This window comes from Streptomyces sp. NBC_00490 (assembly GCF_036013645.1).
Lineage (GTDB): Bacteria > Actinomycetota > Actinomycetes > Streptomycetales > Streptomycetaceae > Streptomyces > Streptomyces canus_F.
Map to the genome: position 1 here is coordinate 1,760,001 of NZ_CP107869.1, position 57,671 is coordinate 1,817,671.

General features: G+C 72.3%; 49 protein-coding genes (2 of these 49 cut by a window edge). 25 read left to right on the forward strand and 24 right to left on the reverse strand.

Translation table 11 applies throughout. The features are described 5' to 3' along the window. The 6 genes in view from OG381_RS07890 to OG381_RS07915 are tightly spaced (at most 54 nt apart) and all read right to left on the reverse strand, a layout consistent with a single transcriptional unit that may run on beyond the window. Positions 1–1,056: the 5' end (the start) of an amino acid adenylation domain-containing protein gene (locus tag OG381_RS07890; protein WP_327715392.1), read on the reverse strand. It extends 2,145 nt beyond the left edge of the window; the window shows 1,056 of its 3,201 coding nt (coding positions 1–1,056); its start codon is at positions 1,054–1,056; its stop codon lies beyond the left edge, outside the window. Then, a complete protein-coding gene (locus tag OG381_RS07895; protein WP_327715393.1) occupies positions 1,056–1,274 on the reverse strand; it encodes an MbtH family protein in 219 nt (72 codons plus the stop codon). Before OG381_RS07895 ends, OG381_RS07890 begins: the two co-directional genes overlap by 1 nt. Positions 1,275–1,277: 3 nt before the next feature. Continuing rightward, a complete protein-coding gene (gene panD / locus OG381_RS07900; RefSeq protein WP_327722418.1) occupies positions 1,278–1,700 on the reverse strand; it encodes an aspartate 1-decarboxylase in 423 nt (140 codons plus the stop codon). Between the two features lie 41 nt (positions 1,701–1,741). Then, positions 1,742–2,554 (reverse strand): alpha/beta fold hydrolase, encoded by an 813-nt coding sequence (locus OG381_RS07905; protein WP_327715394.1) that lies wholly within the window; start codon positions 2,552–2,554, stop codon positions 1,742–1,744. Positions 2,555–2,608: 54 nt separating this feature from the next. Then, the gene (gene entS / locus OG381_RS07910) at positions 2,609–3,910 is read right to left on the reverse strand and encodes an enterobactin transporter EntS (RefSeq protein ID WP_327715395.1); all 1,302 of its coding nucleotides are present in this window, start codon (positions 3,908–3,910) and stop codon (positions 2,609–2,611) included. An 8-nt stretch (positions 3,911–3,918) separates the two neighbouring features. Continuing rightward, positions 3,919–5,211 (reverse strand): salicylate synthase, encoded by a 1,293-nt coding sequence (locus OG381_RS07915; RefSeq protein ID WP_327715396.1) that lies wholly within the window; start codon positions 5,209–5,211, stop codon positions 3,919–3,921. A gap of 223 nt (positions 5,212–5,434) precedes the next feature. Here OG381_RS07915 and OG381_RS07920 point away from each other — a divergent pair, with 223 nt between their 5' ends. The 3 genes from OG381_RS07920 to OG381_RS07930 are packed head-to-tail and all read left to right on the forward strand — an operon-like array spanning position 5,435 to position 9,154. Continuing rightward, a complete protein-coding gene (locus OG381_RS07920) occupies positions 5,435–7,063 on the forward strand; it encodes a (2,3-dihydroxybenzoyl)adenylate synthase (protein ID WP_327715397.1) in 1,629 nt (542 codons plus the stop codon). Continuing rightward, positions 7,053–8,099, forward strand: a complete 1,047-nt coding sequence (locus OG381_RS07925; protein ID WP_327715398.1) for a FecCD family ABC transporter permease — start codon at positions 7,053–7,055, stop codon at positions 8,097–8,099. Before OG381_RS07920 ends, OG381_RS07925 begins: the two co-directional genes overlap by 11 nt. Then, positions 8,096–9,154: a FecCD family ABC transporter permease gene (locus OG381_RS07930; protein ID WP_327715399.1), complete on the forward strand. Its 1,059-nt coding sequence runs from the start codon at positions 8,096–8,098 to the stop codon at positions 9,152–9,154. Before OG381_RS07925 ends, OG381_RS07930 begins: the two co-directional genes overlap by 4 nt. 1 nt (position 9,155) lies before the next feature. Here OG381_RS07930 and OG381_RS07935 read toward each other — a convergent pair whose 3' ends face one another. Beyond that, positions 9,156–10,091: a hypothetical protein gene (locus OG381_RS07935; RefSeq protein WP_327715400.1), complete on the reverse strand. Its 936-nt coding sequence runs from the start codon at positions 10,089–10,091 to the stop codon at positions 9,156–9,158. A gap of 176 nt (positions 10,092–10,267) precedes the next feature. Here OG381_RS07935 and OG381_RS07940 point away from each other — a divergent pair, with 176 nt between their 5' ends. Then, the gene (locus OG381_RS07940) at positions 10,268–12,514 is read left to right on the forward strand and encodes a heavy metal translocating P-type ATPase (protein ID WP_327715401.1); all 2,247 of its coding nucleotides are present in this window, start codon (positions 10,268–10,270) and stop codon (positions 12,512–12,514) included. 43 nt (positions 12,515–12,557) lie between these two features. Here OG381_RS07940 and OG381_RS07945 read toward each other — a convergent pair whose 3' ends face one another. Further along, entirely contained in the window at positions 12,558–13,253 is a 696-nt protein-coding gene (locus OG381_RS07945; protein ID WP_327715402.1) for a type 1 glutamine amidotransferase domain-containing protein, read from the reverse strand. A gap of 50 nt (positions 13,254–13,303) precedes the next feature. On the opposite strand from OG381_RS07945, the gene OG381_RS07950 reads away from it, so the two are divergent. Further along, entirely contained in the window at positions 13,304–14,233 is a 930-nt protein-coding gene (locus OG381_RS07950; RefSeq protein ID WP_327715403.1) for a LysR family transcriptional regulator, read from the forward strand. Here the strand turns inward: OG381_RS07950 and OG381_RS07955 are convergent, their stop codons facing one another. Further along, positions 14,234–15,196, reverse strand: a complete 963-nt coding sequence (locus tag OG381_RS07955; protein ID WP_327715404.1) for a zinc metalloprotease — start codon at positions 15,194–15,196, stop codon at positions 14,234–14,236. A 181-nt stretch (positions 15,197–15,377) separates the two neighbouring features. Here OG381_RS07955 and OG381_RS07960 point away from each other — a divergent pair, with 181 nt between their 5' ends. After that, on the forward strand, positions 15,378–15,695 hold the full coding sequence (locus OG381_RS07960) for a hypothetical protein (protein ID WP_327715405.1): 318 nt from the start codon (positions 15,378–15,380) through the stop codon (positions 15,693–15,695). A 25-nt stretch (positions 15,696–15,720) separates the two neighbouring features. Here the strand turns inward: OG381_RS07960 and OG381_RS07965 are convergent, their stop codons facing one another. Continuing rightward, entirely contained in the window at positions 15,721–17,802 is a 2,082-nt protein-coding gene (locus OG381_RS07965; RefSeq protein WP_327715406.1) for an ATP-binding SpoIIE family protein phosphatase, read from the reverse strand. Between the two features lie 341 nt (positions 17,803–18,143). Between OG381_RS07965 and OG381_RS07970 the strand changes: the two genes are divergently transcribed. The 8 genes from OG381_RS07970 (at position 18,144) to OG381_RS08005 (ending at position 25,661) form a co-directional block, all read left to right on the forward strand. Next, positions 18,144–18,467 carry a hypothetical protein gene (locus OG381_RS07970; RefSeq protein ID WP_327715407.1) on the forward strand — a complete coding sequence of 108 codons (324 nt, stop codon included), beginning with the start codon at positions 18,144–18,146 and terminating at the stop codon, positions 18,465–18,467. Between the two features lie 81 nt (positions 18,468–18,548). Beyond that, on the forward strand, positions 18,549–19,079 hold the full coding sequence (locus tag OG381_RS07975) for a DUF2269 domain-containing protein (RefSeq protein WP_327715408.1): 531 nt from the start codon (positions 18,549–18,551) through the stop codon (positions 19,077–19,079). Positions 19,080–19,133: 54 nt separating this feature from the next. Continuing rightward, positions 19,134–20,297: an acyl-CoA dehydrogenase family protein gene (locus OG381_RS07980; RefSeq protein WP_327715409.1), complete on the forward strand. Its 1,164-nt coding sequence runs from the start codon at positions 19,134–19,136 to the stop codon at positions 20,295–20,297. 105 nt (positions 20,298–20,402) lie between these two features. Then, a complete protein-coding gene (locus tag OG381_RS07985; RefSeq protein WP_327715410.1) occupies positions 20,403–21,089 on the forward strand; it encodes a response regulator transcription factor in 687 nt (228 codons plus the stop codon). 117 nt (positions 21,090–21,206) lie between these two features. Next, on the forward strand, positions 21,207–22,304 hold the full coding sequence (locus OG381_RS07990) for an acyltransferase family protein (RefSeq protein ID WP_443061882.1): 1,098 nt from the start codon (positions 21,207–21,209) through the stop codon (positions 22,302–22,304). Between the two features lie 536 nt (positions 22,305–22,840). Beyond that, positions 22,841–23,896: a FecCD family ABC transporter permease gene (locus OG381_RS07995; protein WP_327715412.1), complete on the forward strand. Its 1,056-nt coding sequence runs from the start codon at positions 22,841–22,843 to the stop codon at positions 23,894–23,896. A 2-nt stretch (positions 23,897–23,898) separates the two neighbouring features. Continuing rightward, a complete protein-coding gene (locus tag OG381_RS08000) occupies positions 23,899–24,666 on the forward strand; it encodes an ABC transporter ATP-binding protein (RefSeq protein WP_327715413.1) in 768 nt (255 codons plus the stop codon). 8 nt (positions 24,667–24,674) lie between these two features. After that, complete coding sequence (locus OG381_RS08005) at positions 24,675–25,661, forward strand: ABC transporter substrate-binding protein (RefSeq protein WP_327715414.1); 987 nt, start codon at positions 24,675–24,677, stop codon at positions 25,659–25,661. Positions 25,662–25,680: 19 nt separating this feature from the next. Here the strand turns inward: OG381_RS08005 and OG381_RS08010 are convergent, their stop codons facing one another. Continuing rightward, positions 25,681–26,217 carry a GNAT family N-acetyltransferase gene (locus OG381_RS08010; RefSeq protein ID WP_327715415.1) on the reverse strand — a complete coding sequence of 179 codons (537 nt, stop codon included), beginning with the start codon at positions 26,215–26,217 and terminating at the stop codon, positions 25,681–25,683. Positions 26,218–26,243: 26 nt separating this feature from the next. On the opposite strand from OG381_RS08010, the gene OG381_RS08015 reads away from it, so the two are divergent. After that, complete coding sequence (locus OG381_RS08015) at positions 26,244–26,762, forward strand: CGNR zinc finger domain-containing protein (protein ID WP_327715416.1); 519 nt, start codon at positions 26,244–26,246, stop codon at positions 26,760–26,762. 43 nt (positions 26,763–26,805) lie between these two features. Here the strand turns inward: OG381_RS08015 and OG381_RS08020 are convergent, their stop codons facing one another. Next, the gene (locus tag OG381_RS08020) at positions 26,806–27,861 is read right to left on the reverse strand and encodes a glycoside hydrolase family 5 protein (protein WP_327715417.1); all 1,056 of its coding nucleotides are present in this window, start codon (positions 27,859–27,861) and stop codon (positions 26,806–26,808) included. Between the two features lie 148 nt (positions 27,862–28,009). Here OG381_RS08020 and OG381_RS08025 point away from each other — a divergent pair, with 148 nt between their 5' ends. Together OG381_RS08025 and OG381_RS08030 are read left to right on the forward strand one after the other, a co-directional pair. Then, complete coding sequence (locus tag OG381_RS08025; RefSeq protein WP_327715418.1) at positions 28,010–29,056, forward strand: LacI family DNA-binding transcriptional regulator; 1,047 nt, start codon at positions 28,010–28,012, stop codon at positions 29,054–29,056. Positions 29,057–29,139: 83 nt separating this feature from the next. Then, positions 29,140–29,364 carry a hypothetical protein gene (locus OG381_RS08030; protein WP_327715419.1) on the forward strand — a complete coding sequence of 75 codons (225 nt, stop codon included), beginning with the start codon at positions 29,140–29,142 and terminating at the stop codon, positions 29,362–29,364. Between the two features lie 797 nt (positions 29,365–30,161). Here OG381_RS08030 and OG381_RS08035 read toward each other — a convergent pair. Continuing rightward, positions 30,162–31,313 carry a S1 family peptidase gene (locus OG381_RS08035; protein WP_327715420.1) on the reverse strand — a complete coding sequence of 384 codons (1,152 nt, stop codon included), beginning with the start codon at positions 31,311–31,313 and terminating at the stop codon, positions 30,162–30,164. Positions 31,314–31,564: 251 nt separating this feature from the next. Between OG381_RS08035 and OG381_RS08040 the strand changes: the two genes are divergently transcribed. Both OG381_RS08040 and OG381_RS08045 read left to right on the forward strand, forming a co-directional pair. Beyond that, the gene (locus tag OG381_RS08040) at positions 31,565–39,391 is read left to right on the forward strand and encodes a type I polyketide synthase (RefSeq protein ID WP_327715421.1); all 7,827 of its coding nucleotides are present in this window, start codon (positions 31,565–31,567) and stop codon (positions 39,389–39,391) included. 37 nt (positions 39,392–39,428) lie between these two features. Further along, on the forward strand, positions 39,429–40,886 hold the full coding sequence (locus OG381_RS08045; protein WP_327715422.1) for a tryptophan 7-halogenase: 1,458 nt from the start codon (positions 39,429–39,431) through the stop codon (positions 40,884–40,886). Here OG381_RS08045 and OG381_RS08050 read toward each other — a convergent pair. Continuing rightward, a complete protein-coding gene (locus tag OG381_RS08050) occupies positions 40,876–41,799 on the reverse strand; it encodes an LLM class F420-dependent oxidoreductase (RefSeq protein WP_327715423.1) in 924 nt (307 codons plus the stop codon). The genes OG381_RS08045 and OG381_RS08050 overlap by 11 nt on opposite strands. A 132-nt stretch (positions 41,800–41,931) precedes the next feature. On the opposite strand from OG381_RS08050, the gene OG381_RS08055 reads away from it, so the two are divergent. From OG381_RS08055 to OG381_RS08075, 5 genes are all read left to right on the forward strand, one after another. Next, complete coding sequence (locus OG381_RS08055) at positions 41,932–43,119, forward strand: MFS transporter (protein ID WP_327715424.1); 1,188 nt, start codon at positions 41,932–41,934, stop codon at positions 43,117–43,119. A gap of 196 nt (positions 43,120–43,315) precedes the next feature. Beyond that, entirely contained in the window at positions 43,316–43,828 is a 513-nt protein-coding gene (locus OG381_RS08060; protein WP_327715425.1) for a toxin-antitoxin system HicB family antitoxin, read from the forward strand. A 94-nt stretch (positions 43,829–43,922) separates the two neighbouring features. Further along, the gene (locus OG381_RS08065) at positions 43,923–44,765 is read left to right on the forward strand and encodes a DUF4097 family beta strand repeat-containing protein (protein ID WP_327715426.1); all 843 of its coding nucleotides are present in this window, start codon (positions 43,923–43,925) and stop codon (positions 44,763–44,765) included. Between the two features lie 85 nt (positions 44,766–44,850). Further along, a complete protein-coding gene (locus tag OG381_RS08070; protein WP_327715427.1) occupies positions 44,851–45,843 on the forward strand; it encodes an ATP-binding cassette domain-containing protein in 993 nt (330 codons plus the stop codon). Beyond that, entirely contained in the window at positions 45,840–46,631 is a 792-nt protein-coding gene (locus tag OG381_RS08075; protein ID WP_327715428.1) for an ABC transporter permease, read from the forward strand. Before OG381_RS08070 ends, OG381_RS08075 begins: the two co-directional genes overlap by 4 nt. An 86-nt stretch (positions 46,632–46,717) precedes the next feature. Here OG381_RS08075 and OG381_RS08080 read toward each other — a convergent pair whose 3' ends face one another. From OG381_RS08080 to OG381_RS08125, 10 genes are all read right to left on the reverse strand, one after another. Continuing rightward, positions 46,718–48,094, reverse strand: coding sequence for an alkaline phosphatase family protein (locus OG381_RS08080; protein ID WP_327715429.1), 1,377 nt, complete (start codon positions 48,092–48,094; stop codon positions 46,718–46,720). Then, positions 48,091–49,275 carry a metabolite traffic protein EboE gene (gene eboE / locus OG381_RS08085; RefSeq protein ID WP_327715430.1) on the reverse strand — a complete coding sequence of 395 codons (1,185 nt, stop codon included), beginning with the start codon at positions 49,273–49,275 and terminating at the stop codon, positions 48,091–48,093. Before eboE ends, OG381_RS08080 begins: the two co-directional genes overlap by 4 nt. Before the next feature lie 7 nt (positions 49,276–49,282). Next, complete coding sequence (locus tag OG381_RS08090) at positions 49,283–50,137, reverse strand: TatD family hydrolase (protein ID WP_327722419.1); 855 nt, start codon at positions 50,135–50,137, stop codon at positions 49,283–49,285. Next, complete coding sequence (locus OG381_RS08095) at positions 50,137–50,853, reverse strand: EboA domain-containing protein (protein ID WP_327715431.1); 717 nt, start codon at positions 50,851–50,853, stop codon at positions 50,137–50,139. Before OG381_RS08095 ends, OG381_RS08090 begins: the two co-directional genes overlap by 1 nt. A 50-nt stretch (positions 50,854–50,903) precedes the next feature. After that, positions 50,904–51,764: a sugar phosphate isomerase/epimerase family protein gene (locus OG381_RS08100; protein WP_327715432.1), complete on the reverse strand. Its 861-nt coding sequence runs from the start codon at positions 51,762–51,764 to the stop codon at positions 50,904–50,906. Further along, positions 51,761–52,660, reverse strand: coding sequence for an SCO3242 family prenyltransferase (locus OG381_RS08105; RefSeq protein ID WP_327715433.1), 900 nt, complete (start codon positions 52,658–52,660; stop codon positions 51,761–51,763). Before OG381_RS08105 ends, OG381_RS08100 begins: the two co-directional genes overlap by 4 nt. A gap of 74 nt (positions 52,661–52,734) precedes the next feature. Next, positions 52,735–53,646, reverse strand: a complete 912-nt coding sequence (locus OG381_RS08110) for a YceI family protein (protein ID WP_327715434.1) — start codon at positions 53,644–53,646, stop codon at positions 52,735–52,737. A gap of 26 nt (positions 53,647–53,672) precedes the next feature. Then, positions 53,673–54,713: a maleylacetate reductase gene (locus OG381_RS08115; protein ID WP_327722420.1), complete on the reverse strand. Its 1,041-nt coding sequence runs from the start codon at positions 54,711–54,713 to the stop codon at positions 53,673–53,675. Positions 54,714–54,739: 26 nt separating this feature from the next. Further along, positions 54,740–55,591, reverse strand: a complete 852-nt coding sequence (locus tag OG381_RS08120) for an intradiol ring-cleavage dioxygenase (RefSeq protein WP_327715435.1) — start codon at positions 55,589–55,591, stop codon at positions 54,740–54,742. After that, positions 55,591–57,348, reverse strand: coding sequence for an FAD-dependent oxidoreductase (locus tag OG381_RS08125; RefSeq protein ID WP_327715436.1), 1,758 nt, complete (start codon positions 57,346–57,348; stop codon positions 55,591–55,593). Before OG381_RS08125 ends, OG381_RS08120 begins: the two co-directional genes overlap by 1 nt. Before the next feature lie 150 nt (positions 57,349–57,498). Here OG381_RS08125 and OG381_RS08130 point away from each other — a divergent pair, with 150 nt between their 5' ends. Further along, a protein-coding gene (locus tag OG381_RS08130) for a sigma-54-dependent Fis family transcriptional regulator (protein ID WP_327715437.1) crosses the window boundary here: on the forward strand, positions 57,499–57,671 show its 5' end (the start). Its footprint extends 1,525 nt past the window's final position; only the first 173 of its 1,698 coding nucleotides appear in the window; its start codon is at positions 57,499–57,501; the stop codon falls past the right edge of the window.

Here is a 57,671-nt window from a genome sequence, read left to right on the forward strand (position 1 = left end):
GTAGCTCTCGAAGACCAGCAGGGTGTCGAAGAGGACGGGGTGGCCGGCGGCGCGCTGGATGTCGGCGAGGCCGAGGTGGCGGTGGTCCAGGAGGGCGGACTGCTCGGACTGGAGGCGCAGGAGGAGGTCCGCGAGGGGTTCCTCCGGTCGTAACCGCACGCGTACCGGGAGGGTGTTGATGAAGAGGCCGACCATGGACTCGATGCCGGGTACGTCGGCGTCACGGCCGGAGACGGTGGCGCCGAGGACGACGTCGGTGCGGCCGGTCAGTCGGCCGAGGAGGACGGCCCACAGGCCCTGGAGGGCGGTGCTGACCGTCAGTCCGTGGGCGCGGGCGGTGGCGGTGAGTGCCTCGGTGTCCTGCTCGGAGAGCTCCAGGAAGAGCCGTTCGGGCTGCTCCACGGGGTGTTCACCCGGCGCGATGAGTGACGGTTCGTCAAGTCCCTGGAGGGCGGACCGCCATGCCTCCCGCGCGGCCTCGCGATCCTGCCGGGACAGCCAGGCGAGGTAGTCGCGGTAGGGCCGTACGCGAGGCAGGGCCGTCGGGTCGCCGGCCGAGGTGTAGAGCTGGAAGAGCTCCCGCACGAGCACGGGGGCGGACCAGCCGTCCCAGAGCAGATGGTGGGAGGAGAGGACCAGGCGGTGGTCCTGGTCGCCGAGGACGGCCAGGCGGAACCGGAGCAGGGGCGGGCGGGCCAGGTCGAAGGGTTCGTCCAGGTCCTGCTCCAGCAGCCGGTCGAGGGCCGGTCGGCGCTCCTGGGGCGGCAGGACGGACAGGTCGTCGACGGTCCACGGCACGGTGACCGCACCGCGCACGACCTGGACCGGGCGGCCGGAGCGCTGGGTGCGGAACGCGGCGCGGAGGTTGGCGTGCCGGGCGACCAGGGCCTCGGCCGCGGTGCGCAACCGGCCCTGCTCCAGGGGGCCTTCGAGGCGGACGACCATCTGGCCGGTGTAGACGTCCCGGGCGCGGGTGTCGTACAGCGCGTGGAAGACCATGCCCTCCTGCATGGGCGAGAGCGGGAGGACGTCCTCGACGCCCGGGCGGGCCGCCATCAGGACCCGGCCGCGCGCATGGCCTCGGCCAGGCTGCGCGGGCGCATGTCCGTCCAGTGCCGCTCGATGTGCTCCAGGCAGGCGGCCCGGGTGCCGGGTCCGTGCACGCTCTCCCAGCCGGCGGGTACGGGGGCGAAGTCCGGCCAGAGGGAGTACTGGCCCTCGTCGTTGACCAGGACTCGGAAGACGCCGTCGTCGTCGTCGAAGGGGTTGGCCATGGCTCAGTTCCTCTCCTGCGCGGTTCCGGCGTACTGGTCCTTCGCCCCGGGCACCGGCTCGGCCGGGTCGGCGCCCAGGGCAACGATGCGGTTGGCCCGGTCGACGTGGACGACCCGGGGCTGGTGCGCCGCCCGTTCGGACTCGTCGAGTTCGGCGAAAGACATGATGATCACGAGGTGCCCGGGGTGGATGAGGTGGGCGGCGGCGCCGTTGACCCCGATGACACCGCTGCCGCGTTCGCCCGCGATGGCGTACGTGGTGAGGCGGGCGCCGTTGTCGATGTCCACGACCTGTACCGCTTCGCCCTCGACGATGTCGGAGGCGTCCAGCAGGTTCTGATCGATCGTCAGGGAGCCGACGTAGTGCAGATCGGCCTGGGTGACGGTGGCTCGATGGATCTTTCCGTTGAGCAGGGTGCGTCGCACCATGACCCCCAGAGTAGATACTTAGGTGAGGCTAACCTAAATCAACATCGTCGGGTGCGGAAGAAGTCGAGAAGCACGCGGTTCACCTCGTCCGGCCGCTCCAGATAGCCGTAGTGGCCGCAGTCCTTGATCTCCTGGTAGACGGCGCCGGGGACGGCGTCCGCGACCTCGCGGCTCAGATGCGGTGGCAGGATCACGTCGTCGGCGAACCCGACGACCAGGCAGGCCACGGTGATGGCCCGATAGGCGGCGAGCCGGCCGTCAGGGACCTGGAGGTCCAACTGGGCCCGTGTGCCCGGCCCGTGGACCGGCGGGGCGAACTCGAAGATCTCCAGCCAGTCCTGCGCCCGGAGTTCGTCGTCCAGGGTGGCAGGCGAGAGGTTCTGGAGCGCTCGCACCCAGGCCGCGTAGGCCGGGGGCAGGACGACTCCGCTGTCGTACAGGGTGCGTTCGGCGCGGGCCATGGCGGTGCGCAGGGCGTCGGTGCGGCCACGGGTGGCCATCAGGACGCCCTGGCGCACGAGTTCGGGCCTGGCGAGCATCAGTTCCTGGACGACGTACGCGCCCATGGAGACGCCGACGACACGGCACGGGGCGAGGCCGAGGTGCTCGATCAGGCCCGCCGTGTCGGCGACCAGGTCGTCGATCGTGAAGCCCTCGGGGCACTCGTCGCTCGGCGGGATGCCCCGGTTGTCGAAGGTGACGACCCGGTGACCGGCGGCCACGAGGGCGGGCACCTGGTGGAGGTGCCAGCCGCGGCCCGCGGCGCCCTGGCCCATCACCAGGACGACCGGTTCACCGTGGCCGCTGTCCTCGTAGTGCAGCCGGACTCCGTCGATCTGCGCACTCGGCATGGCTCCCCCAGCGGCTCCTGCGGTCCCTGCGGTTCCTGCGGCTCTGGTGGTGCCCTACGACGGCTTGTCGGTCGGTCTGGTGACGGCCTCCACCGCCGCCTTCTCCCCCTCTTGCGCCGACGGCCCGTGCAGGGTCGCCTTCCGCAGGTCCGGCATGGCCACAGCGAGCGTCGCCACACCGGCGAGGCAGATGACCCCGCCGAGCGCCGCGGCACCGCCCGAGGATCCGAGCGCCCGCGCCACCAGGCCCGCCTCCAGGTTGCCGACGGAGGGGCCGGCGGTGGCCTGAGCGAGCCACAGGCTGCCGACCCGGCCCTGCAGACGGTCAGGGGTGTAGTGCTGGAGCAGGGCCCGGCGCAGGATCTCGGAGGCGGTGTCACCGAGCCCTGCCAGGGCCAGGAAGGTCAGCCCCAGCCACAGGTCGGAGCTCAGGCCGAAGCAGGCGATCCCCGCGCCCCACACCGCCACCGCGCCGATCAGCGCCCGGCCGGTGTGATGGACGCGCCCGGTCCAGCCGCTGGTCAGCGCGCCGAAGAAGGAGCCGACCGCGGGGGCGGTGTAGAGCAGTCCGACGGTGGTGTCGCCGCCGCCGAAGTGCTCGGTGCCCATTTCCGGGAAGAGCGCGTACGGCATCGCGAAGACCACCGCGCACACGTCGATGAGCAGCAGTCCGGTCACGACCCGGTTGCCGCGCAGGAAGCGCCAGCCCTCCCCCATGGCCTTCAGCGGATGCTGCGCCTCCCCCGAGCTCTCGGGCGGCAGCGGAGGCAGCGGGGCCAGGAGCAGCAGGCCCACGACGTACACGGCCGCGTCGATGCCGAAGCACCAGGCCACGCCCGGGCCGGCCGCGATGACGCCGGCCAATGACGGGCCGGCCATGCCGCCGAGTTGGGCGGTGAGGGTGGTCAGCGCGCCCGCCGCCGCGAGCTGGCCGGGGGCGACCAGGGTCGGGGTGGCCGCCATCATGGCCGGTCCGCCGAGGCCGCTGACGCCGCCCGCGAGGACGGCCGCGACGAAGACGAACCAGACCTGCGGGTCGGGCAGGGCCGCGTTGACCGCGAGCGCCGCGATCACCACCGCGGTGATCGCCCGGGTGACGAGCACGACCCGGCGCCGGTCGACCCGGTCGGCGAGCACCCCGCCCGCGACCAGTCCGACCAGCAGGGACAGGCCCAACACCAGGCTCATCAGCCCGACTTGGACCGATGACCCGGTCAGGTGGTAGATCTGCAGGCTCGCCGCCACCGAGGTGAGGTGGGTGCCGAGCATGGAGATCGCCTGGGTGGCGAACACCAGCCGGAAGTCCCTGCTGGAGCGCAGGGGCGTGACGTCGACGACGACTTCTCCGAGACGCACCGGGTTTCCTAACCCTGGAGGGACGGCGCGACGACCCGCGCCGGTTGCGCGGGGACGACGTAGGGGGCGACGCTGCGCAGTTTCTCGCAGGTCTCCTCCAGCTCCCGTTCGGGAGTGGACCCGGAGAGGATGCCGGCGCCGGCCCGCAGCCAGGTGCGCCCGCCCTCCTCGAAGAGGCTGCGCAGCACCAGGGCCGCGTCGAGGCCTCCGTCGCTTGCCGCCATCAGCACCGCGCCACTGTAGATCCCGCGGCGCTCCCGCTCGAGACGGGTGATGCAGTCGTACGCCGGACCCTTGGGGATGCCGGAGGCGGTGACCGCCGGGAAGACCGCCCGGAGCACGTCCCAGGCGCTCGCGTGCTCGGCCAGCTCTCCGTGCACACTGGACCCGAGGTGCTGGACGCTGCCGCGCTGCCGCACGCTCAGCAGGTCACGGACCAGGACCGAGCCGGGCCGGCACACGGTGGCCATCTCCTCCTCGGCCAGTTTGACGGAGAGCACGTGCTCGGAGATCTCCTTGGGATCGGCGAGGAGTTCGGCGCGCAGCCGCTCGTCCTCCCGCGCGCCGAGACCGCGGGCGCGGGTGCCGGCCAGGGGCTGGGTGACGACGTGGCCGTCCGCGTCGACCTCGGCGACGGTCTCGGGGCTGAATCCGACGACGCGTCGGCCGCCGAGGTTCAACAGGTAGGAGCGCGCGGGGGTGTTGTGGGTGCGGCCGTGGACGTAGGTGGCGACGAAGTCGACCGGGAAGGGGATCGTGAGGGTCCTGGAGAGGATGACCTTCTGGAGTTCGCTGGTGCGGATCTCCTCCAGTGCCTCCGACACCATCTCCGGGTAGCCACTGCCGGTGCCGGAGACCTCGATGGGCCGGGGTTCGGCGGTGCGGGGGACGGTGGGCTCGGACAGCAGGGCCACCAGGGAGTCGAGGGTCTCCTGGTCGGTGCTGCGCACCTGGGCGCCGTTCTGACGCAGCCTCACTTCGCTGTGCGGGACGACGAGATGGAGCAGCCGGTCGTCGCCGGCACGGTCCGGGCGGTCGGTGTGAAGGTGGGAGAACTCGAAGGCCATCCAGCCGTAGGCATGCCATCCGGCCACGTCCATGGCCGCCAACCGTTCCTCCACTTGGCGCAGCGGATGCGCTCCGAGCGGGGTCACCGTCTCGTCGGTCAGCCATCTGGCGCGGATCTCGGACCGGTCGACCACGATCTCGCCGAGCGCTCCTCCGGCGAACCAGCAGTCGCCCTCCCGCTCGTACACGACGTACTGGTCGAACAGTCCCGACTCGGCCAGTCTCGCGGCCAACAGAACGGGATCTCCCGGCAGTTCCGTCTCCGCGCTCCGGTAACGCAGCAACGAGCCACCTCCATTGACTTAGGTTAACCTAACCTAAGTCAACCCTAGACTCCGCATCGGAGACACGTCCAGAGCGCCCCACCCCCGCACACCCCTCCCGATCCCGCATCCAGGCTTGACCCTGATCGCTCATTAGGCAAGCCTTTCCTAAACAGGCAGGCGGGAGTTGAGCATGCTCGACGGTTGGGTGCGCTGGCCGGAGCCGCTGGCGCGGCGGTATCGGACCGAGGGGTACTGGGTGGGCCGGCCACTGGACCGGCTGCTGCGGGACCGGGCCCGGCAGGCTCCGGAACGGATCGCGCTCGTGGACGCCGAGGGGAACCGCTGGACGTACGCGGAGCTCGATCTGCGCGCCGACCGCACGGCGGCGGGGCTGCGGAGGGCCGGCATCGGCAGCGGTGACCGGGTCGTCGTCCAACTCCCCAACACGGACGCCTTCGTGGTGTTGTTCTTCGGGCTGCTGCGGGCCGGTGCCGTGCCGGTGCTGACGCTCCCCGCGCACCGGGAGAGCGAACTCGTCCATGTCGCCGAGACGGCCGGCGCGATCGCCCTGGCGATCCCCGACACGCTCGACGGCTTCGACCACCGCCCGCTCGCCAGGGCTGTGCGCAAGGCGGTGCCGAGCGTCGAGCACGTCCTGGTGGCCGGTGACCCCGCCGAGTTCACCGCGCTCGCCGACGTGGACGCCGAGCCGGTGCCGCTGCCCGAACCGGACCCCGGTGACGTGGCGGTACTGCTGCTGTCCGGCGGCACGACCGGTAAGCCGAAGCTCATCCCGCGCACCCACGACGACTACACGTACAACGTCCGTGCGAGCGCCCAGCTCTGCGGTCTCGACGAGTCCACCGTCTGTCTGGTGGTCCTGCCGACCGCGCACAACTTCGCGCTGGCCTGCCCCGGTCTGCTCGGCACCCTGATGGCCGGCGGCACCGTGGTGCTCTCCCCCACCCCCAGCCCCGACGACGCGTTCGCGCTGATCGAGCGGGAGAAGGTCACCATCACGGCCGTGGTCCCGCCCATCGCCCTGCTGTGGCTGGACGCGGTGGAGTGGGAGGACGCCGATCTGTCCTCCCTCGCCCTGCTCCAGGTCGGCGGCTCCAAACTGGGCGCCGAACCGGCGGCCCGGGTCGAACCCGCGCTCGGCTGCAGGCTCCAGCAGGTCTTCGGCATGGCCGAGGGACTACTCAACTACACCCGCCTGGACGATCCCGCGGAGCTGGTGATCGGCACCCAGGGGCGGCCGTTGTCCCCTGCCGACGAGATCAGGGTGGTCGACGAGGACGGACACGACGTGGCGCCGGGCGGGACCGGGGAGTTGCTCACCCGCGGGCCGTACACGCTGCGCGGCTACTACCGGGCCGCCGAACACAACGCCCGGTCCTTCACCGACGACGGCTTCTACCGCACCGGCGATCTCGTCAGGGTGCTGCCCACCGGCCATCTGGTCGTCGAGGGCCGGGCCAAGGACCAGATCAACCGGGGCGGCGACAAGATCTCCGCCGAGGAGCTGGAGAACCACATCCTCGCCCACCCCGCGGTGCACGACGCCGCCGTGGTCGGCATGCCCGACGAGACGATGGGCGAGCGCACCTGCGCCTACCTCGTCCCCCGCGGACCGGCCCCGACCCAGCGGGAACTGGCCGCCTTCCTCACCGAACGCGGCGTCGCCGCCTACAAGTTGCCCGACCGCGTCGAACCTACCGACGCGTTCCCCCGTACCTCCGTGGGAAAGATCGACAAGAAGGCGCTCGGCCGTCGCATCGCCGAGCGGCTGCGCGCGGAGGGAAGCGTTGGCAACTGAGTCCGCCACGGCGGCACTTGGCCGAAAGCCCCCCCGGCGCCGGAACTCCACCCGCACGCTCGCGGTCCTCGGCGCCCTGCTCCTGCTGCTCGCGGCCGTCCTGCTCAGCCTGGCGGTCGGCTCGCGCTCGCTGCCGCTGTCCACGGTCGTCGACGCGCTGCTCCACGACGACGGCTCGACCGCGAGCTCGGTGATCTGGGACGTACGGGTGCCCCGAACCCTGGCCGGCATCGCCGCCGGGGCCGCGCTCGGGGTCGCGGGGGCGCTCATCCAGGCGCTGACCCGCAATCCGCTGGCCGACCCCGGGCTGCTCGGCATCAACGCCGGGGCCGCCGCCGGGGTGGTGGTGTCCCTCACGGTGCTGGGGCTGACCAGCCTGTGGGCCTCGGTGTGGTTCGCGATGGCGGGGGCGGTGGTGGCGGGGCTGCTGGTGTACACGCTGGCCTCGGGCGGACGGGCCGGCGCCACCCCCGAGCGGCTGGCACTGGGGGGCGCGGTGATCGCCGCCGTGTTCACCGGCATCGGCCAGACCCTGATGCTGCTCGACGCCCAGGCCCTGGACCAACTGCGGTTCTGGAGCGTGGGTTCGCTCGCCCGGGCCGGCAGCGAGACCCTGACGACCATCGCGCCGTTCGTCGGCGTGGGCCTGCTGCTCGCGCTCTGTCTCGTCCGGCCGCTCAACGCGCTGGCCCTCGGCGAGGACGGCGCCCGCGCCCTGGGCGCCCATGTGGACCGGACCCGGTTCGTCGGCCTGCTCGCGGTGACGCTGCTGTGCGGGGCGGCGACCGCCGCCGTCGGTCCGCTGGTCTTCGTCGGGCTCGCCGTGCCGCACATGGCCCGGATGATCGCCGGGGCGGACCAGCGCTGGACCCTGCCGCTGTCGATGCTGCTCGCCCCGGCCCTGCTGCTCCTCGCCGATGTGCTGGGCCGGGTCGTGGTCCGCCCCGACGAGCTCGACGCGGGTGTGGTCACCGCGGTGATCGGCGCGCCGGTGTTCATCGCGCTCGTACGCCACCGCCGGGTGGTGGGCGTATGACCACGCAGACTGCCCCCGCGCGCAGCCATGTGGTCCGCGGCCGGTCCCACCGGTTCTCCCTGCGGGTGGACGTCCGGGTGGTGACGGTCTGCGCGCTGGTGCTGGCCGCCACCGCGGGCGTCGGTGTCCTCGCGCTCGGCACCGGGGAGTACACGATCTCCCCGGCGGACGTCGTACGCACCCTGCTGGGCAACGGAAGCCGGCGGACGGACTTCGTCGTCAACGAGCTACGACTGCCCCGGCTGCTCACCGGCGTCCTCGTCGGTGCCGCGCTCGGGCTGAGCGGGGCGCTGTTCCAGAGCCTGACCCGCAATCCGCTGGGCAGCCCGGACATCGTCGGCTTCACCTACGGCTCGGCCACCGGCGGCCTTCTGGTCGTCCTGCTCGTCGGCGGTACCGGCGGCCAGGTCGCGGCCGGTGCGGTCGGCGGCGGCCTCGCGACCGCGATCCTGGTGTACGTCCTCGCCTGGCGGCACGGCATCCACGGCTACCGGCTCGTGCTGGTCGGCATCGGCGTCAGTGCCCTGCTCCAGGGCGTCAACGCCTATCTGCTCGCCAAGGCCCGCTTCACCCAGGCCGCGCAGGCGATGGTGTGGCTCAACGGCAGCCTCAACGGGCGGGGTTGGCAGGACGTCCGGCCGGCCGCCCTCGGACTGCTCGTCGTACTGCCCCTGGTCGCGCTCGCCGCGAGCCGGCTGAAGATTCTGGAGATGGGCGACGACGTGGCGGGCGGTCTCGGGGTGCCCGTCCAGCGCACCCGGCTGCTGATCCTCGTCCTCGCCACGGCGGCCTGCGCGGTGGCCACCGCCGCGGCCGGCCCGATCCCCTTCGTCGCCCTCATCGCACCGCAGCTGGCCCGGCGCCTCACCCGAGCGCCGGGCCCCAACCTCCTGGCCGCCACCTGTACCGGCGCCTTCCTCGTGGTCGCCGCGGACTTCGCGTCCCAGCGGATCCACGAGACGGCCCAGCTGCCGGTGGGGGTGGTCACGGCGGTGGCAGGCGGGCTGTATCTGGGGCTGCTGCTGCGCAGGCAGCGCCGGTTGGGCCGGATCTGAGTCAGTGGCCGTGGCCGCCCTCGTCGGTATGCGTACCGGCCTGCGCTCCGGTCCTGACCGTGAACGCCACCGTGTGCACCTGGCCTTCGTGCTTGAAGTCCAGGAACAGGCGGTACGCGCCCTCGCTCGGCGCCGTGGCGGTGAAGGAGATGCCCGGACCGGACTGGGTCTTCCCGTCGCCCGGTTCACCGTTGGGGTGGACATGGAGGTAGGCGAGGTCGCCGGAGCGCAGGGCGACGAGGTGGCCGTAGGCGCCGAGGTAGGGCTGGAGGTCGGTGACGGGCCTGCCGTCACGGGAGACCGTCAGCTTGACCTCGCTCTCGCCGCCCGGGCGCAGGCCGCCGCTCAGCTCGACCTCGTAGCCGTCCGTCTCGGCCGTGGCGTCCGGCGCCGGAAGCCGCCGCGGCGCGTAGGAGCCCGAGGCCGCCAGGTCCGCGCCGAGGGCGAGGTTCTCGGCGCCCTTCTTCGCCGGGGTGAAGTCGGCGAAGACGCGGTAGCCGCCGGCGCGGGGCAGCTCGACCGGGATGCTCCAGGTGCCGTCGGCGGCGCGGGTGGGGTGCAGATGGCGGTAGGTGACCAGGTCGCGTGAGGCGACGATGAGGTGGAGTTCCTTCTCGTGCTCACGCCGGTACGCGGTGACGGCACGGCCGCTCGCGTCGCGGACGGCGAACCGCAGCTCGGCTCGCTGCCCGGCGGCGACGCTCGGGGTCTTCAGGTCGAGGGTGTAGCCGCCTTCGGAGATCTGCAGTCCCCCGAGCGCGTGGCCTGCACCGCCGCCAGCGGGACCACCTCCGTCCGGCGACTCTTCGTGACTTTCATGGCTCGCGGGCGCACTCTCCGTGACGGCCGGGTCGATGGCCCTGCCCACGCCGTACGCGGTGCCGAACGTCGCGGCCAGCGCCGCCGCGAACGCGGAGATCTTGAGTCCTGCGTGCATGACGAGCTCCTGGAGAACACGGCCTCCCGCTTGGGATACGAGGCCTCGATGCAGCCGACAATACCCCTAGGGGGTATGAAGTCAACTCCTGGAACCACTTGCCTTTGATACCCCCCATGGGTATACAGGAGTCCGTGCCGCAGATACCCCCGCCCCGTATTCACCAAGGAGTAGCGATGACCACCACCGCGACCGGAGCCCCTGCCGAGGTAGAGCTCGCCATCGGCGGCATGACCTGTGCCTCGTGCGCCGCGCGCATCGAGAAGAAGCTGAACCGCATGGCCGGGGTGACCGCGACCGTCAACTACGCCACCGAGAAGGCGAAGGTCAGCTACGGCGGCGAGGTCAGCGTGCGGGACCTCATAGCGACCGTCGAGAAGACCGGGTACACCGCACAGGAACCCGTACCGGAGGAACCCTCGGACGAACCGGTGGACCACGAACTCCGGTCACTGCGCGAGCGGTTGGTCACCGCGACCCTTCTCGCCCTCCCCGTTGTCGCGATGGCCATGATCCCGGCGCTGCAGTTCGAGTACTGGCAGTGGCTCTCGCTGACCCTCGCCGCGCCCGTGGTGACGTACGCCGCATGGCCCTTCCACAAGGCGGCGTTCACCAACGCGCGGCACGGCGCGGCGACGATGGACACGCTGATCTCGGTCGGCACGCTGGCCGCGTTCGGCTGGTCGCTGTGGGCGCTGTTCCTCGGTACCGCGGGGACGCCTGGCATGACGCACCCCTTCGAGTTGACGATCGCTCGCGGTGACGGTGCCGGGAACATCTACCTGGAGGCCGCCGCGGGTGTCACCGCCTTCATCCTGGCCGGTCGGTACTTCGAGGCACGGTCCAAGCGGAAGGCGGGCGCGGCGCTGCGGGCGCTGCTGGAACTGGGCGCGAAGGACGTCACCGTGCTGCGCGCCGACGGCAGTGAACAGACGGTTCCGGTGGGCGAGTTGACGGTCGGCACCCGTTTCGTCGTCCGTCCGGGTGAGAAGATCGCGACCGACGGGACGGTGGTCGAGGGCTCGTCGGCGGTGGACGCGTCGATGCTGACCGGCGAGTCCGTGCCGGTGGAGGTCGCCCAGGGTGACGCGGTCGCCGGTGCCACGGTCAACGTCGGCGGCCGGCTCGTCGTCGAGGCGACCCGGGTCGGCTCGGACACACAGCTGGCGCGGATGGCGAAGCTGGTGGAGGACGCGCAGAACGGGAAGGCCGCGGCCCAGCGGCTGGCGGACCGGATCTCCGCCGTGTTCGTGCCGATCGTGATCGCCCTCGCGCTGGGCACCCTGGGCTTCTGGGTCGGCAACGGGGCCGGTCTGACGGCCGCCTTCACCGCCGCGGTCGCCGTGCTGATCATCGCCTGCCCGTGCGCCCTGGGGCTGGCGACGCCGACCGCGCTGCTGGTGGGCACGGGGCGCGGCGCGCAGCTCGGGATCCTCATCAAGGGCCCGGAGGTCCTGGAGTCCACGCGCAAGGTCGACACCGTCGTCCTCGACAAGACGGGCACGGTCACCACGGGCCGGATGACGCTGCTGGCCGTGCACACCGCGGACGGTACGGAGGAGGCCGAAGTCCTGCGGCTGGCGGGCGCGTTGGAGCACGCCTCGGAGCATCCGATCGCCCGGGCGGTGGCCGACGGGGCGCTGGAGAAGCTGGGGCCGTTGCCCACGCCCGAGGACTTCGCGAACGTGCCGGGGCTCGGGGTGCAGGGCATCGTCGAGGGCCACGCGGTGCTCGTCGGCCGGGAGCGGCTGCTGGCCGAGTGGGCGATGGAACTGCCCGTGGAGCTGGCCCGGTTGAAGGCGCAGGCCGAGGCGTCCGGTCGTACGGTCGTCGCGGTCGCCTGGGACGGCGAGGCGCGGGCGGTCCTCGAGGTGGCCGACGCGGTGAAGGAGACCAGCGCGGAGGCGATCACGCGGCTGCGGGCGCTCGGTCTGACCCCGATCCTGCTGACCGGTGACAACGAGGCGGTGGCGCGGGCCGTGGCCCGCGAGGTCGGAATCGCGCCGCAGGACGTGATCGCCGAGGTGCTGCCGCAGGACAAGGTCGATGTCGTCAAGCGGCTTCAGGGCCAGGGCCGTTCGGTCGCGATGGTCGGCGACGGCGTCAACGACGCGGCCGCGCTCGCCCAGGCGGACCTGGGGCTGGCCATGGGCACGGGCACGGACGCGGCGATCGAGGCCGGTGACCTGACCCTGGTCCGCGGCGACCTGCGCGCGGCGGCAGACGCGATCCGGCTCGCCCGCCGGACCCTCGGCACGATCCGGTCCAACCTGTTCTGGGCGTTCGCCTACAACGTGGCCGCGCTGCCGCTGGCCGCGGCGGGCCTGCTGAACCCGATGCTGGCCGGGGCCGCGATGGCGTTCTCGTCGGTGTTCGTGGTGGGGAACTCGCTGCGGCTGCGGTCGTTCAAGGCGGCCGAGTGAGCGGAGTGCCGGACCACCGCGGTGGTCCGGCACTCCGGTGAGCTCAGCCCAGCTTCTTCAGGAGCTCCACGGCCAGCGGGGCCGAGGACGCCGGGTTCTGGCCGGTGACCAGGTTGCGGTCGACCACGACGTTCGGCACCCACGGCTCGCCCACCTGGACCTGGACACCGGCCTCGGTCAGCCGGTCCTGGAGGAGCCACTTGGCCTTGTCGGCGAAGCCGGCCTGCGTCTCCTCGGCGTTGGTGAAGGCGGCGATCCGGTACCCGGCGAAGGAGTTGGCTCCGTCGGACTTGACCGCGGCGAGCAGCGCGGCCGGGGCGTGGCAGACGACGCCGAGCGGCTTGCCGGACTCCAGGGCGCTGGTGAGCAGTTCACCGGAGTCGGTGTTGACCGCGAGGTCCTCCATGGGGCCGTGGCCACCGGGGTAGAAGACGGCGGCGTAGTCGTCCAGGTGCACGTCCTCCAGGCGGATCGGGTTCTGGAGCTCGGTCGCCGCGGCGATGACGCCCGCGATCCGGTCGGCGTTCTCCTGGCCGCCGTTGACCTCGGCGGCCAGGCTGCCCTTGTCGACGGTGGGGACGACGCCTCCGGGGGTGGCCACGGTGATCTCGTGACCGGCGGCCTTGAAGGCCTCGTAGGGGGCCACGGCCTCCTCGCCCCAGAAGCCGGTGGGGTGCTGCGTGCCGTCGGCCAGCGTCCAGTGGTCGACGCCGGTGATTACGAAGAGGATCTTTGCCATGCTCCGACGGTAAGTCGATCCACCCATAAGAATCCAATAGGCTCACGTATGTGAGAGATAGGGAATCCAATCACCACTCGGTCGCGGCACCGCTGGACCTGAATCTGCTCCGCACGTTCCTGACCGTGTACCGCACCGGTTCCTTCACCGCCGCCGCCCGGCTCCTCGGCCTGTCCCAGCCCACGGTCACCACCCAGATCCGCGCCCTGGAGCGGCAACTGGGCCGCGAGCTGTTCGAGCGGATGGCCCGCGGTGTCGCGCCCAGGCCGTACGCGGACGAGCTCGCCGCCCGGATCACCGAGCCCCTGGACTCGCTCGCCACGGCCACGGGAGCGGACGACGCCCCGGCCGAGCCCGTGCACCTCGCCGGTCCGGCCGAGTTCCTCACCGTCTCCGTCCTGCCCGGTATCGCGCCGCTGGTGGAGGCGGGCGTACGGCTGCGCGTGACCCCGGGGCTGACCGAGCCGCTCCTGGAGGATCTGCGCGCGGGCCGCCACGACCTGGTGATCGCCACGTTCCGGCCGCGCGGGCGCACCCTGACCTCGGTGGCCCTCAACGACGAGGAGTTCGTGCTGGTCGCCGCCCCCGGGCGGGCGGAGCGGATCGGCTCCGCGGCCCGGATCGCGGCGGAGGGGGCGGCCGCGCTGCACGGCGTCCCCCTGGTCGCGTACGCCGAGGACCTGCCCATCGTGCGCCGCTACTGGCGGCATGTCTTCGGCAAGCGGCTGGCGCGTGACCCCGCGGTCACGATGCCCGACCTGAACGCGGTGAAGGCGGCAGTCGTGGGCGGGGCGGGGTTCTCGGTGCTCCCCCGCTATCTGTGCGCGGCCGAGCTGGCCTCGGGCGCGCTCGTCCTGCTCCACGATCCGGACGACCCGCCCATCAACACCGGCTTCCTCGTGCAGCGCCCGGGCGCCTCGGGCAATCCTCATGTGGCCCTGGTCCGCGATCATCTGCTGCGGGCCACCCGGGACCGGTGACTACGCGTCCTCCTGAAGGAACGACGAGCGCGGGCCCTCCAGGGTGGCGTCCATGCGGGCCGCCTGCCCCTGGGTGAACATGAACATGGCCACGTCGTCGGTGTAGTCCATGTAGTTCACGAACATGTCGCCGTCGGGGGCGTTGTTGCACGTCACATGGGGGAACGTGGGCCTGCCGAAATTGGGGCCGCCCGCGTTGGGGGTGTCCGCGACGAAGTCGCTGCCGCTGCAGCCCTGACCGTCGTCGCCCCAGATGTGGAAGAGGTTGAGCCAGTGACCCACCTCGTGGGTGGCGGTGCGGCCGAGGTCGAACGGGGGCGACGCGGTGCCCGTCGTACCGACGAAGCTGTGGGCGATGACAACTCCGTCGGTGGCGGCGGCGCCACCCGGGAACTGGGCGTAGCCGAGGATCTCCCCGACCTGGGGGTCGAAGAGGCGCGGCGCCACCCAGAAGTTGAGGTACCGGTCGGCGGGCCAGGCGTCCTGTCCACCGCCCGCCGTGAACTTGATCGCGTCGTCCATCCCGAACGTGTCCGTCGCGGTCTGCGTGCGGGTGATACCGGTGGTGGGCGCCCCCTCGGGATCCTGGTCCGCGAGCCGGAACTCGATGCGACAGTCGGCGACGAGGTCCTTCCACACGATGGGCACCTGCCCGGCGTCCGGATTGCGCATCCGGTAGTCCTGGTTGAGGACGTCGATCTGGCTGGTGATCTGGTCGTCGCCGATGTTCTGCTCGGGGCTGTGGTGGATGACATGCACCACGACGGGGATCACCGTCACCCCGGTGCGGGCCGGGGTCCGCAGGCCCCGTTCGAAGGCGAAGGCCCGGTTCTCCACCGCGTCCCGCGCGACGGCGTACGAGGGGTCCTCGGTCAGCAGCCGCCGGTGCACCGGCATGGTGCCGCAGACACGGTGTGCGGGGGTGGGGGTGGGGGTGGTCTCGTCGGTCTCGTTCTCGGGCACGCTGCACCGCCTGGAGATGGCCGCACCGGGATCGGCGCGGAGGTGAGGGTGGAGCGGGCCCGTTGAGGTTTACCGTAGGGCGACGGAACGGACACGGTAAGCAGAATCGCAAATTCCGCCGTAAGTACGGCGTTGCCTTCCGTATCGGTTCAACCTGCCACAGATCAGGAGGTGCCCGGCCATGAGCAGTCCGCCGCCGGAACTGATCGGAACATGGGTGCACGCGTACGAGGAGGACTCCCCCGGCGTCACGGTGTACCGCCCGGCGGGCTATCCGCTGCCACCCGCACGCGGCCGCCGGGGACTGGAGTTCGCCGCGGACGGCACCTTCACCGACCGCCCCCTCGGCCGCGCCGACGCACCCGGGCGACGCACCGGCCGCTGGGCGACGGCGGACGCACAGGGGCATCGACTCGCGCTCAGCGTCCCCGGCGCGGACCGCCAGTTGGAGGTCCTGTACGTCGACGATCAGGTGCTGAAGGTGCGGGCCCCCGACTGATCATGGCCGCGGGGCGAGCGGGCGTTCACTCCGGCGCGGTGACCGTCAGCAACGTCTGGAGCGCCTCGTCGGACTCGTTGAGCTCGGCCCAGACCGTCTTGCCGTGGGAGGCGTGGCGGGTGCCCCAGTGCTCGGCGAGCTGGGCGACCAGGAACAGTCCGCGGCCGCCCTCGTCGAAGGTACGGGCCCGGCGCAGGTGCGGGGTGGTGCCCCCGGCGTCGGAGACCTCGCACAGCAGGCCCCGGTCGTGGATGAGGCGCAGCTGGATGGGGGGCCGGCCGTGGCGGATGGCGTTGGTGACCAGTTCGCTGACGACCAGTTCGGTGCTGAAGTCGAGTTCCTCCAGGCCCCAGATCCGCAACTGCCGGGCGACGTTCGCGCGGGCCCGGCCGACGGCGGCGGGGTCGGCCTCCAGATCCCAGGTGGCGACCTGACGGACGCCCAGGGCGTGGGTGCGGGCGAGGAGCAGGGCGACGTCGTCGTCCGGGCGGTTCGGCAGCAGGGCCTCCAGGACGGAGTCGCAGGCGGCTTCCAGGGAGGGGCCGGCCCCGGCGAGGGCGCCGCGCAGCAGGGCGAGGCCCGCCTCGACGTCGTGGTCGCGGGCCTCGATCAGTCCGTCGGTGTAGAGGGCCAGGAGGCTGCCCTCGGCCAGGTCGACCTCCGCCACCTCGAAGGGCAGGCCGCCCAGTCCCAGCGGCGGGCCCGGCGGCAGGTCGAGGAGGTCGACGGTGCCGTCGCGGGTCACCAGGATCGGCAGCACATGGCCCGCGCGGGCCAGGGTGCAGCGGCGGGAGACGGGGTCGTAGACGGCGTAGAGGCAGGTCGCGCCGATGTCGCCGGCGGGCTCGCCGTCCGAGTCTTCGGCGGCCTCGGCGGACAGGCGCAGGACGATGTCGTCGAGGTGGGTGAGGAGTTCGTCGGGTGGCAGGTCGAAGTCGGCGAGGGTGCGTACGGCGGTGCGCAGCCGGCCCATGGTGGCGGCGGCGTGGATGCCGTGGCCGACGACGTCGCCCACCACCAGCGCGACCCGGGCGCCGGAGAGCGGGATGACGTCGTACCAGTCGCCGCCCACGCCGACCCGGTCACCGGCGGGCAGATAGCGGCAGGCGACCTCGACGGCGGACTGCTGCGGCATGTGCTGCTGGAGCAGGCTGCGCTGGAGGGTGAGGGCGGTGGCGCGGGCGTGGGTGTAGCGGCGGGCGTTGTCGACGGCGACCGCGGCCCGCGCGGCGATCTCCTGGGCGAGCAGCAGGTCCTCGTCGTCGTAGGGGTCGGCGGTGTCGTGACGGACGAACTGGGCGACGCCGAGGGTCGTGCCGCGGGCGCGCAGCGGCACGACCAGGGTCGAACGGTCCCCGGAGGGCTCTCCGGTGGCCAGGGCCCGGGCCGGTGGCGATCCGTCCGGGTAGGTGTGGAGCCGCGGTTCCCGCGCGGGCGGTCGCTGGGCGATCCGGCGCAGGACGGGCGGGTCCGCCGTCGGCATGTCGTGTCCGTACAGGACGGAGTCGAGCAGGTCCACGGTCACGCGGTCGGCGAAGTGCTCGACGGCGAGGTCGGCCAGTTCCTGGGTGGTGCGGGTGATGTCCAGCGTGGTCCCGATGCGCAGGCCCGCCTCGTTGACCAGGCAGAGCCGTGCCCGCAGCCGGTGTTCCCGCTCCTCCTGGTAGGCCAGGACGCCGTACTCGGACGTGCGGTCCACATAGCCGGTCGCCGTCGCCAGCAGCCCACGGGTCGCGGCGCTGAGCAGTTCGGTGTCGTCGGTGAGCCGCGGCAGCTCCCGGAGCAGCCGGTCCAGGACGACGCCCTGTCCGAGGCGGAAGGCCCGCAGCAGTGCGCTGACGGGGATGCCGTGCCGGGCGAGCCGGCGGGCCCGCTCGATCTCCGCGGCCGGCGGTTCGACGCGGCTCGGCCCGACTCCGTGCTGGAGAACGTCCAGTACGGCGACGACGTGGCGGGCGATGTTCGCCGAGGCCATGGCCTCGGGGTCGTCCCACAGCTCGGGGACCTCGTCGCGCAGACACTCCTCGACATCGCGGATCAGCCCGTCCGCCGCCCGGCTCAGTGCGTGCGCGGCCCGGGACACCAGACGGTCCGCGGTGGCGTCCACTCTTACGACGGTACGCCGCTCGTCGTCGTGTGGGGCCGCTTCCGGGCCGGAGTGCGGGATTCCGTGATAGGGACTCTGCAGCTGGGGTGATCGACAGTGGGGGGACCGTGTTGGGCAGGGTTTCGGCGGCTGTGGTGGTCGTCTGCGTGCTGACGCTGGCGGGCTGCACTTTCGAGGGCGGCGGGAGTACGGCTGCCGAGGCGACGGGGGCCGAGGCGAGCGCCGCGTCCACGCCCCCTTCGTCGTCCGCGCCGGCGAGCACGACTCCGAGTGCAAGCGCGGGGTCGAGTGCACGCCCGTCCCCGACGCCGGTGCCCGTCAGGAGCCCGGGGCAGACGCTGGTGTCCCTGAAGATCAGCGGCGGTTTCGCCGGGGTCGGCCAGTCGGTGGTCCTGCGCGGCGACGGCACCGTGCACGCCCGGGACGACCGCAAGGGCTCGGTGGTGCACCGGACGACCGCGGCCGAGTTCGGGAAGCTGCGCCTGCTCCTCGGCGATCCGGCGCTGGACGACGTTTCGGACGTCACGATGAACATGAGCGCCGCGGACCTCTTCCAGTACGAGGTCCGCTTCGAGGGCCGCACCGTCCGCACGGACCGCTCCGCCGAGCAGCCGCCCCTCGACGCGCTCATCAGCGCCCTGCGCGCGTATCTGCCGAAGGGCTGAGCACCGTACTCCGAGGCAAGTACGCGCGGTTACTCCCGCCGTCAGACGCCCCGGGAGCCCCGGCCCGGCACCGTGGGCCGGGTGAAACTGACACGTCCCGCCCGCCGGGCCTCCCTCGTCGTCCATGTCACCGCCTCCGCCGGCTGGCTCGGGCTCACACTCGGGCTGCTGGCGCTGGGGATCACCGCGGCCACCACCGGGTCGGCGGTGACCGTCGAAGCATCCGTCCGGACCATGAAGCTGTTCGCGGACTGGCTGCTCCTCCCACTCGCGTTCCTCACGCTCCTGAGCGGCCTGTTGCTCTCGCTGGGCACCCCGTGGGGTCTGGCGCGGCATCGCTGGGTCTGGACGAAGTTCTGGCTGACCCTCGCCACGACCACCGCGACGGTCTTCGCGCTGCGCCCCGCGGTGAACTCCGCGGTCGCGGCCGTCGCCGCGGGCGGCCCGCTGCCCGACGCCGGCGACGTGCTGTTCGGGCCGATCGTGTCCCTGTCCGCCTACGTCTTCATGACGGTGATCTCGGTCCTCAAGCCCTGGGGCCCCACCCGACGCGGCCGCAGGTTCCGGGCGGCCTCCTCCGGCCGCGCGAAGATCCCAACTCCCGTTGCCTGACGCGGCATTGACGATGCGGCCGCTTCGCGTCACGGTGGGCACCGGAGGTCGCCCATGCCAGCACCCCGTTCCGACGCGGACCTCGTCGCGCGTGTCCACGCGCTCCGGCCGTTGATCAGCGAGCACGCGCTGCGCACCGAGGAGCAGAGGAGGGTGACCGCCGAGGTCGTCGCGGCGTTGACGGACGCCGGGGTGTACCGAATGAACGTGCCCCGAAGGTACGGCGGTTATCAGACGCGGCCGCGTACCCAGGTGGACGCGCTGGCGGAGGTCGCCGCCGCGTGCGGTTCGGCCGGGTTCACGGCACTGATCCAGGCCGGCTGCGCCTTCATCGCCGCGCTCTTTCCCGACGAGGCGCAGGACGAGATCTTCACCAGCCCCGACGTGAAAGTCGGCGGGACCCTCGTCCCGGACGCCACGGCGGTCGCGACGGACGAGGGTTATGTCGTCAACGGCACCTCGGGCTTCGCCACCGGCTGCCAGGACGCCGACTGGCATCTGCTGACGGCGCGGGTCGAGTCCGGTGAGGGGCCGCCCGAGGTGCTGTGGACCGCCGTACCCATGGCGGAGCTGGAGGTTCTCGACGACTGGTACGTCTCCGGGCTCGCCGGGAGCGGCAGCAACAGTGTCGTGGCGCGGGACGTCGTCGTGCCCGCGCACCGGGTCCTGCCCGTCGGGCCGCTGCTGGCGGGCGAGTTCCCCTCGAAGGCCAACGCCGACGACCCCTTCTACCGCATGCCCGTACTGCTGATGTTCTGCGTCTGGACCGCGTCCCACGCGCTCGGGGTGGCCCGGGGCGCCCTGGCGGAGTTCACCGAGCGCATCCATCGGCGGGGCATCACGTACACGTTCCACCGGCGGCAGTACGAGGCCGCCGTCACCCATCTTCAGTCGGCCGAGGCGGCGATGAAGGTCTCCTGCGCCGAGCTACTGACGGGCGACCTCGTGGCCCGGATCGAGGCCGGTGAGCCGTACACGACCGAGGAGCGGGCGAAGATCCGCGCGCAGACGGGCTATGCGGCGCGGCTGGCCAAGGAGGCCGTGGATCTCGTCGCCTCCGCCTCCGGGGCCTCGTCCCTGGATCGGAAGATGCCGATCCAGCGGGCCGTACGGGATGTGCAGGCGCTGAATCTGCATTCCTTCGTCAATCCGGCGACCAACCTGGAGCTGTACGGCCGGGTCCTGGCCGGGCTGGACCCGGGCACGCCGTTCCTCTGAGCCAAGGGGGTGATCGAGACCACAAAAGGAACGGCGCCGTTTCGATGCCGGCGGGGTATTCTGAGGCCCAGGTGAACGAAACGGTTTCGTTTAGAAGGAGCCGGCATGACCTCCGTACTCATCGCCAGCGATCAATCCCTCCAACGGCACGGCCTGCGCATCCTGCTGGCCGCCGTGCCCGATCTGACCGTTGCCGGTGAAGCCCGCAACGGAACCGAGGCGGTCCGGCTGGCCGCCGTGCTCCGCCCCGACGTCGTCCTGCTGGACGGCCGTATCCATGAGACGGAAGGCACCGAGGTCATCCGCCGGATCACCCGGCCCCCGGCCCTCGCCGTGACGACCCAGCCCGCCGACCCGGCACGCGTCCTGGTCCTGACTCCCACCGGCGACGAGGGCCACGCCTACGCCGCCCTGCGCGCCGGAGCCGGCGGCTTCCTCCCCCAGGACGCCACCCCCGACGAGCTGATCGCCGCCATCCGCGTCGTGGCCACCGGCGACTCGGTCATCACCCCCCATCTGACCCGCGCCCTCATCGACACGGTCCGCCAGTTGCAGCCCCTCGGCCCCACCGCGTCGGGCGTGGGGCTCGACACCTTCACCCAGCGGGAGCGCGACGTCCTGACCGCCGTCGCCTCCGGCTGGTCGAACGCCGAGATCGCCGCGCGGCTGTCCATCGCGCCGACCACCGTCAAATCGCATGTCAGCCACATCCTCGCCAAGATCGGCGGACGCGCCCGCGTCCAGGCGGTGGCCTTCGCCTACGAGTCCGGGCTGGTGCGTCCGGCGGCCTGAGAGGTTTGCCGCGCCGAGAAGTGGTCAGGCGCGTGGGATGTCCCAGGTACTCATCCCAGCAGCCCCTTCCGTCAGACACGTATCGGCCGGCTTCCTGCGCGGTGCGCAGGGGGCGGTGTGGTGAGCGCGCCCACGGACGTTCCACCCAGGACACCCCGGCAGGACCCGGCGCCGCGGACCGAGCCGGTGAAGCAGCGGGACGCGTTCTTCGACAACGCCAAGTACCTGGCGATCGTGCTGGTGGCGACGGGACACGCCTGGGAGCCGCTGCGCGACGGCAGCAGGGCCGTCTCCGCGCTCTACATGCTCGTCTACGCCTTCCACATGCCCGCGTTCATCGTGATCGCCGGCTACTTCTCCCGGAGTTTCGACGCGAGCCCGCAGCGGCTCAGGCGGCTGGTGACCGGGGTCGCCGTCCCCTACGTCGTCTTCGAGACGGCGTACACCTTCTACACCCGGTGGACCGACGGGGTCCCGGACCGCCCGGTCAGCCTCCAGGAGCCGCTGTATCTGACGTGGTTCCTGGCCGCCCTGTTCATCTGGCGGCTGACGACCCCGGTGTGGCGTTCCGTACGGTGGCCGCTGCCGCTCGCCCTCGCCTTGGCCATGCTGGCGACCACGGCCCCGTCCATCGGCGAGGACTTCGATCTCCAGCGCACCCTTCAGTTCCTGCCGTACTTCGTGCTCGGCCTGTGTCTGAAGCCGGAACACTTCCGGCTGGTCCGGCGCTGGAAGGTGCGGATCGCGGCGGTGCCGGTGTTCGCCGGCGCGCTCGCGGCGGCGTACTGGGCGGTGCCGCGGATGAGCGACGCCTGGTTCTACCACCGCGACAGCGCCCAGGAACTCGGTGCGCCCGCCTGGTACGGCCCGTTCATGACCCTGGTCGTGTTCGCCTGCTCGACGCTGCTGGTGGCCTGCTTCCTCTCCTGGGTGCCCGGGCGGCGGATGTGGTTCACGGCGCTGGGCGCGGGCACGCTGTACGGCTATCTGCTGCACGGCTTCGTCGCCCAGGGCTCCAAGCCCTGGGGCTGGTACGACCCCGCCTGGGTGTACGAGCCGCTCGGCGAGATCGTCGTCACCGTCGTCGCGGCCGCGATCGTGACCGTGCTGTGCACACCGCCCGTGCGCAGGGTGTTCCGGTTCGTCATGGAGCCGGAGCTGAAGTGGGCCTTCCGCGGCGAACGGAACCGGGAGCGTGTCGTCCTGCGCGCCTGAGGCTCAGCGCGGCGCCGGGGTGGTGGTCGGCGAGGACGGCGGCCGGGAGGTGCCCGCGACCGTGGGGGAGGCGGGTCCTCGCCCGCGACCGGGCCGTCGAGCCACAACTCCTTGACCGCGACCGGGCGTTCGAGCACCTTGTCCCGCGCCCGCCACACCCGTCCCATGCCGCCCTGCCCGACCCGCTCCCCCAGCCGGTACCGGCCCCCGACGCGCATGGGTGTTCACCTCCCCGCCCCTCCCATGACAGCACCACCCGACACCGGACAGGCACAACCGCGCCCACCCCCACGGCCGGTCGACACCCCTGTTTGCTACGCTCCCCGAGCCTCCCGCGGGGGAAGTCCGGTGAGAGTCCGGCGCTGACCCGCAACGGTGTGCGCGACCGCCTGTCGCGTGAGCCCGATCGCCCGTGGGTGGCGCGACCCGTTGACTGCTCGCCGAGGACTGCGAGAGGGGACCGCGCGGCCTCGGGGCCGTACGGGCCGGCTCCTTGACGTTCACCAGGCGGCCCCACCCGAAGGACCGCCCCGACCGTGCGCCGAAGTACCGCACCGAGCCGCATACCCCTGCCCCCGTTGGTGATCGGGTCGGCGCTGCTCCTTCTGGTGTCCCTGGTCGGCGGTGTGGGACTGGGGGCAGCCGGGATCGGCTGGGCGGAGGTCTTCCGGTTCCTGTGGGCCGGGCTGAGCGGCGGGACCGTGCACGCCGACGACGTCGCCGCGTACACCATCGTCTGGGAGATCCGGCTGCCGCGGGTCGTGCTCGGTGCCGTCGTCGGGGCGGGGCTCGCGGCCGTCGGGGTGGCAGTGCAGGCGATGGTCCGCAACGCGCTGGCCGACCCCTTCGTGCTCGGCATCTCCTCCGGAGCCGCGGTGGGCGCCAACGCGGTCATCCTGCTCGGCGCGTTCGCCGGGCTCGGGATCTGGGCCCTGTCGGGGGCGGCGTTCGCCTCGGCGCTCGCGGCGATGGTGCTGGTCTACGCCGCGGCCCGGTCCCCGCACGGGCTGACCCCACTGCGGCTGGTTCTCACCGGTACGGCGCTGGCGTACGGCTTCGAGGCGGTCACCACGGTCATGGTGTTCGGCGCGGCGCGCGGTGAGGCGGCCCGGTCGGCGCTGATGTGGCTCCTCGGCAGTCTGGGCGGGGCGACCTGGGCGCAGGTGCCGCTCGTCGCCGTGACCGTGGCGGCCGGGTGGGCGTGGCTGCGGTGGCGGGCCGAGTCGCTCAACGCGCTGGCGATGGGCGACGAGACCTCGGCCGCGCTGGGTGTCCGGCCGGCCTCGCTGCGACGGGAGTTGTTCCTCGTGACCGCCGCGGTGACCGGGACCGTCGTCGCGGTGAGCGGGGCCATCGGGTTCGTCGGGCTGATGGTGCCGCATGTCGTACGGATGCTCGTCGGCGCGGATCACCGGCGGGTGCTGGCCGTGGCGCCGCTCGCCGGGGCCGTCCTGCTGGTGTGGGCGGACGTGCTGTCCCGGCTGCTGCTGGCGCCCGCGGAGCTGCCCGTCGGAGTGATCACCGCCGTGGTGGGCGTGCCCGCCTTCCTGCTGCTGATGCGGCGCGGCGGCTACGCGTTCGGAGGCCGCTGACGATGAGGCTCGACATCGAGGACGTCACGGTCGAGATCGCCGGGGCCCGGATCGTAGACGAGCTCCGACTGGCCGTGGACAGCGGGGCGTTCGTCGGACTCGTCGGCCCCAACGGCAGCGGGAAGTCGACGCTGCTGCGCTGTGTGTACCGAGCGCTGCGGCCCGCCGGGGGCGTGGTCCGGCTCGACGGGGAGGACGTCCACGCGATGCCGGCCCGGGACACCGCCCGGGTACTGGCGGCACTGCCGCAGGAGTCGTCGGCGGAGTTCGACTTCACGGTCGCCGAGGTGGTCGCCATGGGGCGGCTGCCGCACCGGGACCGAACGGCCGCCGCCGACGCGGAGATCTGCGCCGAGGCCATGGGACGCACCGGTGTGGAGCACCTCGCCGAGCGGGGGTTCCTCGCCCTGTCCGGAGGTGAGAAGCAGCGCGTCCTGATCGCGCGCGCCCTCGCCCAGCGGCCCCGGGTGCTCGTCCTCGACGAACCCACCAACCACCTCGACATCGCCCACCAGTTGGATGTGCTGTCCCTGCTGCGCGTCAGCGGCGTGACCGTGCTCGCCGCCCTGCACGACCTCAACCTGGCCGCCGCGCACTGCGATGTGCTGTACGTGATCGCGGGCGGCCGCGTCGTCGCGTCCGGATCACCGCACGACGTGCTCCAACCGGCCCTGCTCGCCGAGGTGTTCGGGGTGCGCGCGCATCCCGTACGGCATCCGGAGACCGGTGCCGTCCAGCTTCTGTTCGACCTGCTTCCGCAGAAACCGTGAGGACCCCCATGCGCAAACTGCTCGCCGCCGCCCTGTGTCTCGCCGCGACCGCCACCGGGTGCGGCGCGTCGGTCGAGACGACGCCGAAGGGTCCCGGGCCGTCCTCGGTCACCCTCACCAACTGCGGCGAGAAGGTGACGTTCGACAAGGTCCCCGAGCGTGTCGTCACCAACGACGTCGGGATCACCGAGCTGATGTTCGCGCTCGGCCTGGAGGACCGGATGGCAGGGTTCGCCATGCCCGACGACAAGGGCGACCTCAGCGACGTCCCCTGGAAGGACGGCTACGACAAGGTCCCGTGGCTCTCCAAGGACCAGCTCACCAAGGAGAACGTCCTCGACGCCCGCGGCGACATGGTCTTCGCGGGCTGGAACTACGGCTTCCGCGAGGACGCCGGCTTCACCCCCGACGCCCTGAAGAAGCTCGGCATCCCCTCGTACATCCTCACCGAGTCCTGCCGCAACGACCGGACGAAGACCTCGCGCGGCATCATGCCGCCCCTGGAGGCCCTCTACACCGACCTCACCAACCTCGGGAAACTGTTCGGCGTCGAGAAGCGCGCGGCCACGCTGATCTCCGGGTTCAAGAAGGAGATCGCCGACGTCCATGCAAAGGCCCCGGCGAAGAAGCCGACGGTGTTCCTCTACGACAGCGGCCAGGACCAGCCCTTCACCTCCGGCCGCTACGCCGCCCCCGACCAGATCATCAGCGAGGCCGGCGGCGTCAATGTCATGCACGACGTAGCGGACTCCTGGACCACGGTCGGCTGGGAGAGCGTGGTGGAGCGCAATCCCGACACCATCGTGATCTGCGACTACGGCGACGTCAGCGCGGAGCAGAAGAAGAAGTTCCTGCTCTCCTACGCCCCCCTGCGCAATGTCTCCGCCGTCAAGCACCGGCGGATCTTCACGCTCGACTACGTCGATCTGGTCGAGAGCCCTCGCAATCCCTCGGCGATCGCCCGGCTCGGCGCCTACCTTCGGACGGCCGGGTGACCGACCGGGGTACGGCGTCTCACGGGCGCCGGTACAGGGCGGGGTCGGGGTGCGGGGTGAAGCCGAGCTCGCGGTAGAGCGGTTCGCCCTCCGCGGAGGCGTACAGGTCGACGCGTGCGACCTCGCGGTCCCGGAACCAGTCGAGCAGGCCTCGCATGATCGCGCGGCTGTGGCCGCGCCGCCGGTGCGCGGGGTCGGTGATCACGCCGATGACCTGACCGATCCGGCCGTTGTGGAGGTGCGGCCCCGGCAGCCGTTGCTCGAGGGTGCCGATCCCGCAGGCGGCGAGGCGGCCGTCGGTGCCGTCCACGACGAGGATGCGTACGCCGTCCGCGGTCAGTTGCTCCTTGAGCACCACGGCCAGGGCGTCCAGCCAGCCGTCGTCCGCCGCCGCGGGGTCGAAGAAGTCGCCTCCGAGATGCTCGAACAGCAGCGTCCGCAGGCGGACGAGTTCGACGAGGTCGTACTCCACGGCCTGCCGTACGCCGGATACGGCCTGGCGTTCGTCGGTCACGGCCTGCCGTACGTCGGATCGGGGTCCGGTGCGTTGTTCCATGACCATGACCCTGATGTAATGACCTTATGCACCTCAACCCTTACGGCGAGGATGCCGTGAATCTGGCCGCCGACCTGGCCAACCGCCGCCCGGTGAGCGCCGAGGAGCTCGCCGACCGCTGCCGAGCCGCCGGTCTGGTGGTGGAGGGCCCGGCCACGCCGGAGGATCTGGAGCGCACGGCGGTCGTGCTGGACACGTGGGAGAAGGTCGTCGACACCACGGACGAGCACGAGCGCGCCGACCTGGTCAACGGGATGCTGGCCGCGGCCGCCGCCTACCCGAGGATGACCAACCACGTGGGCACCGGCTGGCATCTGCACTACCGCGACGGGGGACAGCCGCTCAGCGGCGTGCTGTTCTCCCTGATCGCCGTGGGCACCGCCCTCCACCTGACGGGACGCGGCGTGCACCGTCTCAGGCGCTGCGCCGTGACGGAGTGCACCACGGTCTTCGCCGACACCTCACGCACGGGCAGACAGCGCTACTGCTCCCCGCGCTGCGCCAACCGCGACGCGGTCCGCCGCCACCGGGCCCGCGCCGCCTAGGGGTACCGAACGGGTACCGGACGGCCGAGCAGGTCGGAGAGGGTCAGTCCTGGACGGTCTTGCCGCGGCCCCACGCCCAGGCGAGGCGGTCCGCGCCGGACTGGTTGGTGGTGGCCAGCCAGGGCTTGGACGGGGTGCCGGTCAGCTTCTGGATCGAGTACGTGTCGTCGGTGCGCAGCCCCGGCCAGTACACGGAGCCCATCTTCAGCTCGCGGAAGGTGTCGGTGACGGCCTGGATGAAGTTGACGTAGTTGTCGTCCGGGGTCGGCACGTTGTAGTTCAGGCCGGTCGTCATCGGGGCGCCGAACTCGTCCGCGACGGTCCGGTTCGCGCAGTCACCGATACGCACCTTGAGGTCGGCGACCCACTCGTCGTAGGTGGCGTACGACTTCCAGAAGCCGTAGTGGTGCAGCGACAGGTACGTGCCCTTGAGTCGCGGGTCGGCGCAGACCGAGGTGACGTGGTCGTTGTAGCCGGCGCCGCTGACGAAGACCCGGTTGCGCGGCACCTTCGCGTAGGTCCGGAGCCACTTCGCCGCTATGTCGGCCCACTCGGTGTCGGTGTAGCCGTGCGGCTCGTTCATCGGCTCGAAGTAGACCTTCGAGTTGTTCTTGTACGCCTTCACCACGGTGTCCCACATGGGCCAGTAGGTGGCGGTGTCGTCGATGTAGCCGTCCTTGCGCTCCCCCGTGCCCTCCCAGTAGGACACGATGACCTTGAAGCCCTGCGCGGTCGCCGCGTCGATGACACCGCGGTACGACTTCCAGTACGCGCCGTTGACGGTGTACGGGTTGATCGGCAGCCGGACGGTGTTGGCGCCGAGGTTCGCGCGGAACGCCGCGATGATCCGGCTCGACTTGGCGTACGTCTCCCGGTAGCTGTCCGAGGTCGACAGGCCGGACAGCTGGAGCAGGTCGTCGGCGAAGTTGTCGCGGGGGTCGGCCCAGTTGACGCCCTTGAACTGGGTGGTGTCGGTGCTCGGCGCCGCGGAGGCCGGGCTGCCCGCCAGGGTGGCGCCGGTCACGGCGGCGACCGCGACCGCGGCGAAGGTGGCGCGCAGTCGAGGGGTGAGACGAGTGCTGACAGGGGTCTTGCGCATCGACGTGCCCTTCCAGGACGACAGCATGTTTACGTAAACATGACGGCGCCGGAATCGTGACATCCGCCCCAGCAGCCGTCAAGGTTTCCCACACGTAACATCCGATGCGCCGCGCAACCGCGCTCACATCCGATCGAAGGAGGCATCAGTGGTGGAACGGGGTGGCTCCGACGTGCCCGGCGGACGCCGTAAACAGCGGGTGTCCATGGCCGACGTCGCCCAGCTCGCGGGCGTCTCGTCCCAGACGGTCTCGCGGGTCGCCAACGGCCAGCCCGGGGTGATCGACTCGACGCGGGAGCAGGTGCTCGCGGCGATGCGGGAGCTGGGCTACCGGCCCAACAGCGCGGCCCGCGCCCTGCGTTACGGCCAGTTCAACACCATCGGCGTGATCCTCTTCAGCCTCTCCTCCACCGGCAACAGCCGTACCGTGGAGGCGATCGCCACCCACGCCGCGGCCGAGGGCTACGCGATCACCCTGATCCCCATCGACGTCCCGACGCAGGACAATGTGCTGGGCGCCTTCACACGCATGGGCGAGCTGGCCGTCGACGCCGTCATCGTCATCATGGAGATCCGTCTCCTCGACGCAGGCACCGTCCAACTCCCGCCCGGCGTCCACGCCGTGGTCGTGGACTCCGACGCCGGCGACCGCTACACCGTGGTCGACACCGACCAGGCGGACGGCGCGCGCCAGGCCGTGGAGCATCTGCTCGACCTGGGCCATCGCACGGTATGGCATGTCACCGGTCCGCAGAGCTCCTTCTCGGGTCAGCGCCGGACCCAGGCGTGGCGCGAGGTCCTGACGGAGGCCGGACGTCCCGTACCACCGCCGCTGCACGGCGACTGGTCGGCCGAGTCGGGGTACGCGGCCGGCCTCGCGCTCGCCGAACAGCCCGACTGCACGGCCGTGTTCGCGGCCAACGACCAGATGGCGCTGGGCCTGTTGCGCGCCTTCCACGAGCGTGGCCGCGCCGTCCCCGACGACATCAGCGTGGTCGGCTTCGACGACATCCCCGAGGCGGCGTTCTTCGTACCGCCCCTGACCACCGTCCACCAGGACTTCGCCGAGGTGGGCCACCGCTGTGTGCAGAAGGCACTCCAGCAGATCCGCACCCGCGACGGCTCCGGGCCGGGCACCGACCTGGTCCCGACCCGGCTGGTCCTCAGACAGAGCACCGCTCCCCCACGGGGCTGACCGCCACGCGCTCGGGGCCGAAATCGTGGTTCCAGCGGGTAGGAAGGTCTCGCGCCCGAGCGGTCCCGGCTCTGCGCAGGGGCGTGCTGTGGTTCGCCCTCGGCGCCGCGGGCGCCTTCGTGCTCGCTCTGCCCGTCGCCCTGTGGTTCGACGCGCCGCGCGCGATCTCCCTCACCACGCCGTCGGGCACCCACGTTTCCGGTGTCTCGGTCCCGCCCTGGTCGGCGGAACCGGCCGGTTTCGGAAGCGACGGGCGTCTGCCCTGCTCCTACCGCCGGTCGGCGGCATGGCCGCGGCGGTGTGGGTGACCGTCCGCTTCGACATGCGGACGGCCGAGACGGCGGTGGCGTTGCGACCACGGTCGCGGCGTGACCGGAGGTGTCGCGGGCGGCACCGGCTGCGGGCTGGACGCCGGAATGACCCCAGCTGTCGCAGGCGCCACCGACTGTGGGCCGGTCTGCGGGCTGACCAAAGCTGTCGCAAGCGCCATCGACTGCGGGCCGGTCGCCCGGAGAACCCCACCTGTCGCAGACGGCACCGGCTAAGGGCCTGTCTGCGGGGTGACCTGAGCTGTCGCAGGCGCCACCGACTGCGGGCCGGTCTGCGGGCTGACCAAAACTGTCGCGGGCGCCACCGACTGCGGGCCGGTCGCCCGGATAACCCCACCTGTCGCAGACGGCACCGGCTAAGGGCCAGTCTGCGGGGTGACCTGAGCTGTCGCAGGCGCCACCGACTGCGGGCTGGCCTGCGGGCTGACCAAAACTGTCGCGGGCGCCATCGGCTGCGGGCCGGTCGCCCGGATAACCCCACCTGTCGCAGACGGCACCGACTGCGGGCCGGTCTGCGGGGTGACCTGAGCTGTCGCAGGCGTCATCGACGGCTGGTCGCCGGCTCGCCGTCTGCTTCGGCCGCGGTCTCGCCGGTAAGCCTGCCGACCTGGCCGCACCAGTAGTGCCCGCCGACTTCCTGGGGCAGGACCGCGGAATCAACGCTCGCGGTGTCGGAGCCGACGGCGGACGTCCGGCGACGGGCCACCGGCAGCGGGCGGACAACCCGGGCGTGGGGACGCGTGAGGGCCCGGCCGGGTGGGGCCGGGCCCCGTGAGTCAGGCGGTGTGGAGGGTCAGGCCGTAGCGGTTGAGGATCTCGTTGACGGGCTGGAACCAGGTCTCGCCGCCGCTGCCGCAGTTGCCCCAGCCGCCGGAGGTGACGCCCTGGGCCTGGTCGCCGCTGATGAACGAGCCGCCGGAGTCACCGGGTTCGGCGCAGACGCTGGTCTTGGTCATCTGACGCACGGCGCCCTGGCTGTAGTTGACGGTCTCGTTCATCGCGAGGACCGTGCCGCAGTGCCAGTGGGTGGTCGAACCGGAGCGGCAGATCGAGGAGCCGACAGGGGCCACGTTCGAGCCGCGTACGAGCTGGTCGGAGACGGTGCCCCAGCCGAGCACGACCGGCACCGTCCACCAGCCGCTGCCCACGTTGACCCAGGCGTAGTCGTTCTCCGGGAAGGACGAGCCCTGGAAGTTGCCGACGTAGCTGCGGTCCCAGCCGTAGACGGCGGCGGACGGCTGCCCGCAGTGCCCGGCGGTGATGAACCCGCCGTACACCGAGAACCCAATGGAACAGCGGACGTTGCCGGTGTAGTAGGGGTCGCCGCCGACGGTTCCGGCGGCAAGGGTCTGGGGTGCGGCGGAGACGTGCCGGACGGTGACGGGGCCCGCGCGGTGGGCCCGGGCCGTGAACCGCCGGACATCGTTGTCGGCACGCTCGCTCGCGACGACGTTCACGACGACGGTGCTCGCCTTCGGGTCCACGTGCCAGCTGCTCACTCCCGCGGGCGCGGGCAGTTTGTCGAGTCGCGCCTGGGTGGCGGCCAGTTCGCGCGCGCTGTGCGTGACGGTGCGGACGGTGGCGCCCGTGGCCCGCACGTCCCGGAGGGTCGCCGGCGTCGCGTCCGGGGTGAGGCCGACGGTCAGCCGGCCGGCGGTGGCGTCGAACCAGGTGCCGCCGAAGGAAGACCCGGCGGCTCGGCGGACCTTGGGCTCCAGGGCCGTGGCCCGCCGCTCGGCCGCGAGCCTCTCCTCGGCCTCGGCCTTCGAGAGGTTCAGGTCGCGCTGCATGGCGGTGAGGAGACCGGTCGAGGCGGGTGCCTTCGCGGCGGAATCGCCGGCCGAGGCGGGCGTGGTGCCCGCGGCGAGACCGGCGCCGAGCGTGAGCAGCACGGCCAGGGCGGCACGGGTCAATCTGGTGCGTCTCATGGGGGTTGCCCTTCGTCGTTCCAGTGGAGTGGGGTGGAACCGCAGGAGCAGTGGATCTCTGAGAGCGCTCTCAAAAGTGTGGCGCGGGAGAGCCTAGCGGCCGATCACGAACAGGTCCATACCAGCGAACGGTCCGCTTCCGACTAGCTCTCTCCCGGTCAACTGGCCGGGTTTCGGCCATGGTTGTGGTGCACCGACGTACGCTGCTTCAAGATCCGCCGCGGTGCGGATTCCCCCTGACAGGAGGCCCGATGGGTTTGGCGGAAGCGGTCGTGGTCCGGCCGGTGGCGGAGCTGCTCGCGGAGAACGCCGTGCGGTACGGCGAGAAGCTCGCGTTCGCCGACGACCGGCGCGGTGTCAGCTGGGCCGAACTGGACCGTCGGACCGCCCGGTTGGCGGCCGGACTCGGGGTCGAGCGCGGTACCCGGGTGGCGTTCTGCCTGGACAACAGCGTGGAGCTGGTCGAAGGGCTGCTGGCCACCGTCCGTGCCGCGGCGGTCGGTGTACCGCTGCCTCCGCGCGCCACCCATGCCGAACTCGCGTACCTGCTGGCCGACTGTGCTCCGGCCGTGGTCGTCACCGATCAGCGGCGTCTGCCGCGCATCGCCGGAATGGTCGCCGGACGGTCGGTGCGTCTGGTGGTGACCGGCGAGGGCGAGGTGCCGGACGACGCCTCGCACATCGACGAACTCATCGCCGAGGGCGAGCACTTGGTCGGAGGTGGCTTCAAGGCCGGGGGTGGTCTCGGGGGCGAGGGCAGTCTCGGAGTGGCCGGGGGCAGCCTTGCGGCGGGGGGCTCGGCCGCTCCCCGTGACGATCTCGGGCTGGATGAACCGGCCTGGCTGCTCTACACCTCCGGCACTTCCGGAACGCCGACGGCGGCCGTGTCCAGTCAACGGTCCGCGCTCTGGTCCTCGTTCGCCTGCTATCTGCCACGGCTGGGGCTCACGGACACCGACCGCGTGCTCTGGCCGCTGCCCCTGGCCCACACCTACGCCCACTCCCTCTGCGTACTGGGCACGACCGTGGCCGGGGCGAGCGCGCGGATCACCTCGGCGCCGGACCCGGCCCGACTGGTCCGGCTGATCGGCGAGTTCGAGCCGACCGTGCTGGGCGGCGTGCCGCTCACCTTCCGGCAGCTGCTCGACAGCGGCCTGGGCACGGTGCCCTCGCTGCGGGTGTGCGTCACCGCGGGCGCACCGAGCGACGCGGATCTGCGGGAGGAGGCCGAGCGGCGGTTCGGCGCACCGCTCCTGGACGGCTACGGCTCCACCGAGACCTGCGGCAAGATCGCCATGGAGGCGGTGAACGGGCCGCGGGCGCGGGGCGGCAGCGGTACTCCGCTGCCCGGCATGGAGGTCCGCCTGGTCGACCCCGACAGCGGACTGGACGTGGGCGGCGCCGAGGACTCGGACGGCGGGGAGCACCCGGTCGGCGAGGACTCGGTCGGCCGCGAGGGCGAGATCTGGGTACGTGGCCCCGGTGTCATGCTCGGCTACCACCATCGGCCCGAGGCGACCGCCGATGCCGTGCGCGACGGCTGGTACCGGACGGGCGACCTGGGCCGGCTCGGAGCGGACGGCGTCCTGACCGTCACCGGCCGGCTGGGCGACCGGATCGTGCGCGGCGGCGAGAACGTCGACCCGGCCGAGGTCGAGCGGGTGCTGCGCTCGCTGCCCGGGGTGCGCGACGCCGCCGTGGTGGCACGCGAGCATCCGCTGCTCGGCGAGGTCCCGGTGGCGTTCGTGGTACCGGCGGAGCAGTCGCTCGACCCGGCCGGTCTGCTGCGGGGCTGCGCCGAGGTGCTGTCCGCGCACAAGGTGCCCGAGGAGGTCCTGTTCACGCCGGCCGTCCCGCGCACGGCGGCGGGCAAGCCCCGGCGGGCGGTGCTGCGCGAGACGCTCGCCGAGCGTCCGCCGGCGCCGGAACTGGCCCGGCTGGCCGGTCTCACGGCCGGTGAACGACGTACCGCGCTCACGGAGTTGGTGTGTGCTCAGGCCGAGGCGATCCGGGGCGCGGCGGCCGATCCCGGCACCGCGTTCGCCGATCTCGGCCTGACCTCGCTGGACGCCATGACCTTGTGGCACCGGCTCAGTCTGCGCACCGGGCTGCGGCTGCCGGCGACGCTGGTCTGGGACCATCCGAACCCGGCCGCGGTCGCCGCCTACCTGGACAGCCGGATAAGCGGTGACACCCCCGCTCCCGCGTCCTCGCCCGCTGCCGCGACGACCGCGGCGCGCCGTGGCCCGGAGGCCGAACCGGTGGCGATCGTGGCCGTCGGCTGCCGTTACCCGGGCGGCGTGAGCTCGCCCGAGGACCTGTGGCGGCTGGTCTCCGAGGGCGTGGACGCCACCGGCGACTTCCCCACCGACCGCGGCTGGGACATCGACGCCCTCGTCCATCCCGACCCCGACCGGCTCGGCACGACCTACACCCGGCGCGGCGGCTTCCTGGACGATGTGGCCGACTTCGACCCGCTGTTCTTCGGCATCTCCCCGCGCGAGGCACTGGCCACCGACCCCCAGCACCGGCTGCTCCTCGAGGTGGCCTGGGAGACGCTGGAACGCGCCGGCATCCCCGCGCCGTCGCTGCGCGGCTCCCGTACCGGGGTGTACGTCGGTCTGATGCACGCCGGTTACGGCACCGGCCTTTCACCGCACGAGCTGGAGTCGCACATCGGCATCGGTTCGTCGGGCAGTGTGGCGTCGGGCCGGATCTCGTACGTCCTGGGCCTGCGCGGCCCGACGATGACCGTCGACACGGCGTGTTCGTCGTCGCTGGTCGCGATGGACCTGGCGGCGAGGGCGCTGCGGGCGGGCGAGTGCACGCTCGCGCTGGCCGGTGGGGTGACGGTGCTGTCGAGCCCGCAGCCGTTCATCGCGTTCAGCCGGCAGCGCGGGCTGTCGGCGGACGGGCGGTGCCGGTCGTTCGCGGCGGACGCGGAAGGCACCGCGTGGGCCGAGGGCGTGGGCCTGGTGCTGTTGGAGAAGCTGTCGGACGCCCGGCGCAACGGCCATCCGGTGCTGGCCGTGCTGCGCGGGTCCGCGGTGAACTCCGACGGCGCGTCCAACGGGCTGACGGCCCCCAACGGCGAGGCGCAGCGCGAGCTGATCCGGCTGACGCTGGCCGACGCGGGCCTCGGCCCGGCCGACGTGGACGTGGTCGAGGGACACGGCACGGGCACCGCGCTCGGCGACCCGATCGAGGCGGGTGCCGTGCTGGCCACCTACGGGCAGGACCGTGACCGGGCCGACCCGGTGTGGCTGGGCTCGGTCAAGTCGAACCTCGGGCACTCGCAGGCCGCGGCCGGGGTGGCAGGCGTGATCAAGATGATCGAGGCGATGCACCACGGCGAACTGCCCCGCTCGCTGTACTCGGAGCGGCCGTCGCCGCACGTGGACTGGTCCGCGGGGGCCGTGCGGCTGCTCGACCGGGCGCGGCCGTGGCCGCGGCGCGACCGGCCGCGCCGGGCGGCGGTCTCCTCGTTCGGTATCGGGGGCACCAACGCGCATGTGATCATCGAGCAGCCGCCGGAGACGGACGGCACGGCCGGGGCCACGCGCCGACTGCCCGTGACCTCCTGGCTGGTGAGCGGCGGCGACGCTGCCGGTCTCCGGGCCCACGCCGAAAAGCTCGCGGCGACACTGGCGGACGCGGACGCCACCTCGGACGCGACCGGCGAAGCCGCGCTGGACATCGCGTACTCATTGGCGACCACCAGGGCTCCCCTGCCTCACCGCGCGGCCGTCCTGGGCTCCGACGCCTCCGAACTGCTCTCCGGTCTACGGCGGTTGGCGGCCGGCGAGGACGGTCCGGCGCTGCTCAGGAACACCGTGCGCGGGACGCCCAAGCTGGCGCTGCTCTGCGCCGGCCAGGGCACACAGCGGGCCGGGATGGGCCGTGAACTGGCGGCGACCTTCCCGGTGTTCGACGCGGCGTTCTCCGAAGTGTGCGCGTGGTTCGCCCCGTTGCTGGACCGGCCGCTGCGGGAAGTGATCGACGATCCCGACAGCGACCTGCTGGACCGCACGGACTACGCCCAACCCGCGCTGTTCGCCTTCGAGGTGGCCGTGCACACCCTGCTCGCCGACTGGGGCGTACGGCCGGACTACCTGGTCGGCCACTCGGTCGGCGAGCTGGCGGCCGCGTACCTCGCCGGGGTGTTCTCGCTCGGCGACGCGGTCCGGCTGGTCGCCGCGCGCGGGCGGCTGATGGCCGCGCTGCCCGCCGGGGGCGCGATGATCGCGGTGCGGGCACCGGAGGCCGAGGTGGCACGCCGGCTCGGCGAGGCGCGCGGTCGCGTCGCGATCGCCGCGGTCAACGGGCCCGCGTCCGTGGTGGTGTCCGGGGACGAGGACGCGGTGACCGCCCTGGCCGACTCGCTCGGCGGCCGGAGCACCCGGCTGCGGGTGAGTCACGCCTTCCACTCGCCGCTGCTCGACCCGATGCTGGCCGAGTTCCGGGCGGTCGCCGAGACCGTCACCTACCACCGGCCGTCGGTACCGGTGGTGTCCACGGTGACCGGCCGCCCCGAGCCCGAGGCGCTGGCCGGCGCCGACTACTGGGTACGGCAGGTGCGCGAGACCGTCCGGTTCGCCGACGCGGTGAACTGGCTGGCGGAGGCGGGCGTGACGGCGTTCGTCGAGGCGGGTCCGGCCGCCGCGCTCAGTGTCGCGGCCGAGGACTGTGTCGCCCCGGACACGGGCGCGGTGTTCACGCCGTGCGTCGACGCCCGGGGCGCGCTCGCGGGGCTGGCCGCACTCCATGTGCAGGGCGTTGCGGTCGACTGGCGGTCGGTGTACGCGGACAGCGGTGCCCGCCGCCGCCCGCTGCCCACCTACCCGTTCCAGCGGCAGCGCTACTGGCTGGACGCGGTACGGCACGCCGCCCCGGCCGGGCATCCGCTGCTGGGCGAGCCGCAGCCGGACGCCGACGGACCGGGCGTGCGGCACACGGGGGTGCTGTCCGTGGTACGCCAGCCCTGGCTCGCCGACCATGTGATCGGCGGCCGGGTCCTGGTTCCGGCGACGGTGTTCGCCGAGCTGGTCTGCCACGCGGCCGGGACACCGGGTCCGGTCCGGCTGACCGAGCTGGCCTTCCGGACGCCGCTGGTCCTGCCGGAGTCGGAGCCGGTGCGCCTTCAGGTCGTCACCGACGGCCCGGACGAGGCGGGGAACCGGCCGGTCACGGTCTGGGCCCGGGCGGGCGACACGTGGACGCGGCACGCCACCGCGACCGTCGCCCCGGCCGCCTCGGCGCCCGTCGTTGCGCGCGCGGCCTGGCCTCCCGCTGGTGCCGAGCGGCTGCCGGTCGACTACGACCGGCTCGCCGCGCACGGCCACCACTACGGTCCGGCCTTCCGGGCGGTGACGGCGCTGTGGCGCCGGGGGACGTCCCTGTTCGCCGAACTGGCCCTGCCGCCCCGGGAAGCGGCGACGGCCGGCTCGTACACCCTGCATCCCGCGCTCCTCGACGCGGCGCTGCATGCCGCGCTCCTCGCGGAGGGCGGCTCGGGCGAGGCACGGGTCCCCCTCACCTGCGCGGGACTGACGGTGCACGCCACCGGCGCCACCTCCGCCCGGGCCCAGCTGGAGCGACTCGGCCCGGACGAGTTCCGGGTCGCCCTCACCGACCACGCCGGACAGCCGATCGCCACGGTCGAGTCCCTGGTCACGCGAGTCCTGCCCGCCCAACGTTCTGCTGTCGAGGCCGAGTTGTACCGCACGGCCTGGCGGCCCGTCCCGGCGGCCGGCGATGGCGACACGCGGCACGAACTGCTCGACCTGACGGGACCGGACCTGGAGACCGCCCTCCCCGACCGTGCGCTGACGCTGCTCACCGCCACGCTCGCGGGCGTACGGGACTGGATCGCCGACGCGCGGCCGGGGCGGCTCCTGGTGCTCACCCACAACGCCACCGGCGACGATCCCGACCCGGCGGAGGCCGCGGTCGCCGGACTCGTCCGCAGCGCCCAGTCCGAGCACCCCGGCCGGATCGTGCTGGTCGACCGCCGCGGTGGCCCCGCCTCCCCGGCGGACCTGGACGCGGCGCTGCGCACCGGTGAACCCCAGGTCGCCCTGGAGGGCGGCGCCGTTCTCGCACCCCGGCTGGCCCCGGTACGGGCCCAGGCGGCGGCGCCCGTCCTCGATCCCGAGGGGACGGTACTCATCACCGGCGGCACGAGTGCGCTCGGCGCGAGCCTCGCCCGGTATCTGGTGGCCGAACACGGGGTCCGCCACCTGCTGTTGGTGAACCGCAGCGGTCGTACGCCCGCATGGGCAGCCGAACTCGGCGCGACCGTGCGCACGGCGGCCTGCGAGGTGAGCGACCGCGCCGCCGTGGACGCCCTGGTCGCGTCCTGTCGGCCGGCACTGACGGCGGTGTTCCATCTCGCCGGAGTCGTGGACGACGGCGTCGTGGACGGCCTCACCACGCAGCGGTTGGCGGCCGTGCTCGCGCCGAAGGCGGTCGGCGCGTGGCATCTGCACGAGGCCACCAAGGAGCTCGGGCTGTCCGCGTTCGTGCTCTACTCCTCGGCCGCGGGCGTGCTGGGCCGCCCCGGACAGGCCAACTACGCGGCGGCCAACGGCTTTCTCGACGCGCTCGCCCGGCATCGCGTCGCCCGGGGCCTGCCCGCGCAGGCCCTCGCCTGGGGCCCGTGGATCACGGCCGGGGACGACGGCATGGCGGCCCAGGTCCCGGCTCGCCGGCTCGGCGACGGCGGTGTCCTGTCGGTCGACGAGGAGGAGGGCATCGAGTTGCTCGACCGGGCGCTGCGGACCCCTGAGCCGGTGCTGGTGCCGATCCCGCTGAACCTGGGGGCCCTCGGCGGTCCGGCCACTCCGCCGGTCCTCACGGACCTGGTGCCGAAGCGTCCGGCCGCCGCTCCGATCGCCGCCCCGCAGGCACCCGGCGCCTGGCGGGAGCGGCTCGCCTCCGTTCCGGCGCACGAGCGGGAGGAGGTGCTGGTCGAGCTGATCCGCGCCGAACTCGCCCTGCTGCTGGGCTTCGAGGACCCGGCCGCGCTCCCCACCGATCGCGCCTTCGGGGAACTCGGCTTCGACTCGCTGATGGCGGTGCAGTTCCGCAACCGGCTCAGCGCGTTCACGCGCGTGCGACTGGCGTCCACGATCGTGTTCGACCATCCGACCCTGCACTCGCTGGCCGCGCACCTCCACGACGCCCTGCGCGCAGCCCTTCCGGACGCCGAGGCCGACACCGGGGGCGGTACCGGAGGCGGCAACGGCGGGGACGAGCCGTCCTCCTACCGCTTCGGCCCCCTGTACCACCAGGTCCTGCGCGAGCGCGGCCCGCTGGAGGCGATGGGGCTGCGCTACCTGGCGTCCCACGCCCTCCCGTCCTTCACCGCCGCCGAGCGCGGCCGGTACGCGGTCGACCCGGTCCGGCTGGCGCGGGGTGCGGGCACCACGCTGGCGTACATCCCGGACTACCTCACGCCGTACCATCGCGTCCCCGCCGGGCTGGCCAAGCAGTTCGACGGCGAGCGCGACGTGTTCCTGCTGGAGCACCCCGGTCTCGGGGCCCGCAAGGCCGTGCCGGACAGTGCGGCCGCCGTCGTGCGGACACATGTCGACGCGGTGGGCGCTCTGTCGTCCCAGGGGCCGGTCGTCCTCGTGGGCTACTGCGCCGGGGGCGCGATCGCGCACGCCGTGGCGCGTGAGCTCGCACGGTCGGGGCGGCCGCCGGCCGGGCTGATCCTGCTCGACGCCCACGCGGGCGTGCTGCGCCGGGACGACGAACGGGCGCTGGCCCTGATGACCGCGGGCGCGAAGCTGCCTGACGATGTCGTCGCCGAGTTCGAGGACTCGCTGCTGATCGCCGGCGGCGGCTACGCGCGCGTGCTGGAGAACTGGGACCTCGAACCGTCCCCGGTCCCGGCTCTCCTGGTGCGGGGCCGGCCGACGGCGCAGATGCGCCGCATCGACCCCGACGGGGAGTGGCTGCCGCGCTGGCCCCTGCCGCACGACACCGCGGACGTGCCCGGCGACCACTACACCCTCGTCCACCACGACGCCGACACCACGGCCGCCGCGATGCGCGCCTGGCTGCCGGCATGATCCGCCGACACCGCACCGGGGAAACAGGAGTTGCCGTATGACCCAGGAGTACGACCTGATCGTCGTCGGCGGCGGGCCCGCGGGGTCGACCGCCGCGACCGTCGTGGCCAAGCGCGGGCACCGGGTCCTGCTGCTGGAGCGGGAGACCTTCCCGCGCTACCAGATCGGCGAGTCGCTCCTGCCCGCCACGGTCCACGGCCTGTGCCGCATCCTCGGTGTCGCCGACGAGGTGCAGCGGGCCGGCTTCACCCTCAAGCGCGGCGGCACGCTGCGCTGGGGCCGTGACCCCGAGCCGTGGCAGTTCTCCTTCGCGATGACGCCGCGCGTGCCCGAGCCCACCGCGACCGCCTTCCAGGTGGAGCGCTCACGGTTCGACGAGATCCTGCTGCGCGGTGCCCAGCGGGCGGGCGTCGAGGTCCGCGAGGGCAGCCCGGTGCGGCGGGTGGTCGCCGACGACGAGCGGGTGCGGGGCGTCGAGTACACCGACGTCGACGGCAACTCCCGTACGGCACACGCCCCTTACGTCATCGACGCGTCCGGGAACACCAGCCGGATCCACGGCGGGGTCGGCGGTGGGCGCGTGTACTCCGACTTCTTCCGCAACCTGGCCGTGTTCGGCTACTTCGCGGGCGGGGCCCGGCTGCCCGAGCCGAACAGCGGCAACATCTTCTGCGCCGCGTTCGACGCGGGCTGGCTCTGGTACATCCCGCTGCGCGACGACCTGACGAGTGTCGGCGCGGTGATCTCCCCCGAGCACACGCCGGCCGTCCAGCGCGACGCGCGGGCCGCGTGGCGGGACATGATCGCGGCCTGCCCCGAGGTGAGCCGGCTGGTGGCGGGCGTACCGGAGGCGATTGAGCCGCCGTACGACCAGGTACGGGTGCGCAGGGACTGGTCGTACTGGAAGAAGTTCTTCTGGACTCCGGGCATGGCCCTGGTCGGCGACGCCGCGTGCTTCGTGGACCCGGTGCTGTCCTCCGGCGTCCATCTGGCCACCTACGGCGCCCTGCTCGCCGCCCGTTCGGTGAACTCCGCGCTGGACGGCAGCGTGCCCGAGGAACGGGGCTTCGCCGAGTTCGAGGCCCGCTACCGCCGCGAGTACCGCGTGTTCTACGACTTCCTGATCTCCTTCTACGACATGGAGCGCAACGAGAACTCGTACTTCTGGTCGGCGAAGAAGATCACCGAGGTGGAGCTCGGCGAGGCCGCCGCGTTCGCCGAACTGGCGGGTGGACTGGTGTCCGGCGACACCGCGGTCGTCCGTGCGGACTGGCACACCTCGGCGGCCCAACTCGACAGCGCCGTAAGCCGGTTGGCGGCCTCCGACGACCGTATCAACCCGCTGCTGTCCGCCCCGGTCGTCGGCGAGACCTTCCGTACCGGCAACGACCTTCAGGAGCAGGCCCTTTACGGCGGCCCGCTCGACGACCCCGGCCCGGCCGGCCCCGACGGCCTGGCCGTCACACCGGACGGCCTGTCCTGGGTCAAGGCGTGACCGCCAGTTCCCCCAGCAGCTTCCAGGTGCGGCGCCGGTCCTCCTCACCGCCGAGGTCCGTCGCGGTGAACGCCACCTCCGTCGCCCCGGCGTCCCGGTAGCGGCGCACCTCGGCGGCGACGGTCTCCTCGTCGCCGATGACGGCCAGGTCGGCGGCGCGGGTGGCACCGGAGAGGCCGATGACCCGCTGGTAGGAGGGGAACTGCTCGTAGAAGGCGAGCGACTCGGTCGCCGCCTCCCGGACCGCCTCGACGTCGGCGGTGACCACGCCGGGCACGAAGGCCACGATCCGGGGCGCCGGTCGGCCCGCCGCCTCGGCCGCCGCGGTGACGGCCGGGACGATGTGCTCGGCGAGAGCGCGCGGTCCGGCCAGTAACGGGAGGATGCCGTCGGCGAGTTCCCCCGAGACGCGCAGGGCCTGCGGGGCCATGGCCGCGACGAGGAGCGGCACCGGAGGCTCGGCGCCGCCGGGCACCGACGCGGGCAACGGCGTTGCGGCCGTGAGCAGTTCACCGTGGAAGTCGGCGGCGCCGGTCTCCGTCAGCAGGCGCAGGGCGGTCAGGAACTCGCGGAGCCGGGTGATCGGGCGCTCGTAGGGGATGCCGAAGCCGGTCTCGGTCAGGTGCTTGGTGCCGAGTGCGAGCCCGAGGTGGTACCGGCCTCCGGTGGCGGCCTGGGCCGTCTGGGCTTGGCTCGAGACGAGCAGCGGGTGGCGGCCGAAGACGGGGATCGCGGCGGTCCCGACATGCAGTCCGGGCACCTCGCGGCCGACGATCGCGGCGAGCGAGGGCGAGTCGTACCCGAAGGTCTGCCCGAACCACGCGGAGTGCAGCCCTGATTCCTGTGCCTCCCGGGCGAGTTGCACCGTGGGATCGATCCGGTTCTGGACGGGGAGTGCTACGCCGATGGTCATACCCCGGGCAACCGACACGTGCGGGAGACGCATTCCTGCTCGCACATGACAAGCGTGTGAAGCGCTCGTTGACCTTGCCCCAAGGGGAGCCCGCAGCATCGGCGTACGGACCGGGCGGGCGGGGAGGCGCGGGTGCTGGTGGATGTACGGCCGTTGCGCGGGGCCGCCTTCAGACGACTGTGGGCGGCCGGCCTCGTGACCGGCCTGGGAGCTCAACTCACCGCGGTCGTCGTGCCGTTGCAGCTCTACGGCTTCACCGGGTCGTCCGCCTACGTCGGACTGGCCGGGTTGGTGGGCTTCGCGCCGATGGCCGTGGCCGCGCTGTGGGGAGGCGCGCTGGCCGATGTGCGGGACCGTCGGCGGGTGCTGCTGGTGACGACGGCCGGGATCGGTGTGACCTCACTGCTGTTGTGGGCGCAGGACCGTGCGGGTCTGCGGTCGGCCGGTGTGCTGCTGGTGCTGGTGGGCGTGCAGCAGGCCCTGTTCGGCGCGAATGCCGCGGTGGGCCGGGCGGTCGTTCCGCGTCTGGTGGCGCCCGAGTCGTTGACCGCGGCCAACGCCCTGCAGTCGACGGTCGTCCTGTCCGCCGGGATCGCGGGTCCGTTGCTGGCCGGTGTGCTGCTGCCGGTGGTGGGTGCGCGGACGCTGTATCTGGCGGATGCCGTCGCCGTCTGCGCGACGGTGTGGGCGGTGTGGCGACTGCCCCCGCTCCCGCCCCTCGGCCGCACCGGGAGGAAGCGGGCCGGTGTCCGGGAGATCGCTGACGGCTTTCGGTTCGTGGCGCGGCGTCAGACCCTGCTGCTGGTGTATCTCGCCGACTTCGCCGCGCTGTTCCTGGGGTTGCCCACGGCTCTCTTCCCGCAACTGGCCCAGGAGACCTTCCGGCCGGCGGACATCGGCGTTCTGTACGCCGCTCTCTCGGCGGGCGGGGTGCTGGCCGGGCTCTTCTCCGGGGCCCTCACCCGCGTGAGCCGGCACGGCGTCGCGGTCGCGGTCTCGGTGGGCGTCTGGGGTCTGGCCGTCGCGGGGTTCGGAGTGACCGGCTCACTGGTCGCGGCGGCGGGCTGGCTGGCTCTGGCGGGCGGCGCACTTCTCGTGCTGGGCGTCTTCCGCCGCACGGTTCTGCAGTCGGCCGTGCCGGACGGGATGCGGGGCCGGCTCCAGGGGATCGACACGGTGGTGGCCGCGGGCGGGCCCCGGTTGGGCGACCTGGCGCACGGTGTGGCGGGGGCCGCCTTCGGGGCCGGCTGGGCCGTCACCGGCGGTGGGCTGCTGACGGTGTCGGTCGCGGTCGTCCTGCTCCTGCTCTTTCTCAGGTGATGCGCGCGGTGGCACCACGTGGCACCACCTGGCACCACTCTGCGCTCGCAATGACGCCGGAATCCGCGCGGCACCACCGTCAGTCAGATAGGCGTCACCGCGTTATCGCAGGTCAGACCCACCAAGCAACGAAGTGACGCCACTGGCGCCACGCAATGGCTTGCACGTGGCGCCACTGTGGTGCCATGATGGCGCCATGGACCTCACCCCGTATGTCGACAGCCTCCGCCGCGAACTCGCGGTGGCCGCCGAAGCCGGTGGCGACGAAGCCCGCGAGCTGGCGGAGCGGCTGACCGCTCCCCTGGAGTCGGCGACTCGGCTGACCATGCTCAACGTGCTCTCCGCCGCGATGGACGAGATCACCCGCGATCTCGCCCCCGGCTCGGTCGACGTACGGCTGCGCGGGCTCGACCCCGACTTCGTGGTGACACCGCCGCCCACCTACGGCGGCGCCCCCGCGGAGCCGGCCGCGCCCACCGAACCGCTCAGGGCCCCGGCCGACGGTGACGAGGGCGGCACCGCCCGGATCAATCTGCGGCTGCCGGCCCACCTCAAGACGCGCGCCGAGGAGGCCGCGAGCCGCGAGGGCCTGTCGGTCAACGCATGGCTCGTGCGCGCTGTGTCGGCCGCGGTCGACGGCGGCACCCGGCCGCGTACGACGGAGAAGACCCAGACCCTCGGCCAGAGCTTCACGGGCTGGGTGCGCTGACCGCACCCGCGCCCGGCCCCAGGACATCGACACCGCACCCACACCACGTCCCACCAGCGGGGACGCCTTGAAGACCCAAGAGGACGGGACAGTCATGCCTTCTTTCGACACTTCCGAACCGATCTCGGTCACCGCGCACGTGGGGGCCGGTTCCCTCCAGCTCACCGCGGGCGACCGCACCGACACCGTCGTGGAGGTGCGGCCCCGCGACCCGAAGAAGGACAAGGACGTGCGGGCCGCCGAACAGACCGAGGTCGTGTACACGAGCGGGGTGCTGACCATCAGGACGAAGGAGCGCCGCCTCGTCGGGCCCAGCGGCGCCGTCGACGTGACGGTCGACCTGCCCACGGACTCGCACGTGGAGCTGACCGGCTCATGGATCCAGGTGCTCGGCGAGGGGCGACTCGGCGAGGTCCGCGTGAAGACCTCCACCGGTGACGTCCGCCTCGACACCACGGGGCCGCTCCAGCTGAACGTGTCGCACGGCTCGATCACCGTCGACCGGGTCGAGGGCGAAGCCGAGTTGACCACCAGCTCCGGCAACCTGCGTGTCGGCGTCGTCGACGGACCCGCCGTCCTGAAGAACACACACGGCACCACGACCGTCGGGGCCGTGACCGGCGAGCTGCGGGTGAACGGCGCCAACGGCGGCATCGACATCGCACGCGCCGAGGCGTCGGTCACCGGCACCACGACCAACGGCCACCTCCGTGTCGCCGAAGTCGCCCGCGGCGAGGTCCGGTTGGAGACCTCCAACGGCCCCATCGAGATCGGGATCCGGCAGGGCACCGCCGCCTGGCTCGACGTCAGCTCCAACCGTGGCCAGGTACGCAACTCGCTCGCCGCCTCCGAGGCCCCGGAGCAGGCCGAGGACACGGTCAAGGTCCACGCACGGACCAACTGGGGCAACATCGACGTCCTCCGCGCCAAGGTCTGACCGCCGCCTGCCCTGCCTGTCAGACCAGCCGCTCACCTCGCTCTCCTTCCCCGCCTTCTCCTTCACCCTTCGATCGGAGGGCCCCATGCCTTCTTCTGTCATGCCCACGCCCAGGCAGGACGGCGGTCACCCGTCGCCGGCCGCCGTCTCCGCCATCGGTCTGCGCAAGTCGTACGGCGACAAGGTCGTCCTCGACGGCATCGATCTGCACATCCCTGCCGGTTCGGTGTTCGCGCTGCTCGGGCCGAACGGCGCCGGCAAGACCACCGCCGTGAAGATCCTGTCCACGCTCATCACCGCCGACGGCGGGCAGGCCCGGGTCGCGGGCCACGACGTCGCCGTGTCACCGGACGGGGTACGGGCCGCGATCGGTGTCACCGGGCAGTTCTCCGCCGTCGACGGTCTGATCACCGGCGAGGAGAACATGCTCCTGATGGCGGACCTGCACCACCTGCCGAAGCAGGAGGGACGTCGGGTCGCCGCCGAACTCCTGGAACGGTTCGACCTCACCGAGGCCGCGAAGAAGCCCGCCTCCACCTACTCCGGCGGCATGAAGCGCCGACTCGACATCGCCATGACCCTCGTCGGCGGTCCGCGGATCATCTTCCTCGACGAGCCGACCACAGGCCTCGACCCCCGCTCCCGCCACACCATGTGGCAGATCATCCGCGCGCTGGTCACGGACGGGGTCACCGTCTTCCTCACCACGCAGTACCTGGAGGAGGCCGACCAACTCGCCGACCGCATCGCGGTGCTGAACGACGGCAAGATCGTCGCCGAGGGAAGCGCGGAGGAGCTCAAGCGGCTCATCCCCGGCGGGCACGTCCGGCTCCGATTCACCGACCCGGACGCCTACCGGAGCGCCGCCGACGCGCTGCGTGAGGTCACCCGTGACGACGAGGCGCTGGCCCTGCAGATCCCCAGCGACGGCAGCCAGCGCGAACTGCGCTCCCTCCTCGACTGGTTGGACGCGGCCGGCGTCGAGGCCGACGAACTGACGGTCCACACCCCCGACCTCGACGACGTGTTCTTCGCCCTCACCGGCGACACCGACAAGCCCAAGGAGTCCGTCCGATGAGCACCCTGTCCCTCGCCGTCCGCGACTCGTCCACGATGCTGCGCCGCAATCTCCTGCACGCCCGCCGCTACCCGTCGCTCACCCTGAACCTGCTGCTCACCCCGGTCATGCTCCTGCTGCTCTTCGTCTACATCTTCGGCGACGCGATGAGCGCCGGCATCGGGGGCGGCGGGGCGGACCGCTCCGAGTACATCGCGTATCTGGTGCCCGGCATTCTGCTGATGACCATCGGCTCCACCACGATCGGCACCGCGGTGTCCGTCTCGATGGACATGAACGAGGGCATCATCGCCCGCTTCCGCACCATGGCGATCCACCGCGGGTCGGTACTGATCGGGCACGTCATCGGCAGCGTGCTGCAGTGCGTTGCCAGCGGGATCCTCGTCGGGGTCGTCGGGGTGGCCATCGGGTTCCGCTCCGTCGACGCCACCGTCCTGGAATGGATCGCCGCGCTCGGGCTGATCGCGCTCTTCGCCCTGGCGCTCACCTGGATCGCGGTCGGCATGGGCCTGTCCAGCCCGAACCCCGAGGCGGCGAGCAACAACGCGATGCCGCTGATCTTCCTGCCGCTGATCTCCAGCACCTTCGTCCCGGTGGACGCGATGCCGGGCTGGTTCCGGCCCGTCGCCGAGTACCAGCCCTTCACCCCGGCCATCGAGACCCTGCGCGGACTGCTGCTCGGCACCGAGATCGGCCACAACGGCTGGCTGGCCGTGGCCTGGTGCCTGGGCCTCACGGCGCTCGGCTACTTCTGGTCCAAGTCGCTCTTCGACCGCGACCCGAAGTAGGGGCGACGACTCGCCCCACTGCCCACCGGAGGGCACCGGCCGCACCAGGCGGCCGGTGCCCTCGACGGCATCCCCGGACCAGTGCTTCAGTCGGTGGTGATGCCGGCCAGGGTCAGGAGGAGGTTCTTGACGTCGGTCGCGTCGATCTCGTCGCGTGCGTTGTCGGGCCGCGAGCACAGCAGTACGGGGCTGTCCTGCGGGTCCTGCGGCAGCCGGCCGTGGCTGCCGCGTACGCCGGAGGGGTCCAGCGGGACGGTCTGGATGCGGTAGCGCAGGCCGGCCTTCTTGCGGGCGACCTGGCCGATGGCGCGAGCCTTCACGGCGGGGACCGCGGGGTCGTAGAGGAGCTCGGCGGGGTCGTAACCGGGCTTGCGGTGGATCTCCACCTGGCGGGCGAAGTCCGGGGCGCGGTCGTCGTCCAGCCAGTAGTAGTACGTGAACCAGGCGTCGGACTCCGCCACGGCGACCAGCTCTCCCGAGCGTTCGTGGTCGAGGCCGTGGGCCGCCTTGCCCTCGGCGTCCAACACCTGGTCCACTCCCGGGAGTTCGGCGACGATCTTCGCCACCGCCGCCGTGTCGGCCGGGTCGCGGACATAGACGTGGGCGATCTGGTGGTCGGCGACGGCGAAGGCGCGGGACGTCCAGGGGTCGAGGTACTCCATGCCGTCCTGGGTGTACACGTCGAGCAGTCCGGCCCGGCGCAGGGCGCGGTTGATGTCGACGGGGCGGGAGGCGGGCGCGATGCCGTACTCGCTCAGGATGACGACGGTCGCGTCCTCACGCCGGAAGTGCTCCAGCAGGGGCCGCAGGGCGTCGTCGAGGCGGCGGGCCTCACGGGCGGTCTGCGGGGAGCCGGGGCCGGAGCGCTGGGGCTCGTAGTCGAGGTGCGGGACGTAGACCAGGGTCAGGTCGGGGCGGTGCTCGTCGAAGATCTGGCGGGCGGCGGCGAGGATCCACTGGCTGGAGGGCAGGCCGGCGTTGGGGCCCCAGTAGGTGAACAGGGGGAAATCGCCGAGCCTGGCGGTGAGTTCGTCGTGCAGGGCGGGCGGCCAGGTGTAGCAGTCGGGTTCCTTGCGTCCGTCGGAGTAGTAGATCGGGCGGGGGGTGACGGTGAGGTCGACGTCGGCGCCCATGGCGTACCACCAGCAGACGTTGGCGACCTTGTAGCCGGGCTCCGCCTTGCGGGCGGTGTCCCAGATCTTCTCCCCGCCGACGAGGGCGTTGTGCTGGCGCCACAGCAGGACCTCTCCGAGATCCCGGAAGTACCAGCCGTTGCCGACGATTCCGTGCTCGGAGGGCGGCGCGCCGGTGAGGAGGGTGGACTGCACGGAGCAGGTCACGGCGGGCAGCACGGTGTTGAGCCGGGCTTGGAAGCCCTGTTCGGCGAGGGCCGAGACGGCGGGCATGTGGCGGAGCATGCGGGGGGTGAGGCCGACGATGTCGAGGACGACCATGCGGGTCATGAGACGGGCTCCATTCCTGAGAGGGGTTTGAGGCCGAGTTCCTCGAACCGGTTGCGCGCCCAGCTGAGTTCGGCGGCCAGACCCGCGACAAGGCCCTCACGGTCGCGTGGCCGCAGGTGTTCGGGCAGGACCGACCAGGTGTAGGTCTCGACCTCGATGTGGTCGCAGACGGCCTCCGGCCCGCCGAGCAACACGCCTAGAGACGAGGTGAGTTCGTCCGCCGTGGTGCTGAGCGGCGGCTCGGGCGCGGCGTGCAGGGGTGCGTGGAAGTGCACCCGCCAGGGCGAGCCGGGGTCCAGCCCGCCCGCCAGTGCCTCGGGAAGGTCGTCCACGCCGGTGACGGTGCCGTTCGGGGCGGTGCGTGTCTGATGCAGGAACCGGGGTTCCGCGAACCGGGCGAGGGCGCGCCGCGCCTCGGGGTCGGCGGGGTCGTCGGCCTGGAGCGCGCTGGACGCCTGCACCTTGACGACCGGGAGCCCGGCGTCGGCGAGCCGGCGCAGTGCGGCGGCCGGTTCCTCGAACTGGACGGCGAGATGGCAGGTGTCGAGGCAGATCCCGAGCCACTCGGGGTCCACTCCCCCGAGTTCCCGGGCGGCCTGGACGGTGTTCTCCACCAGGCATCCGGGCTCGGGCTCGAACCCGACCCTGATCGTACGGCCGGTCTCCCGCGCCAACCGGGCGAGCTGCCCGGCGAGTTGGTCGAGGGCCCGCCGCGCGGAGTCCCGCGCCTCGGACGGCCACGGTGTACGCCAGGCCAGCGGAAGAGTGGAGACGCTGCCGCGCAGGGCGTCGTCGGGCAGCAGACCCGCCAGGACCCGGGCGCAGTCGACCGTGTACCGCAGCCGGGCGGGATCGGCCCAGTGGGGCAGGTAGACGTCCTTCTTCACGACCTCGCGGTGGAATCCGCCGTAGGGGAAGGCGTTGAGGGTAACCGTCTCCAGGCCGCGCGCGGTCAGTTCGGCGCGCAGACGGCGTACGGCGTCGGGAGCGGCGGACAGTTCGGTGACCACGTCGCGGGCCAGCCACAGGCCGATGCCGAGCAGGTCGGCGCCGAGGGTCTCGCGTACGGGCTCGGCGTACGCGGCGAGTTGGTCCACCACTCCGTCGAGGTCCTCGGCCTGGTGGACGTTGCTGCAATAGGCGAGGTGGACGGTGGTGCCGTCGGGGTGTCCGAAGCGCACGGCGGGGTCACTCTCCGCCGCGTTTGATCGAGTTGCCCTCGAAGAGGGCCGTGTCGTCGGCCTTGACGTCCTCCAGGTCGAGTCGGCCGCTCTGCCCGTAGAAGGCCACGGGGTTGCGCCACAGGACCTGGTCGACGGTGTCGTCGTCGAAGCCGGCGGCGAGCATCGCGTCGGCGGTCTTCCGGGTCTTGAGCGGGTCGCTGCGCCCCCAGTCGGCGGCCGAGTTGACGAGCATCCGCTCGGTGCCGTGCTCCTGGAGGATGCGCACCATGCGGTCCTCGGTCAGCTTGGTGTCCGGGTAGATGGAGAAGCCCATCCAGCAGCCGCTGTCGGCGACCATGCCCACGGTGAGTTCGTTGAGGTGGTCGACGAGGACATGCTCGGGCGGGATACCGGACTCCCGCACGACGTCGAGGGTGCGGCGGGTGCCGACGGCCTTGTCGCGGTGCGGGGTGTGGACCAGCACGGGCAGCTCGTGCTCGACGGCGAGTCGGAGCTGACGGGCCAGGGCCTCGTCCTCCTCGGGCGTCATGGAGTCGTAGCCGATCTCACCGACGGCCACCACGCGGTCCTTGGCCAGATAGCGCGGCAGGAGGTCCAGCACCCCGGTGCAGCGCGGGTCGTTGGCCTCTTTCGGGTTGAGGGCGATGGTGCAGTAGTGCTGGATGCCGAACTGCGCGGCGCGGTACGGCTCCCAGCCGAGCAGGGCGTCGAAGTAGTCGGTGAAGCTCTCCACCGAGGTGCGCGGCTGGCCGAGCCAGAAGGAGGGTTCCACGACCGCGCGGACGCCGGCGGCGTACATGGCCTCGTAGTCGTCGGTGGTGCGTGAGGTCATGTGGATGTGGGGGTCGAAGATGCGCATCATGCGGCTCCGGTGAAGGCGGCGAGGGCCCGTTCGGCGGCGGTTCGGCGGGCGGGGACGGGTGAGTCGGCCTCGGCGGGCAGCCCGGAGGCCTCCAGCGTGCCGGGGTGGGCGCGCAGGATCGGCCAGACGTCCGCGGGGACCACCCGGCCGGCGGCTACCCGCTCGTGGGCGAAGTCGGCGAGCATGCGGGCGAGTTCGCGGTCCGCGCGCTCGTCCAGGCCGGCGATCCGGTCGAGGGGGATCTCGCAGAAGACGCACTTCAACACGGCGTGCCGGTAGCCGTCATAGTCCAGGTGGCGTGCGGCGTACGGGCCGAGGGCCGCCTCGATCAGGCCGGTGTCGTTGCCGCGCAGGGCCGTGTGGACGAGCGGCAGGCCCAGGCCGGCGAAGGAGGGGTCCCTCTTCTCCATCAGGGCCAGTGAACGCAGTACCGCCCGCTGTTCGGCGGCGTCCCCGTACCGGTGGAGGGCGGTGACCTCCTCGGCGAGCTCGGCTCCACGCAGCGGCAGGGCCGTGAGCAGTCGGGCGCGGGCGGCGTCGGCCACCGTCCAGCCGGGGACGAGGGGGCCGCGCCCGCAGCGTCGGCCGACGGCCGGGAAGAGGGTGTGTATGGCTGTCGGGTCCTGTCCGACGCGGGTGGCGGCCTGCGTCAGCCAGAGCTGCGCGTCGGGGGTGAGGTGTCGGTCGAGGGCAGTGGATAGGTGCGGGTCCACGGCACAGGTCTCCTGTTCGGATGTGCTGATGTCGGAGGAAGGGCGCGGCCTCAGAACGGCTCGGCGGCCTTCAGGAACTCCAGGGAGCGGCGGGCGACATCGGGTGCGTCCAGGGAGGCGCCCTGGATCTCCACCGAGACCGGCCCTCGATAGCCGGAGGCCTTCAGCGCGGCCAGGACGGGCGGGAAGTCGATCTCGCCCGCGCCGAACTCGAGGTGCTCGTGGACCCCGCGCCGCATGTCCTCGATCTGCACGTTCACCAGGTGCGGTGCCGCCGCCGCGACGCGGTCGAGCAGCGGAAGCTCCTCCACGCAGTGGGCGTGCCCGATGTCCAGGGTGATGCCGAACAGGTCGGGATCGCCGAGCATCCGCCGCAGGTCCAGGACGCGCTGCACGGTGTCGACGAACATGTACGGCTCGGGCTCGAAGCCCAGGGCCACACCGTGCTCACCGGCGATCTCCAGGACCTCTTCGCAGCCCCCGGCCAGCCGCTTCCAGGCCTCGTCCTCGGGCATGTCCCGCGGCGCCGGGCCGCTGCACAGATGGACGGCCGGGGCACCGAGTTCGGCCGCGACGCGCACCGCGCGCGCCAGCAGGTCGACGCGCCGGCCGGCATCGGCATCGGACATCAGGGTGGGGTGGTGCTTGTGCCACGGATCCAGGAGGTACGGCGCTCCGGTCTCCACCATGACGGCGAGACCGAGCTGGTCCAGCCGCCGCGCCAGGCGGTCGACCTGGCGGGGCAGGTCGGGGGCGTACGGGTCGAGGTGACCGTGGTCCAGGGTGAGACCGACGGAGTCGTAGCCCAGGTCGGCGAGGACGGTCAGGACGTCGTCGAGGCGGTGGCAGGCGAAGCCGTTGGTGCCGAACCCGTAGCGGAGCCGGTCCGAAGGCCCGGATATCGGGGTCACGTCGGGGACACCTTCCGCGCGAGCCTGCGCGCCAGCGGATGCGCTGCGGCCAGCACTCCGGCGAGCCCCGCCTTCCCGCCGCCCGCGGTGAGCGCCGCCTGGAGAGGCATCAGCGACATGATCCCGGTGCCCACGGCGTTGCGCACGTTGGTCGCGGAGGGTTCGCGTGCCGCGCGGGCCTGGGCGGTGCCGTAGGAGGCGAGGTAGGCGAGCGCTCCCACGGCCGCGCCGGTCCGCGCGGTCCCACCGCGCTGTCGTATACCGGGAAGTGCCGCGGCGGCGAAGGCGGTTGCGGTGCTGCCGGCCAGCGTGGCGGCGGGCACCTCGCGCGGGGCGCCGGACACCTCGTGACGGCTCAGCGCCGTGACGGTGTAGGTGTGCGCGCCGACCAGCAGGGCGGCCGGGAGTGCGGCCACCCGGTGTCCCGGCCGCGCTCCGGACAGGACGTTCAGCGTCCGCGCGCCCGCCATGGCGGCGGGACCGGCCGGGGTGGACTTGAGGCCCAGATCGTACGCCCAGACCAGTCCGGTCAGCGGCAGCGCCATAGCGAGCGCCCGCCGCCCGCCGGTCAGGGCGGCGAGGCCGAGTCCGGCGGCGGTGAGTCCGCAGGCGGTGGCGAGCGCGGTGCGGCGCTCGACTCGTCCGGAGGGCACGGGGCGTTGGGGCCGCTCCACCGCGTCGACGGTCGCGTCCGCGTAGTCGTTGAGCGCCATCCCGGCCCAGTAGAGGGCGATGGACGAGGCCATCGTGCCGAGGATGCGGGGCGGCGGTGTCCCGGCGCCCGCGGCGGCACCGGCCAGGACATCACCGGGCACGCTCAACGCCGCGGGCAGACGGACGAGTTGCGCCAGATCAGCGAGGCGGGGGGAGGAATTGCGGTTTTTGAGGCCGTCCATGATCGGACCCTACGCCCAACACTCCAGTTTTGGACATCCTCTTACTCTCGACCCTGTGAAGAATTTTTCTTGACCTACTCGGGCGGCGTCGGTGTGTCGTGTGTGCGGTACATCGCCTGGACGTCCAGCTCCAGTTGGACGGTCGGCCCGACCACGGCGATCCCACGAGCCAGCATGGAACGCCAGTTGAGGGTGTAGTCCTCCCGGTGCAGTTCGGCCTTGGCGAGGGCGGCGCACCGGAGCTCTTCGCCGTAACCGCCGTTGACCATGCCGAGGTAGTTCGTGTCCAGCGACACCGACCGGCTCACGCCGTGCATGGTCAGCGTGCCCAGTAGCGACCACCTGCTGCCGCCCCGGTAGGCGAAGCGGGTGCTCCTGAAGTCGATGTACGGGAAGTGCTCGACGTCGAGGAAGTCGGCGGACCGCAGGTGCGCGTCCCGGGTGTTGTTGCCGGTGGTGATGCTGGAGGCGTCGATGCGCACATGGACACGGGAGTCACCGATGTCCTGGGTGACCTGGATACCTCCCTCGAACCGTTCGAACCGGCCGTGCACATGGGCCATGCCGACGTGCTTGGCGATGAACCGGATCGCGGTGTGCGGCGGGTCGAAGAGCCAGGTGCCGGGGACCGGGAGTTCGGCCTGCCGGGCGGGCTGGAGCCAGACGCGCTGGGACGACAGGCCCGCGTCGGCGACGACGTCGATGCTCTCGCGGTGCGGTTCCAGGCCCTCGGCCGCGATCATCAGGCTGTAGCCGCCCGGTGGCAGCGCGGCCAGGAACAGTCCGTACGGGTCCGTGGTGCCGCGTACGGCGACCTGGTGGCTGCGGAGCTCGGTCACCGTGACATCGGCGCCGCCGAGCGGCTGGTTCACCGGGTCGAGGACCTCGCGGCAGACGGCGCCCGCGCCGGCCGGGACCGGCAGTGCGAGGCCCGCGGCACCTCCGGAGGCATTCTTCAGTCGCCGCCGGAGCAGTCCGAGGGGCATGGGGTTCACCTTTCCGTTCTGGTCGTTCAGAAATCCGTGCGCGGCCGGCCGCCGGCGTACGCCGCTCTCAGCACGGCCAGCACGCCCTCCGCGGTGACCTTCCGCGGGTTGGGGTACGCCTGCTCGGCCGCCAACCGTGCCGCGACCGCCACATCGGCCTCGGTCAGTCCGAGTTCGGCCAACGAGCGCGGTACGCCGGTCCCGCCGGCGAGGTCCCGCACCGCACCCGGCACGTCGGCCGTGTCCAGGGCCCGGCCGAGCGCGGCCATGGCCTCGGGTGCGGCGGGCGCGTTGTACGCGAGGGCGTAGGGCAGGACCACGGTGTGGGTCTCGGCGTGCGGGAGGCCGAAGGTGCCGCCGAGGACATGGCAGAGCTTGTGGTGCAGTCCCATGGTGGTCGCGCCGAGCGCGGCACCGCAGAGCCAGGCCCCGTACAGGGCCCGGCCGCGGCCGGCCAGGTCCCGGGGAGCGGCGGCCAGCGCGGGCAGGGCACCGGCCATGACCCGTACGCCCTCCTCGGCCATCAGGGACACCGGCGGCGAGGCGTCCGGCGCGTACAGGGCCTCGGCCGCGTGCGCGAGGGCGTTGACGCCGCTGGTCACGGAGAGGTTCACCGGGAGGGACAGGGTGAGCTCGGGGTCGTAGACGACACTGCGGGGCAGGACCGAGGGATCGCGGCCGGTGCGCTTGGCCCCGTGCTCGGTCAGGCCCCAGACGGGGGTCATCTCGGAGCCGGAGTACGTGGAGGGCACGGCGATCAGCGCCAGTCCGGTGCGGAGCGCGATCGCCTTGCCCAGCCCGATCGCGGAACCGCCGCCCACGGCCACACAGCCGTCGGCTCCGGCGGCCCGCGCCTCCTCCACGGCCCGGTCGGCGGTCTCGACCGGCACATGCATCCGGGCCTCGGCATGCAGCCCCGCACAGGCATCGCCGAGCGCGTCCGCGACGGCCCGGGCCGTCTCCGCGCCCCGCGGCCCGCTGACCACCAACACCCGCCGCAGTCCGAGCCGTTCGACCTCGCCGGGGACGGCTGTCACGGAGGCGCCGGGCCGCAGGACGACCCGCATCGGCTGGGCCTCGTACACGAACTCCTTCACGAGTCCACCGACTTGAGCACGAGGTCGAAGCGGGCGTGCCGGAACGGGTTCGGGACGGCGAACTCCCTTGCCAGGGCGGGGTCGTCGGTCCGGGCGAAGTCCTGGACGAGGCTCTGCTTGACCGCGAACACCGCGTCCGAGTCGAGGTAGTCGCTGCCCGCCACGAAGATGTGCGTGGTGAGCGGCTCGTGCCCCTCGGCCGTGGCGATGAAGTGGATGTGGGCCGGGCGGTAGGGATGCCGGCCCGTGGCCCGCAGCAGCTTCCCGACGGGGCCGTCGGTGGGGATCGGATAAGGGCTCGGCACACAGGTGCGGAACCAGAAGCGCCCCTCGTCGTCGGCCGTGAACAGCCCACGCCCGTTGCCGGCGGGCTGGACGCCGGGCTGCTGGACGTCGTAGAAGCCGTTGCCGTCGGCCTGCCAGACGTCGAGGAGCGCACCCGGCAGCGGGGTGCCGTCCGCCGACAGCACCCGCCCGCTGACCACGCACGGCTCACCGCCGCCGACCAGGTCGATGTCCGCGCCGAGGGCACGGACCGGTGACTCGGTCATGTGGAAGGGGCCCAGGACCGTGCTCTCGGTACCGCCCTCGTCGCTGTTGACCGTCTCCACCAGCATCGAGACGCCGAGCACGTCCGACAGCAGGATGAACTCCTGCCGGGTGTCCGTGCAGGTCTGCCCGGTCGCCGTCAGGAAGTCGACGGCCCGCTCCCACTCCGCCATGGTCGGCTCGGTCTCACGGACGAAGGCGTGCAGATGGCGGGTGAGGGCGGCGAGCAGTGCGCGCAGCCGGGGGTCCGTGGTGCCGTCGAAGCTGTCGACCACGGCGTCGGTGAGTTCGGCGCCCATCAGACGTGCCCGAGGACGCGCCGCACGGCGTCGGTGAGTACGCGCTCGGCATCCGCGGCGGAGGCGGCCGCCGTCGCGTGCCGGAAGGCGACGTACCCGTCCGGCCGTACGAGGAGTGCTCCCGCGTCGGCGATCTCGCTCAGCCGCGCCCAGTCGCCGTACGGGTCCTCGTACTCCTGGCCGGGTCCGATGACGACGGTGGCGATGTCCAGGTCCTGGGCCCCGGCCGCCCGCACCCAGTCGCCGCCGCCGATGCCGGTGACCAGGGTGAACCGGCCCTGTCCGACGGTGTCGAGGGTGGAGAGAGTGCGGGCGCCGGAGGTGATCCAGGCGTGCGGGAGTTTGGCGCCCGGGCGGGAGGTGGGCTGGTGGTGCAGTTCGGGGTCGCGGTCGAAGCCGGGGTCGTCGGTGCCGTCGGGGACGATCGCGGTGGAGGTGTAGCGCTGGTTGAGGTCGACGCCGTGCGCGTTGAACTCGTACGTCTTGAACGCGATCGCCTCCCGCAGCCTCGCCCGCTGCTTCTCGGCGGCCTCGGTGTCCTCCTTGCGGGCGGCGATGTTGGCCCACAGCTGCTCGGGGGTCTGCGGGGAGAGTCCGTCGAGCGCCTCGAAGACGGGGGCGGTCTCGCCGATGGACTTGTTGGCGCGGGTGACGATCTGCCGGCCGATCGGGGCGCGTTCGGCGGTGTAGGTGTCGAGCAGCTTCGGGGAGGCGGTGCCGTCGAGGACGAGCTTGAGCTTCCAGGCCAGGTTGTAGGAGTCCTGGACAGAGGTGTTGGAGCCCAGGCCGTTGGACGGCGGGTGGCGGTGTGTGGCGTCACCGGCGCAGAAGACCCGGCCCTCGGAGTAGGTCTCGGCGTACATCTCGTTGACGGTCCAGGCGGAGGACGACTTGATCGTCACCGGGATGTCGTCGTCGCCGACCAGCTTGCGTACGACGGACTCGGCGTACTCGGTGGTCAGGTCGGGGGCGCCCGCGTCGACGTCGTAGCCCCACACGATCAGCCACTCGTTCCAGGGCCGCACACAGCGCACGAGCCCCGCGCCGATGCCACCCACGGTGGCACCCGGGGCGAGCACCCAGTACAGGGTGGAGGGGCGGTGGGCGGTGTACTTCGACAGGTCGGCGTCGAAGACGATGTTGATGCTGCCGGCCACGCCCATCTGGCCGCCCATCGGCAGCCCGGCGTCCTCGGCGACCTGCGAGCGGCCGCCGTCGGCGCCGATCAGGTACTTGGCGCGGATGGTGTACTCGTCGCCGCGCAACCGGTCCTCGACGGTGACCGTGACACCGAAGGCGTCCTGGACGAAGGACTTGTAGACGGTACTGAAGCGCAGGTTCGTCCCGCGCGAGACCGCCGCGTCGATGAGCACCGGCTCCATGAGGTGCTGGGGCAGGTCGCACATACGGGTGGGGCTGGCGAGCTCGTGCGCCGCCTGGACGAGCGGGTCGTTGCCCCAGGAGCGGACCCGGCCGAGTTCCTCGCCGGCGAGGCTGGTGCAGAAGGTCGTGTTGCCCATCAGGTGCTGCGGGGTGGCCTTCGCCACGACCTCGTCCTCGACACCGAGGTCGCGCAGCACCTCCATGGTGCGCTGGTTGGTGATGTGCGCCCTGGGCGTGTCGGCGAGGCTCGCGTAACGGGTGACGACGATGTTGGGTACGCCGTAGGTGCTCAGGGCGAGCGCGGCGGCGCCGCCCGCGGGACCACTGCCGACGATGAGTACGTCGGTCACGACATCGGGCTCGACGGTCTGCACGGGGGACGCTCCAGGGAATGAGAACAGGCACCGACTGTTCAAGATCATGTACGGGGATGCGGGAGCGCGGGTGTATCAATTCGAGACAGGGTGCCGGAGCGGGCCGGGATTGTTGCCTGTTCAACCGTTCCCGGTAGGGTGAGCCGTGCCGTGACCACCGCAGAGCGCCCCACCGCCCGCCCCGCCCTCGCCTCGCTGCGCAGGGCCCGCGAGCTGTTCCTGCGCGGGCACCAGCTGCCGGACGGGGTACCGGAAGACGTCGTCGCCGCGTGGAAGCGTGCCCGGTTCTTCGGTGTCCGACACGACATACGGGAATCGGCCCC

What these genes read in the sequence shown, in the direction of transcription:
- OG381_RS07895 (WP_327715393.1), bottom strand. Translation starts at nt 1,274, where the DNA reads ATGGCCAACCCCTTCGACGACGACGACGGCGTCTTCCGAGTCCTGGTC.
- OG381_RS07905 (WP_327715394.1), bottom strand. Translation starts at nt 2,554, where the DNA reads ATGCCGAGTGCGCAGATCGACGGAGTCCGGCTGCACTACGAGGACAGC.
- OG381_RS07920 (WP_327715397.1), top strand. Translation starts at nt 5,435, where the DNA reads ATGCTCGACGGTTGGGTGCGCTGGCCGGAGCCGCTGGCGCGGCGGTAT.
- OG381_RS07930 (WP_327715399.1), top strand. Translation starts at nt 8,096, where the DNA reads ATGACCACGCAGACTGCCCCCGCGCGCAGCCATGTGGTCCGCGGCCGG.
- OG381_RS07935 (WP_327715400.1), bottom strand. Translation starts at nt 10,091, where the DNA reads ATGCACGCAGGACTCAAGATCTCCGCGTTCGCGGCGGCGCTGGCCGCG.
- OG381_RS07940 (WP_327715401.1), top strand. Translation starts at nt 10,268, where the DNA reads ATGACCACCACCGCGACCGGAGCCCCTGCCGAGGTAGAGCTCGCCATC.
- OG381_RS07945 (WP_327715402.1), bottom strand. Translation starts at nt 13,253, where the DNA reads ATGGCAAAGATCCTCTTCGTAATCACCGGCGTCGACCACTGGACGCTG.
- OG381_RS07960 (WP_327715405.1), top strand. Translation starts at nt 15,378, where the DNA reads ATGAGCAGTCCGCCGCCGGAACTGATCGGAACATGGGTGCACGCGTAC.
- OG381_RS07980 (WP_327715409.1), top strand. Translation starts at nt 19,134, where the DNA reads ATGCCAGCACCCCGTTCCGACGCGGACCTCGTCGCGCGTGTCCACGCG.
- OG381_RS07985 (WP_327715410.1), top strand. Translation starts at nt 20,403, where the DNA reads ATGACCTCCGTACTCATCGCCAGCGATCAATCCCTCCAACGGCACGGC.
- OG381_RS08000 (WP_327715413.1), top strand. Translation starts at nt 23,899, where the DNA reads ATGAGGCTCGACATCGAGGACGTCACGGTCGAGATCGCCGGGGCCCGG.
- OG381_RS08005 (WP_327715414.1), top strand. Translation starts at nt 24,675, where the DNA reads ATGCGCAAACTGCTCGCCGCCGCCCTGTGTCTCGCCGCGACCGCCACC.
- OG381_RS08010 (WP_327715415.1), bottom strand. Translation starts at nt 26,217, where the DNA reads ATGGAACAACGCACCGGACCCCGATCCGACGTACGGCAGGCCGTGACC.
- OG381_RS08015 (WP_327715416.1), top strand. Translation starts at nt 26,244, where the DNA reads ATGCACCTCAACCCTTACGGCGAGGATGCCGTGAATCTGGCCGCCGAC.
- OG381_RS08020 (WP_327715417.1), bottom strand. Translation starts at nt 27,861, where the DNA reads ATGCGCAAGACCCCTGTCAGCACTCGTCTCACCCCTCGACTGCGCGCC.
- OG381_RS08035 (WP_327715420.1), bottom strand. Translation starts at nt 31,313, where the DNA reads ATGAGACGCACCAGATTGACCCGTGCCGCCCTGGCCGTGCTGCTCACG.
- OG381_RS08040 (WP_327715421.1), top strand. Translation starts at nt 31,565, where the DNA reads ATGGGTTTGGCGGAAGCGGTCGTGGTCCGGCCGGTGGCGGAGCTGCTC.
- OG381_RS08045 (WP_327715422.1), top strand. Translation starts at nt 39,429, where the DNA reads ATGACCCAGGAGTACGACCTGATCGTCGTCGGCGGCGGGCCCGCGGGG.
- OG381_RS08050 (WP_327715423.1), bottom strand. Translation starts at nt 41,799, where the DNA reads ATGACCATCGGCGTAGCACTCCCCGTCCAGAACCGGATCGATCCCACG.
- OG381_RS08060 (WP_327715425.1), top strand. Translation starts at nt 43,316, where the DNA reads ATGGACCTCACCCCGTATGTCGACAGCCTCCGCCGCGAACTCGCGGTG.
- OG381_RS08065 (WP_327715426.1), top strand. Translation starts at nt 43,923, where the DNA reads ATGCCTTCTTTCGACACTTCCGAACCGATCTCGGTCACCGCGCACGTG.
- OG381_RS08070 (WP_327715427.1), top strand. Translation starts at nt 44,851, where the DNA reads ATGCCTTCTTCTGTCATGCCCACGCCCAGGCAGGACGGCGGTCACCCG.
- OG381_RS08075 (WP_327715428.1), top strand. Translation starts at nt 45,840, where the DNA reads ATGAGCACCCTGTCCCTCGCCGTCCGCGACTCGTCCACGATGCTGCGC.
- OG381_RS08080 (WP_327715429.1), bottom strand. Translation starts at nt 48,094, where the DNA reads ATGACCCGCATGGTCGTCCTCGACATCGTCGGCCTCACCCCCCGCATG.
- OG381_RS08090 (WP_327722419.1), bottom strand. Translation starts at nt 50,137, where the DNA reads ATGCGCATCTTCGACCCCCACATCCACATGACCTCACGCACCACCGAC.
- OG381_RS08105 (WP_327715433.1), bottom strand. Translation starts at nt 52,660, where the DNA reads ATGGACGGCCTCAAAAACCGCAATTCCTCCCCCCGCCTCGCTGATCTG.
- OG381_RS08110 (WP_327715434.1), bottom strand. Translation starts at nt 53,646, where the DNA reads ATGCCCCTCGGACTGCTCCGGCGGCGACTGAAGAATGCCTCCGGAGGT.
- OG381_RS08115 (WP_327722420.1), bottom strand. Translation starts at nt 54,713, where the DNA reads ATGCGGGTCGTCCTGCGGCCCGGCGCCTCCGTGACAGCCGTCCCCGGC.
- OG381_RS08120 (WP_327715435.1), bottom strand. Translation starts at nt 55,591, where the DNA reads ATGGGCGCCGAACTCACCGACGCCGTGGTCGACAGCTTCGACGGCACC.